At 64.1% G+C, this 54739-nt stretch carries 60 protein-coding genes and 1 tRNA gene (2 of these 61 cut by a window edge); 25 read left to right on the plus strand and 36 right to left on the minus strand.

Features of this window, described 5'->3' with window-relative positions; translation table 11 throughout:
* From FNB15_RS08205 to FNB15_RS08230, 6 genes are all read left to right on the plus strand, one after another.
* On the plus strand, positions 1–373 hold the 3' portion of the coding sequence (locus tag FNB15_RS08205; protein ID WP_144068233.1) for a carboxymuconolactone decarboxylase family protein. 35 nt of this gene lie to the left of the window's left edge; only the last 373 of its 408 coding nucleotides appear in the window; its start codon lies beyond the left edge, outside the window; it ends in the stop codon at positions 371–373.
* Between the two features lie 104 nt (positions 374–477).
* Entirely contained in the window at positions 478–906 is a 429-nt protein-coding gene (locus tag FNB15_RS08210; protein WP_144068234.1) for a response regulator, read from the plus strand.
* Positions 907–1013: 107 nt separating this feature from the next.
* Entirely contained in the window at positions 1014–1328 is a 315-nt protein-coding gene (locus FNB15_RS08215; protein WP_221932769.1) for an ArsR/SmtB family transcription factor, read from the plus strand.
* Positions 1325–1900: an SRPBCC family protein gene (locus FNB15_RS08220; RefSeq protein ID WP_221932770.1), complete on the plus strand. Its 576-nt coding sequence runs from the start codon at positions 1325–1327 to the stop codon at positions 1898–1900. The genes FNB15_RS08215 and FNB15_RS08220 overlap by 4 nt, the downstream gene beginning before the upstream one ends.
* A 111-nt stretch (positions 1901–2011) precedes the next feature.
* Complete coding sequence (locus tag FNB15_RS08225; RefSeq protein ID WP_144068236.1) at positions 2012–2500, plus strand: SRPBCC family protein; 489 nt, start codon at positions 2012–2014, stop codon at positions 2498–2500.
* Positions 2501–2507: 7 nt separating this feature from the next.
* Complete coding sequence (locus tag FNB15_RS08230) at positions 2508–3512, plus strand: zinc-dependent alcohol dehydrogenase family protein (protein ID WP_144068237.1); 1005 nt, start codon at positions 2508–2510, stop codon at positions 3510–3512.
* 69 nt (positions 3513–3581) lie between these two features.
* On the opposite strand, the gene aptA is transcribed toward FNB15_RS08230, so the two are convergent.
* Positions 3582–4931: an omega-aminotransferase AptA gene (gene aptA, locus FNB15_RS08235; RefSeq protein WP_144068238.1), complete on the minus strand. Its 1350-nt coding sequence runs from the start codon at positions 4929–4931 to the stop codon at positions 3582–3584.
* A gap of 171 nt (positions 4932–5102) precedes the next feature.
* On the opposite strand from aptA, the gene FNB15_RS08240 reads away from it, so the two are divergent.
* A complete protein-coding gene (locus tag FNB15_RS08240) occupies positions 5103–5666 on the plus strand; it encodes a cupin domain-containing protein (protein ID WP_144068239.1) in 564 nt (187 codons plus the stop codon).
* 21 nt (positions 5667–5687) lie between these two features.
* On the opposite strand, the gene FNB15_RS08245 is transcribed toward FNB15_RS08240, so the two are convergent.
* The 5 genes from FNB15_RS08245 to FNB15_RS08265 all read right to left on the minus strand — a co-directional run bounded on the left by FNB15_RS08245 (position 5688) and on the right by FNB15_RS08265 (position 9303).
* The gene (locus FNB15_RS08245) at positions 5688–6041 is read right to left on the minus strand and encodes a RidA family protein (protein ID WP_221932771.1); all 354 of its coding nucleotides are present in this window, start codon (positions 6039–6041) and stop codon (positions 5688–5690) included.
* Between the two features lie 5 nt (positions 6042–6046).
* A complete protein-coding gene (locus tag FNB15_RS08250) occupies positions 6047–6400 on the minus strand; it encodes a RidA family protein (protein WP_185973775.1) in 354 nt (117 codons plus the stop codon).
* 10 nt (positions 6401–6410) lie between these two features.
* On the minus strand, positions 6411–7724 hold the full coding sequence (locus FNB15_RS08255) for a TRAP transporter large permease (RefSeq protein WP_144068241.1): 1314 nt from the start codon (positions 7722–7724) through the stop codon (positions 6411–6413).
* A 13-nt stretch (positions 7725–7737) separates the two neighbouring features.
* Complete coding sequence (locus FNB15_RS08260) at positions 7738–8247, minus strand: TRAP transporter small permease (RefSeq protein ID WP_144068242.1); 510 nt, start codon at positions 8245–8247, stop codon at positions 7738–7740.
* A 75-nt stretch (positions 8248–8322) separates the two neighbouring features.
* Positions 8323–9303, minus strand: coding sequence for a TRAP transporter substrate-binding protein (locus tag FNB15_RS08265; protein ID WP_144068243.1), 981 nt, complete (start codon positions 9301–9303; stop codon positions 8323–8325).
* Positions 9304–9375: 72 nt separating this feature from the next.
* Between FNB15_RS08265 and FNB15_RS20940 the strand changes: the two genes are divergently transcribed.
* The gene (locus FNB15_RS20940; RefSeq protein WP_185973776.1) at positions 9376–9543 is read left to right on the plus strand and encodes a hypothetical protein; all 168 of its coding nucleotides are present in this window, start codon (positions 9376–9378) and stop codon (positions 9541–9543) included.
* Positions 9544–9616: 73 nt separating this feature from the next.
* The gene (locus tag FNB15_RS08270; protein ID WP_185973777.1) at positions 9617–11035 is read left to right on the plus strand and encodes an MFS transporter; all 1419 of its coding nucleotides are present in this window, start codon (positions 9617–9619) and stop codon (positions 11033–11035) included.
* 21 nt (positions 11036–11056) lie between these two features.
* Here FNB15_RS08270 and FNB15_RS08275 read toward each other — a convergent pair whose 3' ends face one another.
* The 3 genes from FNB15_RS08275 to purH all read right to left on the minus strand — a co-directional run bounded on the left by FNB15_RS08275 (position 11057) and on the right by purH (position 14733).
* Entirely contained in the window at positions 11057–12304 is a 1248-nt protein-coding gene (locus FNB15_RS08275) for a cyclopropane fatty acid synthase (protein WP_144068245.1), read from the minus strand.
* 199 nt (positions 12305–12503) lie between these two features.
* On the minus strand, positions 12504–13145 hold the full coding sequence (locus FNB15_RS08280) for a glutathione S-transferase family protein (RefSeq protein WP_144068246.1): 642 nt from the start codon (positions 13143–13145) through the stop codon (positions 12504–12506).
* Between the two features lies 1 nt (position 13146).
* Complete coding sequence (gene purH / locus FNB15_RS08285) at positions 13147–14733, minus strand: bifunctional phosphoribosylaminoimidazolecarboxamide formyltransferase/IMP cyclohydrolase (RefSeq protein ID WP_144068247.1); 1587 nt, start codon at positions 14731–14733, stop codon at positions 13147–13149.
* Positions 14734–14879: 146 nt separating this feature from the next.
* Between purH and FNB15_RS08290 the strand changes: the two genes are divergently transcribed.
* On the plus strand, positions 14880–15833 hold the full coding sequence (locus tag FNB15_RS08290; protein WP_144068248.1) for an acetyl-CoA carboxylase carboxyltransferase subunit alpha: 954 nt from the start codon (positions 14880–14882) through the stop codon (positions 15831–15833).
* A 325-nt stretch (positions 15834–16158) separates the two neighbouring features.
* Here FNB15_RS08290 and FNB15_RS08295 read toward each other — a convergent pair whose 3' ends face one another.
* Both FNB15_RS08295 and FNB15_RS08300 read right to left on the minus strand, forming a co-directional pair.
* Positions 16159–16758: an alpha/beta fold hydrolase gene (locus FNB15_RS08295; RefSeq protein ID WP_144068249.1), complete on the minus strand. Its 600-nt coding sequence runs from the start codon at positions 16756–16758 to the stop codon at positions 16159–16161.
* Positions 16759–16906: 148 nt separating this feature from the next.
* Positions 16907–17545, minus strand: a complete 639-nt coding sequence (locus FNB15_RS08300; protein ID WP_144068250.1) for a glutathione S-transferase family protein — start codon at positions 17543–17545, stop codon at positions 16907–16909.
* Between the two features lie 171 nt (positions 17546–17716).
* Here FNB15_RS08300 and FNB15_RS08305 point away from each other — a divergent pair, with 171 nt between their 5' ends.
* Both FNB15_RS08305 and FNB15_RS08310 read left to right on the plus strand, forming a co-directional pair.
* The gene (locus FNB15_RS08305) at positions 17717–18613 is read left to right on the plus strand and encodes an alpha/beta fold hydrolase (RefSeq protein WP_144068251.1); all 897 of its coding nucleotides are present in this window, start codon (positions 17717–17719) and stop codon (positions 18611–18613) included.
* A 4-nt stretch (positions 18614–18617) separates the two neighbouring features.
* Complete coding sequence (locus FNB15_RS08310) at positions 18618–19847, plus strand: MFS transporter (RefSeq protein ID WP_144068252.1); 1230 nt, start codon at positions 18618–18620, stop codon at positions 19845–19847.
* Here FNB15_RS08310 and FNB15_RS08315 read toward each other — a convergent pair.
* The 5 genes from FNB15_RS08315 to secA all read right to left on the minus strand — a co-directional run bounded on the left by FNB15_RS08315 (position 19844) and on the right by secA (position 26079).
* Positions 19844–20302 (minus strand): MaoC family dehydratase, encoded by a 459-nt coding sequence (locus FNB15_RS08315; RefSeq protein WP_144068253.1) that lies wholly within the window; start codon positions 20300–20302, stop codon positions 19844–19846. The two genes, FNB15_RS08310 and FNB15_RS08315, sit on opposite strands and share 4 nt — an antisense overlap.
* 5 nt (positions 20303–20307) lie before the next feature.
* The gene (locus tag FNB15_RS08320; RefSeq protein WP_144068254.1) at positions 20308–21498 is read right to left on the minus strand and encodes an epoxide hydrolase family protein; all 1191 of its coding nucleotides are present in this window, start codon (positions 21496–21498) and stop codon (positions 20308–20310) included.
* Position 21499: 1 nt separating this feature from the next.
* The gene (locus tag FNB15_RS08325) at positions 21500–22126 is read right to left on the minus strand and encodes a LysE family translocator (protein WP_144068255.1); all 627 of its coding nucleotides are present in this window, start codon (positions 22124–22126) and stop codon (positions 21500–21502) included.
* A gap of 56 nt (positions 22127–22182) precedes the next feature.
* The gene (locus FNB15_RS08330) at positions 22183–23181 is read right to left on the minus strand and encodes a DUF2891 domain-containing protein (RefSeq protein ID WP_144068256.1); all 999 of its coding nucleotides are present in this window, start codon (positions 23179–23181) and stop codon (positions 22183–22185) included.
* A gap of 180 nt (positions 23182–23361) precedes the next feature.
* Positions 23362–26079: a preprotein translocase subunit SecA gene (gene secA, locus FNB15_RS08335; protein ID WP_144068257.1), complete on the minus strand. Its 2718-nt coding sequence runs from the start codon at positions 26077–26079 to the stop codon at positions 23362–23364.
* A 228-nt stretch (positions 26080–26307) separates the two neighbouring features.
* Between secA and dapE the strand changes: the two genes are divergently transcribed.
* A complete protein-coding gene (gene dapE, locus FNB15_RS08340) occupies positions 26308–27549 on the plus strand; it encodes a succinyl-diaminopimelate desuccinylase (protein WP_144068258.1) in 1242 nt (413 codons plus the stop codon).
* Positions 27527–28102 carry a hypothetical protein gene (locus FNB15_RS08345; RefSeq protein ID WP_144068259.1) on the plus strand — a complete coding sequence of 192 codons (576 nt, stop codon included), beginning with the start codon at positions 27527–27529 and terminating at the stop codon, positions 28100–28102. The genes dapE and FNB15_RS08345 overlap by 23 nt, the downstream gene beginning before the upstream one ends.
* A 23-nt stretch (positions 28103–28125) precedes the next feature.
* On the opposite strand, the gene truA is transcribed toward FNB15_RS08345, so the two are convergent.
* The 3 genes from truA to def all read right to left on the minus strand — a co-directional run bounded on the left by truA (position 28126) and on the right by def (position 30434).
* Positions 28126–28869, minus strand: coding sequence for a tRNA pseudouridine(38-40) synthase TruA (truA, locus tag FNB15_RS08350; protein ID WP_144068260.1), 744 nt, complete (start codon positions 28867–28869; stop codon positions 28126–28128).
* Between the two features lie 115 nt (positions 28870–28984).
* The gene (gene fmt, locus FNB15_RS08355) at positions 28985–29905 is read right to left on the minus strand and encodes a methionyl-tRNA formyltransferase (RefSeq protein ID WP_221932772.1); all 921 of its coding nucleotides are present in this window, start codon (positions 29903–29905) and stop codon (positions 28985–28987) included.
* Between the two features lie 10 nt (positions 29906–29915).
* Positions 29916–30434, minus strand: coding sequence for a peptide deformylase (def, locus tag FNB15_RS08360; protein ID WP_144068261.1), 519 nt, complete (start codon positions 30432–30434; stop codon positions 29916–29918).
* Positions 30435–30525: 91 nt separating this feature from the next.
* Between def and rmuC the strand changes: the two genes are divergently transcribed.
* From rmuC to FNB15_RS08375, 3 genes are read left to right on the plus strand one after another with little or no spacing between them, the layout of a single operon-like run.
* On the plus strand, positions 30526–31869 hold the full coding sequence (rmuC, locus tag FNB15_RS08365) for a DNA recombination protein RmuC (RefSeq protein ID WP_144068262.1): 1344 nt from the start codon (positions 30526–30528) through the stop codon (positions 31867–31869).
* Entirely contained in the window at positions 31866–32498 is a 633-nt protein-coding gene (locus FNB15_RS08370; RefSeq protein ID WP_144068263.1) for an exopolysaccharide biosynthesis protein, read from the plus strand. The genes rmuC and FNB15_RS08370 overlap by 4 nt, the downstream gene beginning before the upstream one ends.
* A gap of 7 nt (positions 32499–32505) precedes the next feature.
* On the plus strand, positions 32506–32928 hold the full coding sequence (locus tag FNB15_RS08375; protein ID WP_144068264.1) for a cupin domain-containing protein: 423 nt from the start codon (positions 32506–32508) through the stop codon (positions 32926–32928).
* Here the strand turns inward: FNB15_RS08375 and FNB15_RS08380 are convergent, their stop codons facing one another.
* A complete protein-coding gene (locus tag FNB15_RS08380; protein WP_144068265.1) occupies positions 32929–33702 on the minus strand; it encodes an AraC family transcriptional regulator in 774 nt (257 codons plus the stop codon). It lies immediately after the preceding gene.
* Positions 33703–33786: 84 nt separating this feature from the next.
* Here FNB15_RS08380 and FNB15_RS08385 point away from each other — a divergent pair, with 84 nt between their 5' ends.
* Positions 33787–35025, plus strand: a complete 1239-nt coding sequence (locus FNB15_RS08385) for an MFS transporter (protein WP_246068824.1) — start codon at positions 33787–33789, stop codon at positions 35023–35025.
* Here the strand turns inward: FNB15_RS08385 and yddG are convergent.
* Together yddG and FNB15_RS08395 are read right to left on the minus strand one after the other, a co-directional pair.
* Entirely contained in the window at positions 34993–35883 is an 891-nt protein-coding gene (yddG, locus tag FNB15_RS08390) for an aromatic amino acid exporter YddG (protein WP_144068266.1), read from the minus strand. The genes FNB15_RS08385 and yddG overlap by 33 nt on opposite strands.
* 137 nt (positions 35884–36020) lie before the next feature.
* Positions 36021–36500 carry a hypothetical protein gene (locus FNB15_RS08395; RefSeq protein WP_144068267.1) on the minus strand — a complete coding sequence of 160 codons (480 nt, stop codon included), beginning with the start codon at positions 36498–36500 and terminating at the stop codon, positions 36021–36023.
* A 162-nt stretch (positions 36501–36662) separates the two neighbouring features.
* On the opposite strand from FNB15_RS08395, the gene FNB15_RS08400 reads away from it, so the two are divergent.
* A complete protein-coding gene (locus FNB15_RS08400; protein WP_144068268.1) occupies positions 36663–37880 on the plus strand; it encodes an MFS transporter in 1218 nt (405 codons plus the stop codon).
* Positions 37881–38007: 127 nt separating this feature from the next.
* Positions 38008–39978: an APC family permease gene (locus tag FNB15_RS08405; RefSeq protein ID WP_221932773.1), complete on the plus strand. Its 1971-nt coding sequence runs from the start codon at positions 38008–38010 to the stop codon at positions 39976–39978.
* Between the two features lie 97 nt (positions 39979–40075).
* Here FNB15_RS08405 and speE read toward each other — a convergent pair whose 3' ends face one another.
* From speE to FNB15_RS08425, 4 genes are all read right to left on the minus strand, one after another.
* Positions 40076–41071, minus strand: a complete 996-nt coding sequence (gene speE / locus FNB15_RS08410) for a polyamine aminopropyltransferase (protein WP_144068269.1) — start codon at positions 41069–41071, stop codon at positions 40076–40078.
* Entirely contained in the window at positions 41068–41499 is a 432-nt protein-coding gene (gene speD / locus FNB15_RS08415; protein WP_144068270.1) for an adenosylmethionine decarboxylase, read from the minus strand. The genes speE and speD overlap by 4 nt, the downstream gene beginning before the upstream one ends.
* Before the next feature lie 329 nt (positions 41500–41828).
* Positions 41829–42812, minus strand: a complete 984-nt coding sequence (locus FNB15_RS08420; RefSeq protein WP_144068271.1) for a peptidoglycan bridge formation glycyltransferase FemA/FemB family protein — start codon at positions 42810–42812, stop codon at positions 41829–41831.
* A gap of 2 nt (positions 42813–42814) precedes the next feature.
* Positions 42815–43384, minus strand: coding sequence for a PAS domain-containing protein (locus tag FNB15_RS08425; protein ID WP_185973778.1), 570 nt, complete (start codon positions 43382–43384; stop codon positions 42815–42817).
* Positions 43385–43478: 94 nt separating this feature from the next.
* On the opposite strand from FNB15_RS08425, the gene FNB15_RS08430 reads away from it, so the two are divergent.
* Entirely contained in the window at positions 43479–43670 is a 192-nt protein-coding gene (locus tag FNB15_RS08430) for a hypothetical protein (protein ID WP_144068273.1), read from the plus strand.
* Between the two features lie 57 nt (positions 43671–43727).
* Here the strand turns inward: FNB15_RS08430 and FNB15_RS08435 are convergent.
* Together FNB15_RS08435 and FNB15_RS08440 are read right to left on the minus strand one after the other, a co-directional pair.
* Positions 43728–43803: transfer RNA gene (locus FNB15_RS08435), tRNA-Ala, on the minus strand.
* A 131-nt stretch (positions 43804–43934) separates the two neighbouring features.
* Positions 43935–44258, minus strand: coding sequence for a TIGR02300 family protein (locus FNB15_RS08440; RefSeq protein WP_144068274.1), 324 nt, complete (start codon positions 44256–44258; stop codon positions 43935–43937).
* Between the two features lie 164 nt (positions 44259–44422).
* Between FNB15_RS08440 and aroA the strand changes: the two genes are divergently transcribed.
* Positions 44423–45787, plus strand: a complete 1365-nt coding sequence (gene aroA, locus FNB15_RS08445) for a 3-phosphoshikimate 1-carboxyvinyltransferase (protein WP_144068275.1) — start codon at positions 44423–44425, stop codon at positions 45785–45787.
* Between the two features lie 6 nt (positions 45788–45793).
* On the opposite strand, the gene FNB15_RS08450 is transcribed toward aroA, so the two are convergent.
* Positions 45794–46717, minus strand: coding sequence for a DMT family transporter (locus FNB15_RS08450; protein ID WP_144068276.1), 924 nt, complete (start codon positions 46715–46717; stop codon positions 45794–45796).
* Positions 46718–46791: 74 nt separating this feature from the next.
* Positions 46792–47133, minus strand: coding sequence for an arsenate reductase (glutaredoxin) (arsC, locus tag FNB15_RS08455; RefSeq protein ID WP_144068277.1), 342 nt, complete (start codon positions 47131–47133; stop codon positions 46792–46794).
* 105 nt (positions 47134–47238) lie between these two features.
* On the opposite strand from arsC, the gene FNB15_RS08460 reads away from it, so the two are divergent.
* The 3 genes from FNB15_RS08460 to FNB15_RS08470 all read left to right on the plus strand — a co-directional run bounded on the left by FNB15_RS08460 (position 47239) and on the right by FNB15_RS08470 (position 49205).
* A complete protein-coding gene (locus tag FNB15_RS08460) occupies positions 47239–48057 on the plus strand; it encodes a ferritin-like domain-containing protein (RefSeq protein WP_144068278.1) in 819 nt (272 codons plus the stop codon).
* A 69-nt stretch (positions 48058–48126) separates the two neighbouring features.
* On the plus strand, positions 48127–48621 hold the full coding sequence (locus FNB15_RS08465; protein ID WP_144068279.1) for a PAS domain-containing protein: 495 nt from the start codon (positions 48127–48129) through the stop codon (positions 48619–48621).
* 92 nt (positions 48622–48713) lie between these two features.
* Entirely contained in the window at positions 48714–49205 is a 492-nt protein-coding gene (locus FNB15_RS08470; RefSeq protein WP_144068280.1) for a PAS domain-containing protein, read from the plus strand.
* Positions 49206–49210: 5 nt separating this feature from the next.
* On the opposite strand, the gene FNB15_RS08475 is transcribed toward FNB15_RS08470, so the two are convergent.
* The 6 genes in view from FNB15_RS08475 to gpmI are tightly spaced (at most 35 nt apart) and all read right to left on the minus strand, a layout consistent with a single transcriptional unit that may run on beyond the window.
* Positions 49211–49996 carry an alpha/beta hydrolase gene (locus FNB15_RS08475; protein WP_144068281.1) on the minus strand — a complete coding sequence of 262 codons (786 nt, stop codon included), beginning with the start codon at positions 49994–49996 and terminating at the stop codon, positions 49211–49213.
* 19 nt (positions 49997–50015) lie between these two features.
* Positions 50016–50507 (minus strand): RNA pyrophosphohydrolase, encoded by a 492-nt coding sequence (locus tag FNB15_RS08480; protein WP_144068282.1) that lies wholly within the window; start codon positions 50505–50507, stop codon positions 50016–50018.
* A gap of 27 nt (positions 50508–50534) precedes the next feature.
* Positions 50535–51866, minus strand: coding sequence for a divergent polysaccharide deacetylase family protein (locus tag FNB15_RS08485; protein WP_144068283.1), 1332 nt, complete (start codon positions 51864–51866; stop codon positions 50535–50537).
* 35 nt (positions 51867–51901) lie between these two features.
* A complete protein-coding gene (locus FNB15_RS08490; protein WP_144068284.1) occupies positions 51902–53221 on the minus strand; it encodes a S41 family peptidase in 1320 nt (439 codons plus the stop codon).
* Positions 53221–54465, minus strand: coding sequence for a murein hydrolase activator EnvC family protein (locus FNB15_RS08495; RefSeq protein WP_144068285.1), 1245 nt, complete (start codon positions 54463–54465; stop codon positions 53221–53223). Before FNB15_RS08495 ends, FNB15_RS08490 begins: the two co-directional genes overlap by 1 nt.
* Positions 54458–54739 carry the end of a 2,3-bisphosphoglycerate-independent phosphoglycerate mutase gene (gene gpmI, locus FNB15_RS08500; RefSeq protein WP_144068286.1) on the minus strand. The gene runs 1299 nt beyond the window's last position, so 282 of the gene's 1581 nt are visible here — the last part of the coding sequence; its start codon lies off the right edge, out of view; it ends in the stop codon at positions 54458–54460. The genes FNB15_RS08495 and gpmI overlap by 8 nt, the downstream gene beginning before the upstream one ends.

Below are 54739 nucleotides of genomic sequence, written 5' to 3' on the forward strand. Positions count from 1 at the left end.
AGCTGGCTTGAAAGTGCGCCGCGAGGTGCTGGGTGCCGACTATGTCGATAAGTCGATCGCCAATGCCAACGACTTCATGATGGCCTTCCAGCATATCACCACCGAATGGTGCTGGGGCTATGGCTGGGACCGCCCCGGCCTGGACCGCAAGACACGCAGCATGCTCAATCTCGCCATGCTCACCGCGCTCAATCGCGCGCCCGAGATCAAGCTGCATGTGAAGGGCGCGCTGAACAACGGCGTCACCGTCGACGAGATCAAGGAAGTGCTGCTGCATGCCACGATCTACTGCGGCATTCCGGCCGGCCTGGACGCTTTCAAGGCGGCCAATGAAGTGCTGGTCGAGGCGGGTGCAGTGCCGAAGAAGGGATGATAACCGGCCAAGCCAAGCTGTGCCGCAGCGCTATGGCTTGAGCTTGGCGGCATTTACTGGAATCCTGTCGGCATACTGAGCAATCGAGTATGCCGCACATGGCCATGTCGACCCAGATTACCATCGTAATGATCGAGGATGACGAGGGGCACGCGCGCCTGATCGAGCGCCATCTGCGTCGCGCCGGCATTGACGACGAGATCGTGCCCTTCACCACCGGCGCTCCGGCGCTGGAATACCTGCTCGGGCCAGATGGCACCGGTGCGGCCAATCACGATCGCCCCTTCGTGCTGCTGCTGGATCTGAGTCTGCCCGACATGCATGGCGCCCATATCCTGCAGACGGTGAAGAAGAATCAGAACCTGCAGCATTCGCCCGTCGTCGTGCTCACCACCACCGACGACAAATACGAGGTCGATCGCTGCTACAGCCTCGGCTGCAATTCCTATGTGGTGAAGCCGATCAATTATGAAGCCTTCGGCCAGGCTATCCAGAATCTAGGCGCGCTGCTGAAGACCATGAAGCCGGTCTGACGATTTTCTGCACAGCTGTACCCGCGGCGGCGGTTTATCACCAATATTTAAGTGTTGACTTATTTAAGTGAAAATCATAAATAAAGGTCATGGAGATATTCACAGCCTTGGCCGATCCCACCCGTCGCCGCATCGTCGAACTGCTGAGTCGCGGCGAATGTGCCGCCGGCGAGATCGTCGAGGCCTTCGATGTCAGCGGACCGGCGATTTCCCAGCATCTGAAAGTATTGCGCGAAGCGGCCCTGGTGCAGGTGCGCATCGAGGGTCAGCGCCGCATCTACCAGCTCAACCCGCAGGGCCTGAGCGAAATGGATGCCTGGCTGAACGATGTGCGCCGCTTCTGGGCGCCGCGGCTGGATGCGCTGGAGCGCGAATTGCTGAAGCCGGAACGGAAGCCGAAAGCAAAAAGGAGCAGGCGATGAACAGTGTCTCGATGAAGCAGGTGATCGACAACGACGCCTACGGGAAAATCCTGGAATCCGGTGCAGTGCGTTTCGAGCGCATCCTGCCGGGACCGATCGAGCGCGTCTGGGACTACATCACCGTGCCGGAAAAGCGCGCGACCTGGCTGGCGGGCGGCGAGATGGAACTGCGTGTCGGCGGCCGGGTGACGCTGGAATTCCATAACGCCACACTGGCGCCGAAGGGTGAGCCCGTGCCTGACTGGCTCAAACCCTATGCCGGGCCGCTGACCAATCCCGGGCGCATCACGCAACTGGCACCGCCCTATCTGCTGGGCTTTACCTGGGGTGATGCCGGCGACGGCAGTCCGGCCTCGGAAGTCGTCTTTGAGCTAAAGGCGCAGGGCAAGAGCGTGATGCTGGCGCTGACGCATCGTCGCCTGACCAGCAATACCGAAGGGTTGATGGTCTCCTGCGGCTGGCATGTGCATACCGGCGTGCTGGTGGCGGTGCTGAACGGTGAACCAAAGCCGCCCTACTGGAGCAAGTTCGACCAGGTGCAGGCGCATTACAAAGCGCAGTTCGCGGTCTGACATCACGTCAATCGGCCTGCCGCCAGGGCCGACATCGAAACCGGGAGCCGGCTGTGGCCGGCGCCAACGGCACCCCTATGCCAACTGCAGCAAACAGACGGAGATCGAGTTATGGAGAAGCGCGATTACACGATCGGATTTTTGGTCGATCAGTCACCGGAAGAGGTTTTCGCCGCCATCTGCAACGTGCGGAAATGGTGGTCTGAAGGGATAGAAGGATCGGCCGACAAAGTCGGCGACCGTTTTATCCATAGCGTGCTCGATCTGCACCGCTGCGACATCGCGGTGAAAGAGATGGTCCCGGCCCGGAAGGTCGTGTGGCGTGTGGTCGACAATTACTTCAGCTTCACCAAAGACAAGACCGAATGGACGGGAACCGAAATCGTGTTCGATATCGCCAGGGCCGGCGACCGCACCGAGCTTCGCTTCACGCATCTGGGACTGGTGCCGGAGTATGAATGCTACGATGTGTGCCGGGATGGCTGGAGCACCTATATCAGCAGCCTGCGCGAGCTGATCGCGACCGGTAAAGGTCAGCCCAATATCGGTGAAGCCAGGACAGGCAGCGAGCAGAGGCTGATCCGGGCGAAGGGTGCCTGAAACGGTCATGCATCTGGTGCGACTGAAAGTTCCGGGCGGCCTTGAGAATCTCGATCTGGTCGAAGAGGACTGTCCCGCGCCGGGGCCGGGCGAAATGATCGTCAGAATCCGCGCAGCCGCGTTGAACTTCCATGACAGCATGGTGGTGAACGGGAAGATTCCCTGCGCCGATGGCTGCATCCCGCTGAGCGACGGCGCCGGTGACGTGGTCGCGCTTGGCGCCGGCGTGGACGCGTTCCGGCCGGGTGAGACCGTCGTCAGCGCATTTTATCCCGATTGGGCAGGGGGGAATCTGACGCCGGCGATCCAGCAGGTCGTCCCTGGCGAAAGTGTCGACGGTTTCGCCAGTCAGTATGTCTGCAGGCCGTCGCGCGCATTCACCAAGGCACCTGCGGGGTATACTCCGGCAGAGGCCGCCACGCTGACCTGCGCTGGCGTCACTGCCTGGCGCGGCCTTGTGGTGGATGGCGGCGTGAAACCCGGCGATACCGTTCTGGTTCTGGGGACTGGCGGTGTATCCTTGTTCGCACTGCAATTCGCAAAAGTGGCTGGTGCCAGAGTCATTGCCACCTCTTCCTCGGATGAGAAGCTGGAAAAACTCAAGCGGCTCGGCGCCGATGCCGTCATCAACTACAGGGCGGAGCCGGATTGGGGCCGGAAAGCGAAAGACCTGACGGACGGACGCGGCGTCGATCATGTGATCGAAGTTGGCGGGGCAACGACGCTGATGCAGTCGGTCGCAGCCTGCAGGACGGGCGGGCATATCGCGCTCGTGGGTCTTTTGACCGGTTTTACGGCGGACGTGTCGATCCCGGCGCTGTTCTCAAACCGGATCCGCGTGACCGGTGTTTCGGTGGGCAGCCGGACCGACCAGGAAGACATGATCCGGGCGATTATGGTGAATCGCCTGAAACCTGTGATCGACCGCAGTTTTGCGTTGCAGGACATTGCCGCCGCCTTCAGGCATTACGAATCGCGGATGCATTTCGGCAAGGTCTGCCTGGAACTCTGACGCGAAAAAGCCCGGCCTCCTTTCGCGGGAGACCGGGCTTCTCCATGGAAGCGGGAACTGGCTGCGAAATCAGTTCACGCTCTGGATCGCGTCCTTCAGGATGCCGAAGATATCGTCGATGTGTTTCCTGGTCAGGATCAGCGGCGGCGACAGCGCGATGGTGTCGCCGGTGAGCCGTGCCATCAGACCCTTCTCATAGGCCTTCACGAACACCTCGTAGCCGCGCTTGCCCGCGCCGTCTTCGCGCGGCGCCATTTCAATGCCGGCCATGATGCCGATGTTGCGCAGGTCGATAACGTTCTTCACGCCCTTCAGGCTGTGCACGGCGTCTTCCCAGTAGGGCGCCAGCGCCTTGGCATTCTCGAAGATGCCTTCGTCGCGATAGAGGTCGAGCGTGGCGATGCCGGCGGCGCAGGCCAGGGCATGCGCCGAATAGGTATAGCCGTGGAACAACTCGATCATGTTCTCTGGCCCGCTCATGAAAGCATCATGCACATGCTTGCGGGTGAAGACGGCGGCAGCAGGCACGGCGGCATTGGTCAGGCCCTTGGCGGTGGTCATCATGTCGGGGATCACGCCGAAGGTCTCGGCGCCGAAGGCGGCACCGGTGCGTCCGAAGCCGGTGATCACTTCGTCGAAGATCAGCAGGATGCCGTGCTTGTCGCAGATCTGGCGCAGCTTCTGCAGATAACCCTTCGGCGGGATCAGCACGCCGGTCGAGCCGGCGACCGGCTCGACGATCACGGCGGCAATCGTGCTGGCGTCGTGTAGCGTGACGATACGCTCCAGGTCGTCGGCCAGATGGGTGCCCCAGTCGGGCTGGCCCTTGCTGAAGGCCATGTCCTTCAGGCTGTGGGTGTGCGGCAGGTGATCGACGCCGGCCAGCAGCGGACCGAACACCTTGCGGTTCGACACGATGCCGCCCACGGATATGCCGCCGAAGCCGACGCCATGATAGCCGCGTTCGCGGCCGATCAGGCGGGTACGTGCACCTTCGCCACGGGCGCGGTGATAGGCGATGGCGATCTTGAGTGCGGTATCGACGGCTTCGGAGCCCGAATTGGCAAAGAAGACATGGTTCAGATCGCCCGGCGCCAGATGGGCGAGCCGCGAGGCGAACTCAAAGGCTTTCGGATGGCCCATCTGGAAGGTGGGCGCGAAATCCATTTCGGCTGCCTGTTTCTGGATCGCCTCGACGATCGGCTTGCGGCAATGGCCGGCATTGACGCACCACAGGCCGGCCGAACCGTCGATCACCTGGCGGCCGTCATGCGTCGTGTAGTGCATGTCCTTGGCGCCCACCAGCAGTCGCGGATTGGCCTTGAACTGGCGGTTGGCCGTGAAGGGCATCCACCAGGATTCGAGGTCGTTCGGGACGGCGGTATTTTCGTTGGAAACGCGCGCGGGATTGGCGGACATGACGAGCTCCGATGATGCCGGGAAATAGGGGGCAGAGCCGCATCATCGGGGGTTTCAGGGTGGCGAAACAGTGCTTTTCTGACCCGGATAAACCCTTGATATTTATAAGATCATGAGCAGAATGTTCAGGATCGTGAACAGTAAAACAGGGCGCCAGAGACGGAGCGGGCCATGGATCAGACCCCGGGTATCGACATCGGCAGCCGGCTGAAAGCGGTGCGGCTGGCGGCCAAGCTGTCGCAGCGCGAACTGGCCCGCCGCGCCGGGGTCACCAACGCCACCATTTCGCTGATCGAGGCCAACCAGATGAACCCCTCGGTCGGCGCGCTGAAACGCGTGCTCGACGGCCTGCCGATGTCGCTGGCGCAGTTCTTTGCCCTTGAAGACGCGCCCGCCGCAGCCAAGCCGTTCTATGCGGCCGATGAACTGGTGGAAGTGGGCAAGGGCAAGATCAGTTATCGCCAGGTCGGCGCCGACCTGCGCAGCCGCGCGCTGCAGATCCTGGTCGAACGCTATGCCTCCGGCGCGGATACCGGCCGGGTGATGCTGCGGCATAAAGGCGAGGAGGGCGGCGTGGTGATCCGCGGCCGGCTGGAAGTAACGGTGGCCGAGCAGGTGCGGGTGCTTGGTCCGGGCGATGCCTATTATTTCGAAAGCGACCAGCCGCATCGCTTCCGCAATATCGGTCCCGAACCCTGCGAGCTGATCAGCGCCTGCACGCCCCCCACTTTTTGAGGGCCGACGTTTTAAGGGCCGTCAGGCCTTCGTCGCCGCGACGCAGACAATCTCGACCATATGCGGATGCTCCAGCGTGGCACCGATGCAGGCGCGCTGGGGTGCATTGTCCATATCCACCCAGGCATCCCAGGCTTCGTTCATCAGGGGCTTGAGCGCCATGTCGCAGATGTAGACCGTGCAGGACAGCAGCCGCGATTTGTCGCTGCCGGCCTCCTTGAGGAAGTGCTCGATTTTGGCGAGCGTCTCCGTGGTCTGCCGGCGCATATCCTGCTCGGCGGTGTCGGCGACAGCAACCGTGTAGATCAGGTTGCCGCGGACGACAGCGCGGCTGCGGGTCGGTGTCATGCCTGAGAGGCGTGTGATCGGCTGCATGGCGCCTACTCCTTTGTACTGGCGACGGCGACGATCTCGATCAGATCGCCGTCTTCAAGCGCTGCGCCGATGCAGGCGCGCTGCGGCGGATTGGCCATATCGACCCACTGATCCCACACCTCGTTCATCTGCGGTTTCAGCGCCATGTCGGTGATGTAGACCGTGCAGGACAAGAGCCGTGACTTGTCGGTGCCGGCCAGGGCCAGCTGCGTGTCCAGATTGGCCAGCGCCTCGGCTGCCTGCTTGCGCATGTCGAGTTCGTAGGTATCGGCGGTCGCCACCGTGAAGACCAGGCCATCATAGGCGACGGCGCTGCTGCGCCCGGCGACGCTGCCGGGGAAACGTTTGATCGAAGTCATGCTGTCTCCGTCAGCCGGCGGCATTGCCGATCATCTGGTTCGGCAACCAGGTGACCAGGCCGGGGAAGTAATAGATCAGCGCCACGGCGACGCACATCAGCAGGAACAGCGGGAAGGCCGTCCTGGCGATGTAGGTGATCTGGTGTCCCGTCATGCCCTGCAGCACGAACAGGTTGAAGCCGACCGGCGGCGTGATCTGCGCCATCTCGACCACAAGCACGAGGAAGATACCGAACCAGACCAGATCGATGCCAAGCTTCTCGATCATCGGCAGCACGATCGCCATGGTCAGTACGATCATCGAGATGCCGTCGAGGAAGCAGCCGAGAATGATGTAGAAGACCATGAGCACGACGATGAGCGCGCCGGCGGAAAGGCCCATCTGGCCGATCCAGTCGGCCAGATGACGCGGCAGGCCGGTGAAGCCCATCGCCAGCGTCAGGAAGGCTGCTCCTGCAAGGATCAAAGCAATCATGCAGCTGAGCCGCGTGGCGCCGAGCAGGCTTTCCTTGAAGGTCTGCCAGGTCAGCGAGCCCTGCAGCTTGGCCACCAGCAGCGCGCCGACCACGCCCAGGCCGGCGGCCTCGGTGGCAGTGGCGATACCGGTATAGATCGAGCCGAGCACGGCCACGATCAAGGCGACAGTGGGCAGCAGGTGCCGCGAGGCGAAGATCTTTTCCTTGAGGGTGTAACGCTCGGTCGGTTGCGGAATCTTGCCGGGATTGAGCAGCGACCACACCACGATATAGCCCATGAACAGCGCACCCAGCATGATGCCGGGAATGACGCCGCCGATGAACAGCTTGGAGATCGAGACATCGGTGGCGACGCCATAGACGATCATGATCAGCGACGGCGGGATCAGCAGGCCCAGCGTGCCGGCGCCGGCCAGCGTGCCGATCACCAGGTCTTCCGGATATTTGCGCGCGCGCAACTCGGGAATGGTCATCTTGCCGATGGTGGCGCAGGTGGCGGCGGACGAGCCGGAGACGGCGGCAAAGATGGTGCAGCCGATCACGTTGGTGTGCAGCAGGCGGCCGGGAATGCGCGTCATCCAAGGGGCCAGACCGCGGAACATGTCTTCCGACAGCTTGGTGCGGAACAGGATCTCGCCCATCCAGATGAACATCGGCAGCGCGGTCAGCGTCCAGCTCGAGCTGGAGCCCCAGATGGTGGTGACCATGGCGTCGCCGACAGGGCGCGAGGTGAAGACCGCCATGGCGATCCAGCCGCAGGCGAGCAGGCCGAGGCCGATCCACAGGCCGGCAGCGAAGAGAACGAACAGCGCGGCAATCAGGAAGCCGGCGATAAAAACCTGGTCCATGCTTCGGTTCCCGTTATTCCGTGCGCGCCAGCTCGTCGGCCGGCTTTTCCAGCGATTTGCCCATCAGCACCATGAACAGCTCCTCGACGAAGGAGATGAAGAACACGGCAATGCCGAGCGCCATGGGGATCTGCGGAATCCACAACGGCGTGGCGTCATGGCTGCTGCTGATATCGTTAAACTTGTAGGACCACCAGGCCATTTTCACGCTGTAGGCAGCGAAGACGCCGGAAATGGCCACGGCCATGATCAGGCAGAAAATCTCGAAGCCGCGGCGCGATTTGCCGGTGAAACGGCTGATCACCAGGGTGACCCGGATATGGTCGCCCTTGGTGAGCGTGCCGGCCAGTGCCAGGAAGGACGCGGCGGCCATGAAGTAACCCGCATATGCGTCGAGGCCGCGGATATAGAAATCGAACTGGCGGCCCAGGATGCTGAGGATGATCGCGACCAGCAGGGCGATCATGAACAGTCCGGCCAGCCATAGGGCGGCCTGGTAGAGCGGTGCGAGCGGAGAGCGCATGGAGTGAAACTCGAAAGTAGAAACCGGGGCGCAGAAAAGCGTCGGGCGGGTTTTTGAGGCCCGCCCGACTGCGTTTTACATTTTCTTGTAGTTGTCGACGATGGCCTGGCCATCGGCGCCGGCCTTCTTGATCCACTCTTCGGTCAGCGTCACGCCAATCTTTTCCAGACCGGCCTTCAGTGCCGGCGAGGGCGGCAGAACCTTCATGCCGTTCTTCGCCAGATCGGCCTTCGACTCTTCGGTTTCCACCTTCGACATGGCGAGGCCACGCGTTTCGGCAGCGGCAGCGGCATCCATCACGGCCTTCTGGGTCGCCGCATCCAGCTTCTTGAAGGCGTCGTTGTTGACGAAGATCAGGTTCTTCGGCAGCCAGGCCTGGGTGTCATAGAAATGCGTCAGGCCTTCCCAGACCTTCATGTCGCGGCCGGTCGAACCCGAAGTCATCATCGAGTTGAGCACGCCGGTGGCAAGCGCCTGGGCCAGTTCGGCGACCTGGATGGTCACCGGCTGGGCGCCGACCAGTTCGGCAATACGGGCGGTCGCCGGGCTGTAGGAGCGCCACTTGGTGCCCTTCAGGTCTTCAACCGTGTTGATGTCCTTCTTGGCATAGACGCCCTGCGGCGGCCACGGCACCACATAGAGGCCGGTCATGCCCTGTTCGGCCAGCTTCTTGTCGATCACCGGCTTCTGCGCCTTCCACAGTTTCACCGAGGCATCGTAGCTGGTGGCGAGGAAGGGCACGGCATCGGCGCCGAACACGGTGATTTCGTTTTCGATGTTGCTCATCAGCACTTCGCCGATCTGCACCTGACCGGTCTGCACCGCGCGCTTGATTTCCGGCGCCTTGAACAGCGACGCGCCCGGATGGACGGTAATCTCCAGCTTGCCGCCCGACATCTTCTTCACGTCTTCGGCAAACAGGACCAGATTCTTGGTATGGAAGCTGTTTGCTCCATAGGCACCAGGCAGGTCCCACTTGGTCTGCGCGAAGGCACTCGAGGTACCAGCCAGCGCAACGCCGAACACGGCGGCGGAAAGCCACATCTTGCGAGTCATATCGATTATCTCCCCGTTGGACGATGCGCCCAGGACTTCGCGTGGCGCGCATGTAAAATAGTTTGTCATCGTATGACCAGTTTTGGCAAGGCCAAGGCGCGCAGAAAACAGGCTGGCGCTGAAACAGGCAAGATGATCGTGAACCGGTCATTCTTCCTGATGCGAACCAATGGCCCAATCGTCACTCAGACTGCCTTTTCCCTCGCAACCGCAAAAACCCATGCCATCCGTCAGGCATGACGGCAATTGGCGCACTGGCCTGGAACCGGCTATGGTGCCGCACAGGCAGGGAACGGCAGAAAAACGGGCAGCCATGAGCATCGCAGACGATCGGGTCTCCGCCGCGCCGCAGATTTCCGGTGAACCGCCTGTGCAGCAGCCGGCCTCATGGCGCGCGCGGTTGTCCTGGGCGATGTTCGACTGGGCCAACCAGCCGTATTTCACCGTCATCACCACTTTCATTTTCGCGCCGTATTTCACCTCGAAGGTCATCGGCAATCCGGTGGACGGGCAGTCGCTCTGGGGCTTCACGCAGGCTTTTTCGGCCGTCATCGTGGCACTCGGCGCGCCTTTCCTCGGCGCTATCGCCGATGCTGGCGGCCAGCGCAAACCGTGGCTCTTCGCCTTCCAGTTCCAGCTCGCCTTCGGCTGTGCGCTGCTCTGGCTCGCCCAGCCCGGCCAGCCGCAGCTGATCCCGCTGGTCATTCTCGGGTTGGTGCTGGCCAATATCGCTGCCGAATATTCGATCATGTTCAACAATGCGCTGCTGCCATCGCTGGAAACACCGCGCCATGTCGGGCGGCTCAGCGGTCTCGGCTGGGGCATGGGCTATGTCGGCGGGCTGATCGCGCTGTTTGGCGTGCTGATCGTGTCGCAACCCGAATTGATCGGCATGATGCCGCCGCCGGGCGAGGCGTTGCTCGGCCTGAAGCGCGATGCCTTCGAGGCCGAACGCATCATCGGACCTGCGGCGGCGATCTGGCTCAGCATCTTCGTGATGCCGATGTTCCTGTTCACGCCCGACCGTCCCGGATCGGGCAAGCCGTTCCGCACCGTGGTGCGCGACGGTATCCGCCGCGTGATCGACACGATCCGCCATATGCGGCGCTACAAAAACCTGTTGCGCTTCCTGCTGTCCTACATGGTCTACTACGACGGCCTGGTGGCAGTGATCGGCTTCGGCGGCATTTATGCTGCCGGCGTGTTCGGCTGGGGCACGACGGAGCTTGGCCTGTTCGGCATCGCGCTCAACGTGATCGCCATTCCCGCCGTGATCTTCGGCGGATGGCTCGAAGACCGCTGGGGCTCCAAACGCGCCGTACAGCTGGCAATCTGCCTGGTGGGCGTGGGCACGCTCGGCATCATGTCGATCGGACACAGCAGTGTGCTGTTCGTCATCGAGGCCGCGCCGAAGCTCGCCGGTGCCGGGCTGTTCTCCTCCGCGGGCGAACAGGTCTTCTTCCTCTGCGCGGCCTTCCTCGGGCTTGGCATGGGTACGATGCAGGCGGCCAGTCGTACTTTAGTGGCTCGCCTGTCGCCGCCCGACATGGTGGGCGAATTCTTCGGCATCTTCGCACTGTCCGGTCGCGCCACCACATTCCTGGCGCCGCTGCTGATCGGGATCACAACAGCGGTCTTCGCCACCCAGCGCATCGCGCCGGTGGTGATCCTGGTCTTTCTGGCACTCGGCTTCGCGCTGCTGTGGAAGGTTCAGGAACCGGCGCGTCAGTAACGCGCCGGGGCCTTTTCGGTTTTACCCGGTCTTGGCAAAACGCTGCGGCTTCTCGCGGTTGGCGAGATCCAGTTCGGCATCATGCATGTAGTCGCGCGTGATCGGCAGGGTGTCGACCTTCTTGGCCAGTTGCACCTGGAACACCATATGGCCCCAGTGCCGGAAGGTGATTTCCGATGCCGCCAGGTAGAATTCCCACATGCGGCAGAAGCGCTCATCGTAAAGCGCCTTGGCCTTGTCCCACTGCGCCATGAAGCGCATGCGCCAGTGTTTCAGGGTCTCGGCATAATGCAGGCGCAGGATCTCCATGTCGGTGACCCAGAGCTGGCTCTGCTCGATCACCGGCATCACTTCCGACAGCGCCGGGATATAGCCGCCGGGGAAGATGTATTTGCGGATGAAGGCCGGCGTGGTGCCGGGCCCTTCCGAGCGGCCGATCGAATGCACCAGCGCCACGCCGTCATCGGTCAGCAGGTTGTGGATGCCTGCGAAATATTCGCGGTAATGCGGCACGCCGACATGCTCGAACATACCGACGGAGACGATACGGTCGAATTTGCGGCCCAGCATCCGGCGGTAGTCGACGATCTCGAATTTCACCCGGTCGCTCAGGCCGCGTTCCTGCGCGCGGCTGCTGGCGATGGCATGCTGCTCATGGCTCAGCGTGATGCCGACCACCTCCACGCCGCAGGTCTCCGCCAGATACAGCGCCAGCCCGCCCCAGCCGCAGCCGATCTCCAGCACGCGCATGCCCGGCTTCAGGTTCAGCTTCGCTGCGATGTGGCGCTTCTTGGCCAGTTGCGCCTGTTCCAGCGTGGTGTCCGGCGTCGGGAAATAGGCGCAGGAATACTGCTTGTCGGTATCAAGGAAGAGGTCGTAGAGCCGGCCGTCCAGATCGTAGTGATGCTGCACGTTCCTGCTGGCGGCGGCTTCAGGGTTGAACTGGTACCACAGCCGCATCGCGCGTTCCCAGCCGCGCTGGATGCCGGTGAAGGGAATATTGCCGTGGACGCCGAGATTGCGCACCACCAGGGTGAGGAAGTCGAAGATGCCGCCCTGTTCGAGGACCAGCTCGCCGTTCATGTAGCATTCGCCGACGGCAAGTTTCGGATTCAGCGCGATGCGCCATTCGGCGCTCAGGCTGGTGATGCGGATCGCCACCGTCTCCGGGCCGGCCGGTTCACCATAATGCCGCCGCTCGCCGCGATGATCGATCACCGTCAGCGATCCGGTCCTGATGAGTCTCTTGAACACGGCACCAAGAAGCATGCGGAATCTCCTTGTAAGTCAGAGATAACGCCCCATCCCGTGTTTTATATTGGCGCGGCAGACGAGCCTCGACAAGAGGGCTTGTGGCTGCCCGCTGCGATTGCCCAGATAGCTATCCGGGCGATATATCCAGTGAGTTGGTTACCGGCCCGCGCTATACGCGGGACAGTTATTTCGTATCGTGTCGCCAGTTTGCGGTCTACTTACCCCAGTTCTCGGCCCAGGCAATGCCTTGCTTCTGCAGCATGCGCTGGAAGGCCGGGCGGGTATAGGTCGCGCCGACGACGCGTTCGATATTCGCCCAGCGCCACATCGGCCGTTCGAGGAAGCGGCTCCAGCGCGCCATCATCGCAAGATAGATGTCGCAGAGGCTGAAGGCCGATCCCAACATGCAGTTGCCGCTGCCGATGCCATCATCCAGAACCTGGAAAGTGCGATAGAGTTTCGGCTCAGTCGCCAGTTTCAGCGCCGCCTGCTGCGCCGGATCGGCAAATGTCCAGTCAGGATGGAACCAGTCGGTGAACTCCACCTGCACGGTGTTGGTCATGTAGGTCAGCCACTGGTAATGCCGCCCGCGCAACGGGTGTTCGGTCGGGACCAGCTTCGCGTCCGCGTGCTTGTCAGCCAGATACTGGCAGATCGCGGCGGTCTCGAAGATGACGAAATCGCCATCCACCAGCGTCGGAATGCGGCCATTGGGGTTGAGCCGCCTATAGTCGGCCTGCTCGTGTTCCCTGGCGGTCAGGTCGAGGCGAACCGGCTCGTAGGCTGCGCCGATCTCTTCCAGAACCGCCTGCGGCGCCATCGCCGCCGAGCCGGGAGCCCAATAAAGCTTGTACATTTTAATGGCGGAAGTGGCGCATGCCGGTGAAGACCATGGCCAGCCCGGCCTTGTCGGCGGCGTCGATCACTTCCTGGTCGCGGATCGACCCCCCGGGCTGGATCACCGCGGTCGCGCCGGCTTCCACCAGCACTTCCAGGCCGTCGGCAAACGGGAAGAAGGCGTCCGATGCCGCCGCCGAGCCCCTGGTCAGGGTTTCGCTCAGGCCAGCGGCCTTGGCGGCATCCTGGGCCTTGCGATAGGCGATGCGCGCGCTGTCGACGCGGCTCATCTGGCCGGCACCGATACCCACCGTCGCGCCGTTCTTGGCGTACACAATCGTATTCGACTTCACATGCTTGCCGACGCGGAAGGCGAACAGCATGTCGGCCAGTTCCTGCTGCGTGGGCGCGCGTTTGGTCACCACCTTGAGATCAGACTCTACAATGCGTCCGGCATCGCGGGTCTGCACCAGATAGCCGCCCGCCACCGATTTGACGAACCAGCCGCTCGCCACCGGATCGGCCATGCCGCCGGTGACGAGCAGACGCAGGTTTTTCTTCGCCGCCAGGAAGGCCCTGGCGTCTTCATCGACTTCGGGGGCCACGATCACTTCGGTGAAGATCGCGCCGATCTTCTCGGCGGTGGCCTTGTCCAGCTTGCGGTTCATCGCGACGATGCCGCCAAACGCCGAGGTACTGTCGCAACGCAAAGCCGCATCCCAGGCCGCGGACAGGCTGTCGGCCATGGCGACGCCGCAGGGATTCGCGTGCTTGATGATGGCGATGGTCGGCTTGTCGCTGAATTCCGACACCAGCTCGAAGGCGGCGTCGGTGTCGTTCAGGTTGTTGTAGCTGAGTTCCTTGCCCTGCAGCTGCTGCGCCGTGGCCACACCCGGGCGCTTGTCGCCCGTCACATAGAATGCCGCCTGCTGATGCGGGTTCTCGCCATAGCGCAGTGTCTGCTTGCGCTCGGCCGAGACCAGCAGCGTCGGCGGGAAGCTCTCGCCGTTCTGGCGCGCGAACCAGGTGGCGATCATCGAGTCATAGGCGCCGGTATGGGCATAGGCCTTGGCGGCCAGTTCGCGGCGCAAACCGAGCGGCGTGGCGCCATTGTTGGCCTTCAGCGCCTCGACGATCTTTGCGTAGTCAGCGACATCGACCACCACGTTGACGAAGCCGTGGTTCTTGGCTGCCGAGCGGATCATGGCCGGGCCGCCGATATCGATATTCTCAATGCAGGTCGGGAAATCCGCGCCCTTGGCGACGGTGGCGGCGAAGGGATAGAGGTTCACCACCACCAGGTCGATCGGCGGGATGTTGTGCTTTTCCATCGCCGCCTTGTGTTCGGCTTCGTCGCGCAAGGCCAGGATGCCGCCATGGATGGTGGGGTGCAGGGTCTTGACCCGGCCGTCCATCATCTCGGGGAAGCCCGTATGTTCGGCCACTTCCTTCACCGCCACGCCAGCATCTTTCAGGGCCTTGTAGGTGCCGCCGGTGGACAGGATCTCGATCCCGAAGCCGCTGAGCGCCTTGCCGAACTCGATCAGGCTGGTCTTGTCGGAGACAGAGAGGAGCGCGCGGCGGACGGGAACGAGATCGGTGGACATGGGGCAAAGGCCTCAAAGGGCAGGAGGGACGGTCGGGCAGGGCTATAGCACGGCGGCTCCACGCGCAAAAGCGGTGTAAAATCGTCCGAAAACAATGGCTTGCAGGGTTTGTCTGGGGGGCCGATCCGTGCTAAACGATGGCCCCCATGCGCTCATATCTCGAATTCGAAAAGCCGATTGCCGAGCTGGAGGCGAAAATCGCCGAGCTCAAGCAGCTCGCCAATCAGGGCAACAGCGACATCAGCGACGACCTGGAGCGGCTGGAGGCCAAGGCCACCCAGCAGCTGCAGGCGACCTATGCCAAGCTCGGCGCCTGGCAGAAAACCCAGGTGGCGCGCCACCAGGACCGCCCGCATTTCGCCGACTATATCGCAGGCCTGGTGACGGATTACGTGCCGCTCTGCGGTGACCGCGCGTTCGGCGAGGACGGCGCCATCAGCGGCGGCCTGGCGCGATTCCGCGGCCGCGCCGTGATGGTGATGGGCCATGAAAAGGGCCGCACCACCGAAAGCCGCCTCAAGCACAATTTCGGCATGGCCAAGCCGGAAGGCTATCGCAAGGCGATCCGCCTGATGCGCATGGCCGACCGGTTCCGCCTGCCGGTCATCACCCTGGTCGATACCGCCGGCGCCTATCCGGGCGTGCAGGCCGAGGAGCGCGGCCAGGCCGAAGCGATCGCACGCGCCATCGACTGCTGCCTCGACATCCGCGTGCCGCTGGTGGCTGCCATCGTCGGCGAGGGTGGCTCGGGCGGCGCGGTGGCGCTGGCCGCGGCCAATCGCGTGCTGATGTTCGAACATGCGATCTATTCGGTGATCTCGCCCGAAGGCTGCGCCGCCATCCTGTGGAATGATGGCAGCAAGGCGCCGGATGCCGCCGAGGCTTTGCGCGTCACCGCGGAAGACCTGCTCAAGCTCAAGGTGATCGACGAGATCGTGAAGGAACCGCTGGGCGGCGCCCATCGCAATCCGGGTCAGGCGATGACGTCGCTGGGCGATGCGCTGGAGGCCAGTTTGCGCAATCTGGTCGGGCAGGAGCCCGGCGCGCTGCGCGAAGCCCGCCGCCGCAAATTCCTCGAGATGGGCAGCAACGGGCTGTAACGCCGGCGCAAACTCCTGATGTCACAAAGCCCGCGGCATCCACCGCGGGCTTTTTTGCGTCCTGTTCCGTCCCAATCGAAGCCTGTTCGAAGCCTGTTTCGTCCCGTTTGAGCCTGTTCCGTCCCGTTTCGTCCTGTTTGAGCCAGTTTCGTCCCATTCGATCCGGGGTGGGACAGTCTGGTTCACGCTGGGCAACAGCGGCAGCGCGGAGGAGGTGGGGCGGGCTGCGGTGACATTCAAGGGCCCTCACCCCACCCCTCTCCCGCAAGCGGGAGAGGGAGGGACCCGCAGCGAAGCGCGGGAGGGCGAGGGTCCGGGGTGAGATCTATTTTTCGATGAACTCACGCACCAGCGGCGCGATCTCGCCCGCCCGCTCCTGCGCGAAACCATGTGTGCCGTCGGCGACCACCTGCAGGCGGCTGTTCTTCAGCAGCCCGTGCAGATGCCGTCCCACCGCCACCGGGCTGATCGTGTCGGCATCGCCCCACAGCAGCAAAGCCGGCTGCGCGATGCTGGCGATCTCGGCGGTATGATCGGCGCGCGCCTGCGTGATCCAGGGCGCGGCATTCGGATATTCGGCGCGATAGGCCGGCCGCCAGTCGCCGGCGCCAAAGCGCATCACGTCGATGCCGCCGGAGGCTGCCGTCAGCACCAGCCGGATCACCGTCTGTGGATAGAGCAACGCCAGTCGCAGCGCGAAGATGCCGCCCATCGACTGCGCCACGACCACCGTATCGCTTTTCAGATGCGCGGCGGCATGCGCGGTGAGGGCATCCAGGCTGTCGAGGCCGGGCTTGTGCGCCTGATGGCCCAGTCCCGGCCAGTTCAGGTAGGTCTTGTCGTATTGCCCCGGCAGCAGCGCGCCGAGCGGGTGCCAGAATTCCGCTGCGCCGCCCGCGCCGGGCAGGAAGAGAAGATGCGTCATGGAGGCAGCATGGCGCAGGGAAGGGAAACCGTCACGCGCCGAGTTGTATCGCTACAATAGACCGTCACCCCGGCCTTGAGCCGGGTCGCATTTCATTGCGGCGAAAAATGGGATTCCCGCTTTCGCGGGAATGACAAAAAAAGAAGCGTCACTTCCAGTGCGGCGGCCAGGTCTTCTGCATGATCGGCAGCGCCTTCATGCGCTCCATCCAGGCGTCGATCTTCGGGCTGAAGATATCGGCCGGAATGGCGTCCGGCTTGCGCAACTGAAAGCGCCCGATGATGGCGAGATGCGGATACAGCGTGTAGTCCACCGCTGAGATGGTTTCGCCGTTGATGTAGCTGCCGGCGATCTGCGGTTCCCACTGGGCGATCTCGGCCTTCACGGCGGCCACGGCCTCCGCCAGCTTCGCGGCATCGGCTTTCTCCGGTGGCGCGAACACCGCCTCGAACAACTCGCCGACCTTGGTGCCGACATCGTCATCGGCTTCGCGGATCATGCGGCGCTGCGTGGCGCGCAGATGCAGCTCCTTGGCAAACAGCGGCTGCTCGGGCCAGCGCTCCTCGACATATTCCATGACGGCGGCGGATTCGCGGATGACGAACTCGCCGTCGACCAGGGTCGGTACACGCTGGCGCGGGTTGAGCCGGGTGTATTCCGGCGTCTTCAGGTCGCCGGCGGAAAACGACAGCACCTTCACCTCATGCGGCACGGACTTGTGTTCCAGCGCCAGCCAGACGCGCCAGGCATAGGCTGAGCCGGAACCGTAATAGAGCGTGACGGACATGTGGATTTACCCCCGAGGGAATTGGTCTCTGACAGAAAAAGGGCAGAGATAGCCTCCGGTCAAGCCGGCGAGCCGAAATTTACACGCTGCCTCACACGGTCGCTTCCATGGCCATCACCTACACCCTCGGCCAGCCGCCCGGCAGTTGCGCCCGATTCGGCAGGAGAGACCATGATCGATGATGTGATGCCGGCCGGCTTTTCGATTGGCTGCGCTGATGATGGCTCCGGCCGGCCGCTGGTGCTGGTGCATTGTTCCGGCGCCGACCGCCATCTCTGGACCAAAACGATGGAGACCTGGGCGGCGATGGACAACATGCCGTCGCGCCGGATCCTGCGGCCGGAACTGTTTGGCTGCGGCAAGACCGCGGCCTGGCCGGCGGGACGCATCTTCACGCTGGATCATGCCGTCGAACTGGTGTCGCGCGCGGTTGGCGACCTGGACGAGCCCTTCGATCTGGTCGGACATTCCTTCGGCGGCGCGGTGGCGCTGCATTTCGCACAGCGCATGCCTGACCGCCTGCGCAGCCTGACCGTGATCGAGCCGACCTATTTCTCGCTGCTGCGGGACGCCGGCATCGTCGAGGCGGTACTGTTCGACCAGATCGCCAGTGTGGCCCAGATCATCCTGCAGGGCGCGGCATCCGACAGCGACTCCACGCGGCGCCATGCCATGGGCGTTTTCGTCGACTATTGGAACGGTGCCGGCAAATGGGCGGCGATTCCGCCTGAGACACAGAAAACCATGGCCGCGATGGTCCATGTGGTGACCCAGGATTTTACCGCGCTGTTCTCCGAACCGACGCGCCTGGCTGATTTATGCGATCTGCACGTCCCGACCCTGATCATCAACGGGCTGCGCTCGCCCGAACCGGCGCAGCAGATTGCGGCCCTGCTGGAAAAAACCTTGCCTCAGGCCGAGCGCTGCACGATGCCCGATGCGGGGCATATGATTCCGATCAGCCATGCGAAGCAGCTGGCCGGCCTGATCGCCACCTGGCAGCGGCGCCACAATGCGTCCGGTGCGCCGGCGCCCACTGCCCGTCGTCGCGTAGCAGCCGGAGCCTGACATCATGACCGCTACCACTGCGAGCGGCGTTCGCCCGTCGACCATCGTCTATGCCTGCATCGTTGCGGCCTCGCTGGTCGCCTTCCTGTCGTTTGGCACCCGGACCAGCTTAGGGATTTTTCTCGAACCGGTGCTGCAGGCGCGTGGCTGGGATCGCGAAACCTTTGGCCTGGCGCTGGCGATCCAGAATCTGGTCTGGGGTCTGTCGCAGCCGTTCTTCAGCGCCTGGGCCGACAGCAAGGGTAGTGTGCGTGTGCTGTGCAGCGGCGCGCTGTTCTATGTGATCGGCCTGACCGGCATGGCCTTTGCCGATACGCCGCTGGCCTTCTATATTTTTGGTGGCGTGTTTAACGGCCTCGGCGTGGCCGGCGCGTCCTGGACGATCTGCGTCGGTGCCGTCACGCGGATTGTGCCGCCGGCGATGCAGAGCTGGATTGCCGGTCTGGCGATCACGGCGTCGTCGCTCGGCCAGATCGTGCTGACCACGCTCAGCCAGGGTTTCATCATGGTGCTCGACTGGCAGACCTCGTTGCTGATCCTGGCCGGCTGCACGGCCTGCATCGCGCCGGCGGCCATGGTGCTGCTGCTGGCGCGTAAGGATGCCATTCCTGCGCCGCGCAGCAGCGTGTCGGAAACATTGAAGCTGGCGGCAGGCAGCCGCAGCTTCTGGCTGATCGTCTTCGGTTTCACCATCTGCGGCCTGCATGCCGGTTTCGGCTTCACGCATATCCCCGGCTATATCGTCAGTATCGGCCTGCCGCCCGAGGCGGGCGCGATGGCCATGGGCGCGCTCGGCATCACCAACCTGTTCGCCTCCTATACCTCGGGCGCGCTCGGCCAGACCCGCAGCAAGCGCAAGCTGCTGATCTGGATTTACGGCCTGCGCGCCGCCACCATGCTGGCCTTCGTGCTGCTGACGCTCGACCAGCCGCTGATGCTGGCGCTGATGGCGGTGCTGGGGATTTTCTGGATGTCGTCGATCCCGCCGACCGCCGGCCTGCTGGGGCAGATTTTCGGGCCCTACTATATAGGCACGCTGCTCGGCGTGGTGTCCTGCGGCCACCAGTTCGGCTCTTTCGTCGGCGCCTGGCTCGGCGGCTTCATTTACGACCGTACCGGCTCGTATGACCTGATGTGGTGGATCTGTGCGGCGCTGGGCTTCGTGGCGATGGTCGCCAACCTGCCGGTGAAGGAAAAGCCGATCGAACAGGCCGTGAAGCCGGCGGTAAGTTAAGCCGTCGGTTTCTTCAGCACCATCTGGGTACCAAAGAAGCTCATCACCGTCTCGCCCTTCTGGTTCTCGATCCAGTATTTCATCTTCACGATGCCGCGGTCGGGTTTCGACGCGCTCTCGCGCTTGTCCTCGATGCTGGCGCGACCGAACAGCGTGTCGCCCGGCCGTACCGGCATGGCCCAGCGGATTTCATCCAGGCCGGGCGAGCCCATGCTGCCTTTGCCCAGCAGTCCGGCCTGCAGCAGCATGCGGAAGCCCAGCAAGCCTGTCTGCCAGCCCGAGGCGATCAGGCCTTTATACGGCGACTGCTCGGCGGCCAGCTTGTCGAGGTGAAAGGGCTGCGGATCGTAGGTGAAGGCAAAGGACAGGATCTCGGCCTCCGAGATCGTCACGCCATCGGCGCGAATCACTTCACCCACCGTGTAATCCTCAAACCAGCGCTCGCTCCGGCTCATCTTTTTCACACCATCAAGTTTCTGAAAAACGCCTGCACATCGGCCACGAAGATTTCCGGCTGCTCCATCGCCACGAAATGGCCGCCGCGTTCAAGATCATGGCGATGCGTCACGTTGTAGCCGCGTTCCAGCCAGCCCTTGGGCGATGGTGGCACGAGGTCCCAGGGCGGCAGCAGGAAGCCGGTCGGGCTGCGCAAGAATTCGCCCGGCTGCATCGCCAGCTCGCCATTCTGCCGCGCCGCCCAGTAGAGCCAGGTCGAGGTCACGCCCGTCTCGGTCAGCCAGTAGAAGGCGACATTGGCGATCATATGGTCGAGATCGAACACCGGTTTGTGGTCGGCGGGTGCACGCGGGAAACCCTGCAGTTTCTCAACGATCCAGCCGGCCAGTCCCGCCGGACTGTCAGCCAGGCCATAACCTAAAGTGGTCGGCTTGGTGCTCTGGATGGCGTAATAGCCGCCCTCGGCGTCGTGACGCTTGCGGGTGCGCAGCATCCATTCCTTCTCGGCGTTGCTCAGCGGCGGCTGCATGTCGCGCGTCAGCGGTGGGCGCAGCGGCACCATGTTGAGATGCAGGGCCACGGCATGGTCGGGGAAATCGATGCCGAGCCAGCTCGACACAATCGAGCCCCAGTCGCCAGCCTGCACCAGGAAGCGCTCGAAGCCCAGCACCTCCACCATCAGGTCGCGCCAGAGTTTCGCAATCGCACGCGGGCCAATGGGCCGCTCCAGCGGCATCGAGAAGCCGTAACCGGGCAATGACGGGCAGATCACGGTGAAGGCATCTTCCACCCGACCACCGAAACGCTCGGGATGCGCCAGGCGATCGATCACATCGACGAATTCCAGCACCGAGCCGGGCCAGCCATGCGTCAGCAGCAGCGGCCGTGGCGTGTCGCCCGAGCCGGGTTCGATCAGGAAATGCACCGTCTGCAAGCCAGCTGTATCGGGCCGCTTCAGCTTGACGCGATACTGCAGCCAGCCATTCAGCCGCGTTTCCCACTGTCGCCAGTCGAAGCCGTCGCGCCAGCGCTGCAGGAAGCCGCGCATGTAGCCGACATTGCTGCCGTATTGCCAGGCGGCATCTGTTGGCTCCGGCGGCAGCCGCGTGGCGGCCAGCCGCGCCTTCAGGTCGGCCAGCGCCGCCCCGGGAATCGCAATGCTGAACTTTTCCGCCGCGGGGGCGAGGCGCAGCATGTCAGCCCCGTTTCAGGGTCGCGGTCAGCATGCCGGCACCGACCAGCATTGCGCCGCCCGCACGATTCATGTTTTTCAGCATGCGCGGACTGGCGATGCGGTTGCGCGCCTGGCCCATCATGACGATCCAGCAGCCCTGGATGCCGGCCGCCAGCACATTCATCGTCACCGTCAGCATGGCGACCTGCGGCCAGAGCGGTCGGGTGGGATCGATGAACTGCGGCAGGAAGGCGGCAAAAAACAGGATGCCCTTGGGATTGAGCAGCGTGACCAGAAAGGTCTGCAGGATGGCGTCGCGCGCCGAGGACTTGCCGGTATTCGCCGGCGTCAAGTCCATCGGCGGTGCGCGCCACAGCCTGATGCCGAGATACACCAGATACACCGCGCCGATCCATTTCATCGCGGTGAAGGCTTCGGCCGAGGCCGCCAGAAGCGCGCTGAAGCCGAGCATGGAGAGCGCGATGGCGCAGACATCGCCCAGGGTCACGCCGATCAGGCTGAGTGCGCCGGTGCGCGGCCCGCCCGCCATGGTATGGCCCAGCACCATCATGGTGGTGGGGCCGGGGATCAGGATCATGATGCTGGCCGCGGCAATGAAGGCGAGCCAGAGTTCGAGGCTGACGGGCATGGTGATTTCCTCCTGTTGCCGCCAGCCAGCCACAGGATGCGCCCGCTTGGCAAGCGCTAGTCGGCGAGCCCTTCCACAGACAGAGCCGCGAAAGTGGCGAGCCAGTGTTCACCGCCGTAGTCGCCGCTTTCCAGATGCGGCAGGCTGGCCTGTTCATGCGCTGCCGCCGATTGCAGCAGGCCCGACTGGTCGCCGGGCAGTCGGGCGGCGATGCCGCGCATGCACCAGGCGCGGCTCAGGTTCAGCCCGTCGAGATGCACGGTCTTGGCATCGCTGCGATCCGACACGACGGCCGGCAGGAACAGGGTGGTGGCAGCGGGCAGGAAACGGTTCCACCAGGCGGCAAACTCGGTCACCGGCAGCAGTTCCGCCATCAGCAGCGCCTCGGTCAATGCGCCGGACAGGAAGTCGTCGCCATTGGGTTCGTAATGCGCGGGGTAGGCGGTATCCGGCAGATAGACCTTGCGGGCGTAAGCCATGATCGCCGGCTCCAGCGTCGGCTCGGCCGTGACGCGGGCGTAATGCAGCGCCAGCAGCAGGCCAAACGCGGTGTTGAAATGCGTGCCGACGCGGATCGGATAGGTCAGCTTCTCCATATAGATGGGGAAGCGCGCCACGATGCGCTGCTCCAGCGGCAGCAAGACCGCGCGCCAGTGTTGCGCCTGCGGCTGGTCCCACAGCGAGAGTTCTGCGCTGAGCGCCAGCAGCCAGCCCCAGCCGTAAGGCCGTTGCCAGGTGCCGCGTCCGGGTGCATCCAGATAGGCCGCTTCGCCTGCGCCGGCAGTTTTGGTGAAGAAGCGCGCATAGAGATCGTGTGCGCGCGGCGCGTCGTTCAGCTGCGGATGGCGGCGCAGGCAGCGCGTCAGCAGCCACCAGCCATGCACACAGCTATGCCAGTCGTAACTGCCCCAGAAGATCGGGTGCAGCTCATGCGGCTCGCGCACGTCGGCGGCGCTGTTATTGAAATGCGTCAGGTTGTTGGGGTATTCGCGATCGAGATTGCGCAGCGGCAATGCGGCGAAACGTTCGGCCTGGGCGAGGGTGAGCTGTGTCATGCCCGCAGCATTGCACAACACGTCAGATCAACAAAGATCGCCATTCCCGCCCCGGCGGCCTTGCCGCCTTAAATATACTGTCGCGCAAAGCGCGACGGGCGGGAATCCCATTTGTTTCTATGACAAGAGGGAATGGGATCCCGGGTCAAAAGCCCGGGATGACGGCCCCTTTGGGGACCGTCACTTGCCGTGGCAGTATTTGAACTTCTTGCCCGAGCCGCAGGGGCAGGGCGAGTTGCGCGGCGTGGCTTTCCAGGTCGATTCATCGTTGGGATCGACCGCAACTGCCGCGCGCGACTGCGACACCGGACGCGATGGCAGGCCGTCATCCTCGCCACCTTCCAGGGCCTCGCCACGGCTTTCGCGCATCGGCTGGCTCGGCCGGGCGAACAGCTCGGCTGGCGGCTCCTCGGCGCGCACTTCGACGCGCGAGAGGATCGAGGTCACCTGCTCGCGCACGCGGACCAGCATCTGCTCGAACAGCGAGAAAGCCTCGCGCTTGTATTCGTTAAGCGGATCCTTCTGCGCGTAAGCCCGCAGGCCGATGGCCTGGCGCAGGTAATCCAGATGATGCAGGTGTTCTTTCCAGGTCTGGTCGAGCACCTGCAGCAGCAGGCTGCGCTCCACCATGCGCATCACCTCGGGGCCGAAATTGGCAGCCTTCTCGGCCATGCGGCGCTCGATGGCATCGGCCAGGCGTTCGCGGATCTGCTGGTCGGCGATGCCTTCTTCCTTGGCCCATTCCACGATCGGCAGGTCGAGCGCGAACAGGCGGTGCACCTCGGCCTGCAGGCCTTCGGAATTCCACTGTTCGGCATAGGCGCGTTCGGGGATATGGCGGTCGACCAGTTCGCTGGCGATTTCCTCGCGCATGTCGCGCACGGTATCGGCCACGTTGTCGGCGCCCATGATCTCGATGCGCTGCTCGTAGACCACCTTGCGCTGGTCGTTCATCACATCGTCGTATTTCAGCAGGTTCTTGCGGATTTCGTAGTTCCGCGCTTCCACCTTCTGCTGCGCCTTTTCCAGCGCCTTGTTGATCCAGGGGTGGATGATCGCCTCGCCTTCCTTCAGGCCGAGCCGCTGCAGCATGCTGTCCATGCGTTCGGAGCCGAAGATGCGCAGCAGGTCGTCTTCCAGGCTGAGGAAGAATTTCGACGCGCCGGGATCGCCCTGGCGGCCGGAGCGGCCGCGCAGCTGGTTGTCGATGCGGCGGCTTTCATGGCGCTCGGTGCCGATGACATAAAGACCGCCGGCGGCGCGCACCTTGTCCTTTTCGACCAGCACTTCGGCGCGGATCTGCGCTTCCATCTTGGCCTTCAGCTCGCCTTCCATGCCCTGCGTTTCCTGCAGGATACGCATGTCGGCGTTGCCGCCGAGCTGAATGTCGGTGCCGCGACCGGCCATGTTGGTGGCGATGGTCACGGCGCCGAGCCGGCCGGCCTGCGCCACGATGAAGGCTTCCTGGTCGTGGTGGCGTGCATTCAGCACGTGATGCGGGATGTTGCGCTGCTTGAGGAAGTCGGACAGCAGTTCCGACTTCTCGATCGACACGGTGCCGACCAGCAGCGGCTGGCCCTTCTCGCGGCATTCGGCGATCAGGGTGACGATGGCTTCATACTTTTCGCGCGCGCTGCGATAGACCTCGTCGTCGCCGTCGATGCGTGCAACGCCTACGTTGGTCGGAATCTCGACGACTTCCAGGCGATAGATGTCGGCGAATTCAGCGGCTTCCGTCGAGGCCGTGCCGGTCATGCCAGACAGCTTGGGATACATGCGGAAGTAATTCTGGAAGGTGATCGAGGCCAGCGTCTGGTTCTCGGTCTGGACACTGACGCCTTCCTTGGCTTCCAGCGCCTGGTGCAGGCCGTCCGAGTAACGACGGCCTTCCATCATGCGGCCGGTGAACTCGTCGATGATGATGACCTTGTCGTCCTTCACGATGTAATCGACATCGCGGGTGAACAGCACATGGGCGCGCAAAGCCTGGTTGGCATGGTGCACGACGGCGATATTCTCGATGTCGTACAGCGAGTCGGATTTCAGCAGGTCGGCGGCGCGCAGGATCTCTTCGATATGCCCGGTGCCGTCTTCGGTGAAGTGCACCGTGCGCTGCTTCTCGTCCTTCTCGTAGTCTGCCGCCACCAGCTGCGGCACCAGCGCATTGACCCGCACATAGAGGTCGGTGGTGTCTTCCGACGGGCCGGAGATGATCAGCGGCGTGCGCGCTTCGTCGATCAGGATCGAGTCGACTTCGTCGACGATGGCAAAGCTGAACGGGCGCTGCACCATGTCCTCGCGACGGAACTTCATGTTGTCGCGCAGATAGTCGAAACCGTATTCGTTGTTGGTGCCGTAAGTGACGTCGCAGGCATAGGCCGCGCGGCGTTCCTCGTCGTCCAGGCCGTGCACGATCACGCCGGTGCTCAGGCCCAGGAAATTGTAGACGCGGCCCATCCATTCGGAGTCGCGGCGGGCCAGGTAGTCGTTCACGGTGACGACATGCACGCCGGTGCCGGGCAGGGCATTGAGATAGACGGCGAGCGTGGCGACCAGGGTCTTGCCTTCGCCGGTCTTCATTTCGGCGATGCGGCCGTCATGCAGCACCATGCCGCCGATCAGCTGCACATCGTAATGGCGCTGGCCCAGCACGCGCTTGGCGGCCTCGCGCACCACGGCAAAGGCTTCGGGCAGCAGGTCGTCGAGGTCGACACCGGGCTTGCCGTCCTGACCGGCCAGCTTCTGGCGGAATTCAGCGGTCTTGGCCTGCAGCTCGGCATCGCTCAGGGCGGCGGTCTGGGCCTCCAGGGCATTAATCGCCTGGACGGTCTTGAGGTAGCTTTTGACGGTGCGGTCGTTGGCCGAACCGAACAGCTTTTTGGCGATCGCGCCGAACATCTATGCCGTACCCCTGGGAATGCGCTAAATCCACGTCGCGCAACGAGAACCGGCGCAACGGAAACCGGGGCATTAGATATGCATTGCCCCCCTCCATGTCAACGAAGGGGCCCTGCGGCATAACCCCGCCAGAGACCCAGCGGGAGGCCAGGCCAGACGCCTGTCCCGGCCGCATTGACCCGCAGCAATTCAAGGGGTTACATCGCCCCTTCACAGAAAGGCCCTGTCGTGTCCGCTGCCCCCGCCTCGCCCCAGTCCGCCCCCGATGCCGTGACCCTGGCCCAGGACCTGATCCGCTGCCCGAGCGTGACCCCGGCCGACCAGGGCGCCCTGGGGGTTCTGGAGGCGGTTCTGGCCCCGCTGGGCTTCCGTTGCGAGCGGCTGAAATTCACCGCTCCCAACACCCCGGACGTGGAAAACCTCTATGCCCGCTGGGGCGAGGGGCCGTTTGGAGAGAACAAGGGGCCGAATTTCTGCTTCGCTGGCCATACCGACGTGGTGCCGGTGGGCGATGCCGCCGCCTGGAGCGTCGATCCTTTTGCCGCCGAGATCCGTGACGGCCAGCTCTATGGCCGCGGCGCCACCGACATGAAATCGGCCATCGCCGCCTTCGTGGCCGCCGCCGGCCGCTTCATCGCCGCGCGGGATGGTAAAATCCCCGGCGGTATCAGTCTCCTGATCACCGGCGACGAGGAAGGCCCCGCCATCAATGGCACCACCCGCGTGCTCGACTGGCTGAAGGACAAGGGCGAGACCTTAAGCGTCTGCGTGGTCGGCGAGCCGACCAATCCGCTGCGGCTCGGCGAGATGATGAAAATCGGCCGGCGCGGCTCGCTGACCGCGCGGCTGACCGTGCATGGCGTGCAGGGCCATGTCGGCTATCCGCATCTGGCCGATAATCCGATCCCCAAGCTGCTCGATATCCTGTCGGCGCTGAAGTCGCGCCGCCTCGATACCGGCAATGCGCATTTCGAGGCCTCCAACCTGGAGATCACCACTATCGATGTCGGCAATCCGGCCAACAACGTGATTCCGGCCAATGCGAAAGCGGTGCTCAACATCCGGTACAACACCGAGCAGAGTTCGGCCGGGCTGAAGAACTGGATCATCCGCACCTGTGAAGCCGTGTGCGGTGGGCAGGGCGAGAACCGCGCGCTGCTCGGCACGCGCTTCGATCTCATGCTGGAAGATGGCGCGATGCCTTTCCTCACGAAACCCGGACCTTTCGTGGCCGCGATGGCAGAAGCCGTGAAGGAAGGCACCGGCCGCGAACCCGAGCTCAGCACCACCGGCGGCACCTCGGATGCGCGGTTCATCCAGGCCTATTGCCCGGTGGTGGAATTCGGCCTCGTCGGCCAGACCATGCACAAGGTCGATGAACGCGCCGGCGTCGATGACATCCGCGCGCTCTCCAAGGTTTATGAAGGCATGCTGCAGCGGTTCTTCGATGGCCTTGCCGTCCAGCGCTGAGATCCGTTCCGCCGTCAAAGGCCTCGGCCTGCTGCTGCGCGGCGACGAGCGCGCGCTGCTCTGCCACGACCTGTCGCTGGACGGCTTCTGGCGCAGCTTCTGGCTGCCGCTGGCGCTGCTGGTGGTCTATGCGGTGGTGATGCGGCCGACGGCGGACGAGCTTGCGGCCTTCGACGGTGAGCACACCGTCTACACGCTGGTGCAGGCGCTGAAATTCCTGCTCGGCTGGGCGGCCTATTTCGCGCTGATCGCCGGGATCAGCCGCATTTTCGGCCTGGGCGAACGCTTCGGCATTTTCATCATTCTCTACAACTGGGCGCAGGCGATCACGACAGCGGCGACATTGCCGATCCTCGCCGGCGTCAGCTGGGGGCTGCTGCCGCCCAGCGTGCTGGCCGGCTGGAGCACGGCCTTGCTGCTGGCCTGGCTCTATATCGTGGTGCGGGTGGCGCGCCATGGTCTTGGCGCCACCTGGTCGCTCGCGTTGGCGATCTCGGCGCTCGACCTGCTCACAAGTCTGGCGATGCACCGGCTGGTCGATCTTCTGCTGTAGCCGGCTGCTGCTCTAGCTGGCCTTCAGTAATCCACTTTCATCAGGCACAGGCCTTCCGGCGGCGCGGTAGGACCTGCCGCGCGGCGGTCGGCCTTTTCGAGCGCGGCGCTGACGTCATCGGCATTCCATCTGCCTTCGCCGACCAGTTTCAGCGTGCCGGTCATGATGCGCACCTGGTTGTGCAGGAAGCTGCGCGACGAGGTCGTGACATGGATTTCATCACCGACGCGCCGCACATCCAGCGCATCCAGCGTGCGCAACGACGACTTCGCCTGGCATTCGGTGGAGCGGAAGCTGTTGAAGTCGTGATGTCCGACCAGGCGCTGGGCGGCGACCTGCATGGCATCGGCATCCAGCAGCACCGGCACATGCCACACACTGCCTGCTTCTATCGCCGGCGGCGGGCGGCGGTTCAGGATGCGATACAGATAATGCCGCGCGGTGGCGGACAGCCGCGCGCTGAACTCGCCATCGACAATGGCGGCGTCCAGCACGGCGATGCGGTTCTCGCGCAGGTAAAAGTTCAGCCCGTCGCGCAGGCGGTCGGGCGTGAAGTCGCGGTCGAGGTCGAAATGCACCACCTGGCCGCGCGCATGCACGCCGGCATCGGTGCGGCCGGCCACCACGGTATCGATGGTCAATTCGCCGCCGCAGATCGCCTGCACGGCTTCCTCGAAAGTCTGCTGCACTGAGGCGACGTCGCGCTGCTTCTGCCAGCCGGCAAAGCGGCTGCCGTCATATTCCAGTGTCAGGCGATAGCGCGGCATGGCGTTTTAAAAGGAAGGCGTGGATGGCCGGGTCAAGCCCGGCCATGACAAGGAAAATATATGTGTGTCATGCCCGGACTTGTTCCGGGCATCCACGTCTTGGGTTCGCATCGGACTAACCAACCCGCGTTCCCTTCGGCAGCGGCAGGCCGCGCAGGAAATCGCCGATGGCAACCGGGGTCTTGCCCGGGCGCTGCAGCTTCAGCAGGTTCAGCGCGCCGTCTCCGCAGGCAATCTTGCCGGTATCATCCAGTGCGGTGCCGGCTGCGCCACTGCCGGCAACAGGCTCGGCGGCCAGCAGCTTGATGCGTTCGCCGTTGATCTCGAAATGCGTGCCGATGCCGGGGTTGAGCGCGCGCACGGCACGGTCGATCTCGATGGCTGATTTCGTCCAGTCGATGCGGCCTTCGTCCTTCAGCAGCTTGGCGGCGTAAGTGACGCCCTCAGCGGACTGCGCCTGCGGCTGAATCTGGCCTTTGGCATACCCATGCACGGCACGCACCATCAGCGGTGCGCCGACGCGCACCAGTTCGTCATGCAGTTCGCTGACCGTCATGCGCGGTGTGATCGCAACGATCTCGCGCAGCAGCACCGGGCCGGTATCCAGCCCGACATCCATCTGCATCGCGCAGACGCCGGTCTCGAGATCGCCCGCCATGATGGCGCGCTGGATCGGTGCGGCGCCGCGCCAGCGCGGCAGCAGCGAGGCATGCAGATTGAAGCAGCCATGCTTCGGCGCATCGAGGATCGGCTTTGGCAGCAGCAGGCCATAGGCCACCACGATGGCGGCATCGGCCTTGAGGGCTGCGAATTCGGCCTGCGCGTCGGCGCTCTTCAGGCTGACCGGATGGCGCACCGGCAGGCCGTGCTGCTCGGCGAAAGCCTGCACCGGTGAGGGCGTCAGCTTCTGGCCGCGGCCGGCGGGACGCGGCGGCTGGCTGTAGACAGCCGCGATCTCGTCGCCGGCCTTGAGAAACGCGTCCAGCACCGGCACGGCGAAATCCGGCGTGCCCATGAAGACCAGACGCAATGTCATGGGGAGGTGATCAGCTGGCGGTGGCGAGGCGCTTCTGCTTCAGCAGCTTGCGCAGGATCATGTTGCGCTTCAGCGCGGAGATATGGTCGACGAACAGGATGCCTTCGAGATGGTCCATCTCATGCTGCAGGCAGACCGCGAGGAGTCCCTCGGCATGCAGTTCCTGCTTCTCGCCGTTGCGGTCGAGATAGCTGACCTTCACTTCGGCCGGGCGCTCGACCTCGGCATAATGTTCCGGCAGCGACAGGCAGCCTTCTTCATAGAGCTGGTCGTCGTCCGAGACCCAGGTGATTTCCGGGTTGATGATATAGAGCGGCTGCTTGTCTTCGCCGTCGCGGGCGACGTCGATCACCAGCATGCGCTTGGGGATGCCGACCTGGATGGCGGCGAGGCCAATGCCCGGCGCGGCATACATGGTCTCCAGCATGTCATCGAGCTGCTGACGCACCTCGTCCGTCACCGTGTCGACGGGGGTCGAGACGGTTTCCAGGACCGGGTCCGGGGCAATCAGGATGGGCAGCAGGGCCATGGTTCAAAATCCGCGATACAGCGCCTTAATTCTGGGCCGTCACATAGGCTGTGGGCTGGCAGTCCGTCAAGCCCGCATGATATGAACGGCCATGTCCATGGATATAGTGCCGATTCTCGCAATCGCCAGTCTCGCCGGCCTGGCGATCATCCTGATTCTGCTGGTTTTTCTGCTCCGCCGCGGTGGCAACCCCAGCGGCGAGGCTGCGCTGCTGGCCGAGCTGCGCGACCAGGTGGATGCCGCGCGCGACGAAGCCGCCGCTGCCCAGGCCGCCCGGCTGGAGGCCGAACGCCAGGCGGCGGGCCTGCGCAGCGAACTGGCGGTGAAGAGCCAGGCTTTCGAGAAGCTGGCCGAGACGGCCACGATGGCCGCCCGTGCGGCGGCGCTGGAAAGCGCCGCCCAGATGTCGAACAAGCTGCTGGCCGACCACAAGCGCGAGGCCGAAGCGCAGAAGGAAGACTCGCAGAAAAAGGTCCAGCAGGTCACCGAAGGCGTGGTCAAGCAGATGACCGAGGTGGCGCAGGTGGTTGCCGCCACCGTGGCGCAGCAGCAGAAGGACAACAATCGCGTCGATGCGATTCACCGCATGCTGTCGCATCCGGGCGGGGCCGGTCGGCTGGCCGAGATCGGGCTGGAAAACACGCTGAAGACCTTTGGCCTGCAGCCCGGCGTCGATTTCATCATGCAGTATCATGTCGCCGGCGACGGCGAACGCGGCAGCCTGCGGCCCGATGCGATCATTTTCCTGCCGGGCGATGCCGTGCTGGTGGTGGATTCCAAGGCCTCCAAGCTGCTGCTCGATCTGGCCGAGGCCGAAGGCGAGGTGGCGGAGGCGACAGCGCAGCAGCAGCTGGCCCAGCGCATGACCACGCATCTGCGCCAGCTCACCGCGAAAGACTACGGCAATGCCGTTCTCAGCGCCTACAAGGAGTCGCAACGCGGCGGCAGTATCAAGCGCAGCATTGTGGCGATGACGCTGCCGAACGATGCCGCTGTCGAAAAGCTGCGGCTGGCCGCACCCGATTTCGAGCAGCGCGCCATTGCATCTGACGTGATGCTGGCCGGGCCGTCCTCGCTGTTCGCCCTGATCGCCTATTCGCGGATGCAGATCGATACCGGCCGGCAGGCCGAGAATCTCGACAAGATCGTCGAGCTGGTGACCAAGCTCACCAACAATCTGGCGGTCTCGCTCGGCCATGTGGTGACGCTGAACAAAAGCGTCAAGACCGCAGCCGACGCGCTGTCGAATTTCAGCGGTTCGATCAATCGCAACGTTCTGCCTCAAATTCGCCAACTTGCGAAGTACGGTATACGCCCGTCCAAGGCGGCGCCGGATCAGCTGGCGCGGCTGAATGTGAGCGAACCGATGGATGATGTGATCGAAGCCGACGTCGAGGATGTCACGCCGCAGTTACCCGGCCTGACCGAGAAATGAGCGACCAGTCAGACGCGCCTCAGGCTGGCCCCGAAAAGGTCAGCGAGATCGTCGCCGCCATCTGCGATGGCTGGGAGGATGACCGCATCAGCCTGGACGAATTGCTGCGCGCCTTTGGCCTGCGCAGCTTCGGTTTCCTGGTGCTGGTCTTTGCGCTGCCCAACGGCATTCCGGCGCCGATCGCGCCCGGCCTGTCGGCCATTCTCGGCGCGCCGCTGCTGCTGCTTTCAGTTCAGATGCTGCTGGGATTCAAAACGCCGTGGTTTCCGGCCAGCTGGCGCGCGCGCAGTTTCGCCCGCAAGGACGTGGCGAAACTGCTGCGTCCGGCGCTGCCTTATATCGTGAAACTCGAACGCTTCATCCGGCCGCGCTTCACGCATCTGGCCGCCGGGCCGCTGGCCAGCCGCCTGATCGGCGGGCTCATTCTGTGGAACGCCATCCTGCTGTCGCTGCCGATCCCGTTCGGCAACCTGATCCCGGCCTGGGCGATCATTCTCGCGGCGCTCGGCCAGGTCGAACGCGACGGCGCGCTGGTGGTGGCTGCGGCGGCGTCCAGCATTGTCGCAACCGGCTGGGTCTGGTTCCTGCTCGATGTGGGCCTGGCCATTCTCGACCGGATTTTCGGATGACCCCGAGATGACAGCTGAAGAAGTGATCAAACTGCTCGGCCTGCAGCCGCATCCCGAAGGCGGGCATTACGTCGAGACGTTTCGCGATCCGGCCGCGGATGCACAGGGCCGCAGCCACTCGACCGCGATCTACTTCCTGCTTCGGCAAGGCGAGACATCGCACTGGCATCGCGTCGATGCGGTGGAGATCTGGCACTGGCATGCCGGCGCGCCGCTGCGGCTGAGTATTGCCGAAAAGGCCGGCGCTGCCGTGCAGACAATCACGCTGGGCAATGCTCTGGCCAGCGGCGAACGGCCGCAGGGCATCGTGCCGACGCACTGGTGGCAGGCGGCGGAAACGCTCGGCGCCTGGACGCTGGTCGGCTGCACGGTCGCGCCGGGGTTTGATTTTGCAGGCTTTGAACTCGCGCCGCCGGGCTGGGCGCCGTAGTCAGCGTGAGCTGAAATACTTCCCCGGCGTGGTGCCGAGGCTTCTCCTGAACATCGCCGTAAACGCCGCCGGGCTGGCATAGCCCAGATCGCTCGCCACCAGCGCCACCGGCCTGCCCGTGCTGAGCTGCGCCAGCGCCTCGGCCAGGCGCGCCTGCTGACGCCAGGCGAGAAAGCCCATGCCGGTCTCGCGCTGGAACAGGCGGGCGAGGCTGCGGCTGCTCATCGCGGCCTCGCGCGCCAGAGTTTCGATATCGATATCGTCGCTTAAACTTTCCTGCACGCGGCGGCAGACAGTCTGTAGTTTGGCGTCACGTGGCATGGGCAAATGCAGCGGCACAACGGCCACGCCACGCAGTTCGTGTAAAAGAAGCTGTGCGATCGCTTCGCCGCGCGACCCACTGTCATAGTCCACCGGTTCTTCCATGGCGGCGAGGATCAGCGCGCGCAGCAGCTCCGAGACCTCGATCACCAGGCAGTCGGCCGGCAGGTTGCCTGCCGTGTCCGGCGCGATGTAGAGCGTGCGCATCGCCACCGCGCCGCTCATGCGGATTTCATGCTCCACCCCGGGGGGAATCCACAGCGCCCGCTGCGGCGGCACCACCCAGGTGCCCTGGTCCGTCCCCACCCGCATCACGCCGCGCGTGGCATAGACCAGCTGGCCGCGCGGATGGCTGTGGCGGGCGATATGGTGGCCGGAGGGAAAATCCTTGGGCATCGCCGCCACCGGACGGGCGACGCGCTGGTAGTCCTCGGCATTGGTGCTGCGGGCCATGGGTGTCCGATTTGCGATAGATTGCGGCAGGACGATGCCTATCAGACAGGGTTATGCTGCCGGCTGCAATAGAGGAATCCGTCCATGCCCGTCTCCGTGCCGCTGGCCCGTCGCGTCATCAATTACGTCAATATCGCGCATCTGTTCGACCATATGTTCATGCTGATCTTCCCCACTGCCGTGCTGGCGATGGGGGCGGATTTCGGCAACAGCTATGGCGAGCTGCTGGCGTTGTCGATCGGTGGCTTCATCGCCTTTGGCGCCGGCTCGATCCCGTCGGGCTGGCTCGGCGACACATGGAGCCGGCGCAACATGCTTGGCGTCTTCTTCCTCGGCATCGGCGCTGCGGCGATTTTCACCGGCCTGACCTCGTCGATGATCACGCTCGCGATCGGCCTGACGCTGATGGGGCTGTTCGCCTCGATCTATCATCCGGTCGGCACCGCGATGCTGACCGCCCATGCCGATTCGCTCGGCTCCGAAACGCTTGGCCGCGAGCTTGGCCTGAACGGCGTGTGGGGCAATGTCGGCGTCGCCTGCGCGGCATTGGTCACCGGCGCCATCGCGCAGTTCCTCGGCTGGCGCTTCGCCTTCATTCTGCCCGGCGCGCTCTCGATCCTGTTCGGCATCGCCTATCTCGCCATGGTGCCCGAACATGCCAGCCCGCCGCGCAAGGGCAAGCCGCAGGTGAAGGTGCCGCGCGCCATCGCCATCCGTGCCTTCGCCGTGCTGGCGGTGGTCGGCGTCAGCGGCGGCGTGGTATTCAATGCCGCCACCATCGTTTTCCCCAAGCTGTTCAGCGAACGCATGCACGACCTGATCGGCACGCCGGTCGGTATCAGCATGCTGGTCTTCGTGGTCTATCTCGCCGGCGCCATGGCGCAGCTGATCATCGGCCGTCTGGTCGACCGCTACACTCTGAAACAGATTTTTGTCATCGTCTCTTTCCTGCAGGCGCCGTGCCTGCTGCTGGCCGGCATCACGGAAAGCTGGTGGCTGATCCTGCCCTGCCTCGGCGTGATGTTCGCCGTCTTCGGCCAGGTGACGATCAACGACACCATGGTGGCGCGCTACACCTCTGACGAATGGCGCGCGCGCGCGTTTTCGCTGCGCTACCTGCTGTCGTTTGGCGCCAGCGCCACGGCGGTGCCGCTGATAGCGCTGGTCTATGAGCGCGGCGGCGGCTTCGACACGCTGTTCGGCGTGCTGGCTGCGCTGGGCCTCAGCATCTTCCTCTCGGCGCTGGTCTTTCCCGGTGGATCACCCACCGAGGAAGCCGAGACAGTGTCTTCAGCGGCTGCGCCGCAGGTCAGCCGTGCCTAGCACGGCGCCGCCGATGATCAGCGCGCAGGCGAGGATCACCGGCAGCGTCAGGGCGCCCTGACCGAAGACAATCAGCAGCAGGGTGGACAGCAGCGGCGCGGCATAGGCCATGGTGCCGAGCGCGCGCACATCGCCGCGCTTCATGCCGTGGTCCCAGCAAAAGAAGGCCAGCCCGACCGGGCCAAGACCCAAGGCGACAACGGCGGCCCATTCCTGAATGTCCGCCGGCCATGACGTGGTCTCGAACATGAAATGCCCGATCCACGACAGCAAAGCCGTAGCGGCGCAGAAAGCGCCGACCGCATCGGTCGGCACGGCGGCAAAGCGCCGGCTCAGCACGGAATAGATCGACCAGGTGAAGGCGCAGGCGAAAGCGGCGGTGTAGCCCGCCGTGTAACGCCAGTCGAAACCGAGTTCGCCCTTGCCGGCGATCAGGATGACGGTTCCCGCGAGGCCCAGACCGGCGCCGGCAAGATGGAACCAGCGCAGGCGCTCGCCCGGCAGCAATGCCGAGAACAGCACGATCAGCAGCGGCCAGAGGTAGTTGATCAGGCTGGCTTCTAGCGGTGGCGCCAGTTTCAGCGCGAGGAAATACAGCGCGTGATAGCCGAACAGGCCGCCGACGCCGAGCGCCCAGGCCGCGGGCGCAAGGCGGAAGTGTTTCAGCACACCCTCGCCACGGATTGTCCACATGATCACGGCGGCCAGCGCCGACAGGCTGAAGGTCATGGCGGTGAGCTGCAGCGCCGGCACGCTCGGCGTCAGCGTGGTGAAAAGGGCGAGGGCGGCCCAGAGCCAGATGGCGATGGTGCCGATGAGAGTCGCGCGGAGGCGTGCGGAAGACGCGGACACGGTCATTGTTTTCTGAATCCAGCGAAACGGACTAAGAGACGCGGCAATGCCCCATGCGTTTTTGGGCGCATTGCGCAGGTGTAACAAATATGGAGGCCGCCGCCGGGACCCCGGTTTTAGGAAAAACCGCCGTTCAGATCAAGTCAGGCCTCTGTTGCGGCCTCGAGCCGGTAGAACAGGGGCGAGGCCTCATCCTCCAGCAGGCGCAGGCGGCCGCGAATCACCAGTGGGCCATCTGCATCGGCAACCGGTTCGGCGGCCTTCACCGCCATCATCCGGTTCAGCTCGCCCATCATGCAGCCGGGGCAATGGAACTGCAGGGCGCCGAACATGAACTCGCTGTGCCGGTCGGCATCGGTGAAGGGCATCATGTAGCCGGCCAGTGCCACCTCCTGGCCATCCAGGGCGTGCAGGTCGGCGGGGAAGCGGCTGATCCTGCCGTCGCGGAACATGCTGGCGCCGGCACGGGCCAGCTGGCTCCAGTCCAGCGTTCCATCCACCACCGGCGGACCGAGCCGCAGATGAGCAGGCGCCTCCTGCAGCGACAGCGCCCGCGCGGGGCTGGTGGCAGCCGTGCAGGCAAAGCCGGCGGCGGTAGCGGCGAGGAACTGGCGGCGGCGCATGGCAGGCCTCATGGCTGAATTGGTGATGTTACATTATATCATTTAGGCTGCGTTTCAAGGAACTGCCGGCGGAGGCCCTCCCGCGCAGAGGTCTATCCATCTTTTCCGCCGTATAAGAAAAACTCATGCCGGGCCAAACGGCTGCGAGCTATAACGCAGGCAATGAGTTTCGCATCCTTTCCCGGCGGAGATTGGCGCCGCGACGGCTGGCCGCTGGTCGCCATGCTGTCGGTCGCCCAGTTGGTCTCCTGGGGCACCATCTTCTACGGCTTCCCGCTCTTCATCGCCTCGATGGAAGCGGAGCTGGGCTGGAGCCGCAGCCTGCTGAACGGGGCGCTGTCGCTGGGCCTGCTCACCGCCGGTTTCGCCGCCTACCCCGTCGGTCGCATCATCGACGTCTATGGCGGCCGGCTGGTCATGAGCCTTGGCTCGGCGCTGGCGGTGCTGCTGTTCGTCGCCTGGGCTTATGTGCGCGACCCGGTGCTGTTCTATGCGATCTGGTTCGGACTGGGACTGGCGCAGGCCTGCACGCTCTATACGCCGGTCTTTGCCGTGCTGACGCGGCTGTTCCCCGACAGCGCCAAAATACGCATCACCATGCTGACACTCACCGGCGGCTTCGCCAGCACGGTGTTCACGCCGTTGATCGCCTGGTGGATCGAAAGCCTTGGCTGGCAGACCGCATTGCTGCTGATGGCCGCGTGCAATCTGGTCTTCTGCCTGCCGGTACATACGCTGCTGCTGCGCGACCGGGCCAGGCCGCCGGCGAACGACGCCGCTGCACAGGTAAGCGACAAGACTCCCATGCAGCGCGCTCTGCGCAATCCGGTCTTCTGGGGCCTCGCGGTCTGTTTCACCTTCTATCTGCTGGCGCATGCCATGCTGATCTTCCACTTTCTGCCGATGCTGGCGGAATATGGCGTGGCGCTGGCCACCGCCGTGGCGATCATCACCGTGATCGGCCCGGCGCAGGTCGGCGGCCGTATCCTGCTGCTGTTCGGCCGCAGAATCGAAACCGTCGCGACCGGCTACATCGTCATGGCTTTATTCGTGCTGGCGATGCTGCTGCTGGTGTTCTTCCCGTCAGCCGTGCCGGCACTGTTTGCGATGGCAGCGGTCTATGGCGCGGCGAATGGCATGATGACCATCCTGCGCGGGACTTCGGTACCGGACCTGCTCGGACGCGAAGGCTTCGGCGCGATCAGCGGCGCGCTCACGCTGCCGGCCAGCATCGCCGCCGCCGTTGCGCCATCGCTCGCCGCCCTGATCTGGCAGGCCACCGGCGGTTATGCTGCGGTGATGCTGACCATGCTGGTCGCCATGATAATCTCCGCCGCCGGCTTCATTTTTGCCGTAAAAGCGCGAAATAACGCCCCGTAGCCGCATTGCGGCTATGCGTTTTCTGCAGCTTGACGAAAATCGCGAACAGGCAGAGCATCCGCGCCGCATTCGCACAGTGAATGCCTTGCGACAGGCAACCGCCTCTCCCTCTCCCCGTTGTGACATCATGACCATGCATTGGCTGAGCCTGGAAAGGCTCAAGCGCCTGTTTCTGGGCGCACCTCTCGATCCGCTTTCCCCCAAAGTGCGTCAGCATATCGCGCTGGCTGCCTTCGTTGCCTGGGTCGGCCTCGGCGCCGACGGATTGTCTTCGGCCAACTACGGCCCCGAGGAAGCCTTCCTCGCGCTCGGCGAACATACGCATCTCGCGCTGTATCTCGCGGTGGCCACCGCGCTCACCGTCTTCATCATCGCGTTTTCCTACAACCAGGTGATCGCGCTGTTTCCCAATGGCGGCGGCGGCTACAAGGTCGCCACCGAACTGATCGGCAGCCATACCGGCCTGCTGTCGGGCTCGGCGCTGATCATCGACTATGTGCTCACCATCGCCATCTCGGTGGCCAGCGGCGTCGATGCACTGTTCAGCCTGGTGCCGCCGCAATACCACATGTGGAAACTGCCGGTGGAATCGCTGGTCGTGCTGTTGCTGGCAGGCCTGAACCTGCGTGGCATGAAGGAGCCGATCGCGCTGCTGGTGCCGCTGTTCCTCGGCTTCATCCTCACCCATGCGGCGCTGATCGTGGTTGGCATCGGCCTGCATGCCGGCAACCTGCCGGCCCTGATTCCCGACACCATTGCCGAAACCCGCAACTTCTCGGCCGAGATCGGCATGGTTGGCGTGATCGCGCTGCTGCTCAAGGCTTTTGCCATGGGTGGCGGCACGTATACGGGCATTGAGGCGGTCTCGAACAATGTGAACATGCTGCGTGAGCCGCGCGTGCGCACCGGCAAATGGACCATGCTCTACATGGCGCTGTCGCTCGCCTTCATGGCGGCCGGCCTGATCGTGCTCTATCTGCTCTGGGGTGTGGGCAAGGAGCATGGCCGCACGCTGAATGCCACAGTGTTTGAATCCGTGCTGACCGAGCTGACCGGCGGCGGCCATATCGTGGCGATCGCACTGGCGATCACGCTGACCTTTGCCGCCGCCCTGCTGTTCGTGGCCGCCAATACCGGCTTCCTCGGCGGCCCGGCCGTGCTGGCCAATATGGCAGTTGATCGCTGGATGCCGCACCAGTTCAGCCAGTTGTCCGACCGGCTGGTGACGCAGGATGGCATCGTCGTGATGGCGGTGGCGGCCATCGGTGCACTGTGGATCACCGGCGGGCAGGTGCATTTCCTGGTCGTGCTCTATTCGATCAACGTATTCCTGACCTTCTCGCTCTGCCTGGCCGGCCTGTGCCGTTACTGGCTCACCCATCGCAGCGAGAAACGCTGGCCCTTCGGCCTGGCGCAGTCGCTGCTCGGCTTCATCGTCACCTTCGGCATTCTGATGGTGACGCTGGTGGAGAAGTTCGCCGATGGCGCCTGGTTCACCGTGCTGGCCACCGGCTTCGTCTTCCTGGTCGGCCTGGCGATCAAGCGCCATTACGACAGCGTCAACCGCCAGCTGGCCGAAGCAGACGCGCTGTTCGGTAATAGCCATGGCGCCGTGCCCAAGCGCGATCTGGTGCCCGATCCGAAGGCGCGCACCGCGGCGCTGTTCCTGGGCTCGCGCGACGGCGTGGCGATGCACACGCTGCTGGCGGCGCTGACCCTGTTCCCCAACCAGTTCAAAAACGTGATCTTCCTGACTGTTGGCGAGATCGATACCGAGCAGTTCCACGGGCAGGACAAGGTCGCCCGCATGCAGGCCGAGATCGACACGCGGCTGCAGCGCTTTGCCAGCTGGTGCGAACGGCATGGCATCGCCACCGACGCTTACGTGGCCTTTGGCACCGAAACCGTCGAACTGCTCGACAAACTGGCTGGCGAGGCGCTGCAGACATACCCCAACACGGTGTTCTTCGCCTCGAAGCTGCTGTTCCGCAGCGACAACGTTTTCACCCGCCTGCTGCACAACAGCACGGCCCTGTCGCTGCAGCGCCTGCTGCATCTGCGCGGCATGCCGATGGTGATACTGCCCATGAAAGTATGAGCGGGAAGGTGTGAGTGCTGAAATAAAAAAAGCCCGCCGAGAACCGGCGGGCTTTTGTGAGTTAAAGCTAGCTTCGCTTTTTTAACTCTGGAATTCGTCAGCGCTTCTTAGCAGCTTTCCGCTTCGGCGCGGCTGCCTTCTTTAACTTGGCGGGTGCCTTCGCGGCCTTTTTCTTCACCGGCGACTTTTTTGCCACAGGCTTGCGGCTGGTCTTTTTCGCGGTTTTCTTCGGTGCAGCCTTCGGGGCGGGGATCAGCCCGGCGACGAAGTTCGGCAATGCGAAAGCGGCGAAATGGATTTCCGGATTGTAGTAGCGCAGCGCCGGCAGCTTCGCCTTGTCGAACCGGGCAAACACCTGGCGCGGATCGACATCGGTGATGTCGCGGTCGCAGGCCCAGGTCATCGACATGAAGCCGCAGACATAGGTCGGCACCACGGCCAGATAGCTGCCCGACTCCGCCCAGATCTTCTGAAACAGCTTGATGGCTTCGGTCAGCTCCGGGCCCTGCATGTGCGGCACGCCGTTCTGCGCCACCAGGATCGCATTCGGCTTCATCACGCGACGGCAGTTGCGATAGAAGCCCTCGCTGAACAGCACAGTCGCAGGCCCGACCGGATCCGGGCGGTCCACGATCACCAGGTCGTAGCGGTTCTTGGTCTCGGCCACATAGGCCGCGCCGTCGCCGACGATCAGGTTGGTGCGCTTGTCAGAGAAGGCCTTGCCGCAGATTTTAGGCAGGTACTTCTTGGCGACCTCGATCACCTCGCCATCGATCTCGACCATGGTGGCGCGCTTGACCGACGTGTGCTTCAGCACTTCTTCCAGGATGCCGCCGTCGCCGCCGCCGATGATCAGCACGGACTCGACCTTGCCATGCGCCAGGATCGGCAGATGGGTCAGCATCTCGTGGTAGACGAACTCGTCTCCCTCGGTGCACTGGACCACGCCGTCGAGCGCGAGGATGCGGCCGAAACGCCCGCTCTCGAACACGCCGACATTCTGGTATTTCGAGCGGCCCTCGAAGAGAACCTTCTTCACCTCGTGACTCTGGCGGAAACCCTTGTACAGGGTTTCGTTGAACCAGGTGGTCACAGGACGAGGCCCCGTTTCAGCTCAGTGCACTGGATGTTGTCGGGCAGGAAGGCGCGCCGCAGCACCGGAATCGCCTTCTGCGGCTGGCAATCGCCGCAGACGAAGACGTCCAGCGCCGCATAGCCCTTCTCGGGCCAGGTGTGGATCGACATATGGCTCTCGGCCAGCACGGCCACGCCGGAGATGCCGCCATTGGGCTCGAAATGATGCAGGTCAATGTTCAGCAGGGTCGCGCCGATTTCCGAGACAGCTTCGGTCAGCGCCTGCTTCACCAGTGCCAGATTGTCGAGATGCTTGCCGCCCCACAGATCGATGATCAGGTGCATGCCGGCATAGCGCATCCCATCCTTGCAGATGAAATGCTCGTCGGCCGCCGCCTGCTCGGTCTGAACGGCATGGAGGGCGGGCTTCAGGTTATTCTTGCTCATGGAACTGGTCTCCACCACGGGGATTGCTTTTCCACAATCCTGAAAAAAAGGTGCACCCCCGGTGACAGTAAGGGGGTATCCGATTGGCAGAGAGACTGTTGGGAAAGCCCCGTGGTTCCGGTCGGCGCCAGGTAGAATACCGACGGCCAGTTCGCAACTTTCCAAACAGTCTCAAGGAGGGGGGTATGGGGCCATTTCCCCCCCGATGCAAGCGGAATCGACCCCCCGGTCGGCCCCCCGGGGGATTTTTTTTAAGTTATGGACGGGATGTCACAATTTCCGGCTTTTCAGCGGGTTTTAATGTGACGTTCCGCCGCGGTTTTGCGACTTCAGAGATAGCTGCCGGCGAGTGTGAAAACCGAGCCGTTCAGCCCCAGCTTGAAGCGTGCCACGCCGGCGCCGCGCTGGGTGTCCACGCCGCCCAGATCGAAATCGGTCACACCCAGACCGCGCAGACTCAGCATGGCCTGCCACAGCAGGCGGTAATGCGCCTTCACCAGTCGGCCGGCTTCGTTGCTCCAGCCCATCGCGTAAGTCGCGGCCTGGCCATGGCGCAGCACCAGAATGCCAGCGAGCGGCCGCACGCGGCCCTGATGGGTGCCGGCATGGGCCCAGAACAGCAGCGCGTCCTCGCCGTCCGGGCGCGCTGCCTTCGCCGCGTCAGCATAGGCGGCGTAAAAGCGCGCATCGGGGCCGCCGAAGCCTTCTTCCAGGCGATGCTGCGCATGTTCGCCCAGCAGGGCTGCGAAAGCCTCATCGTTCCAGCTGCCGGCCGCGATGCTGGCGGTTTCCATCAGCAAAGCGGATTTCTCGGCGGCTTTGAGCGTATTGCGCCATTTGCCATCCAGTTCGCTGCGCAGCTTTTCCGGCGGCGGACGCAGATCGCAGCGGATCGAGGAATAGCCGGTCATCATCGGCCGCAGGCCGAGCTGCGCCATCACGGCGTCCGATTCCGCGCCGCCATTCAGTTCGGGCAGCCACCACAGCAGGCATCGCTCGCGCCAGGGATAGATCTGCCGGACCAGCGCCAGCGCGGCCTCACGGTCGGCGCGCGGCAGGCCCGGCACGAACAGCGGCCCGCGCACGATGCGCACGAAACGGCCCAGTGGAGGGACGCGGCGCACGAAAGCCTGCACGAGGCCGGCAACGCTGCCGTCATGGCGTCGCAGCAGCCAGCGTTCGGGCTGCACCCTGTCGCGCGTCACGGCCGCCGTGGCGGCGCCGTAGCACCAGCTCTGTTCCAGCACGCTGAAACGCAATGCAGTCTGTGCCGCGGCCCAGTCGGCCGGAGTGGTGCAGGGGTGTAACTGCATTGTCAGATGCCTGGTTTCCCAACGACAGGCAGGCCGACATGACTGGACGGCGTTCGGGCGAAGATCTGGCAGGCCATCAGCATGTCGGCGTTTTCATGATCGCTGGCCAGCGGCAGCCAGATCGCTTCGTAATCATACCAGCGCTCGTCGTAGAACTGCTTGTTGTGGACCAGCACCGGCGCCGGGTCGCGCGCCAGCATTTCCAGCCGGCCGAGCAGCAGCGCGCGGTATTGCAGCAGCGGCAGTTCATCCAGAAAACGGCCGGTCATATCGAAGCCGTCGCGCGCCACGATGGCCGAGCCGATCAGGCGGTAGCGGAATCGAAAGCCCCCGTCTGCCTTGGGGTGGATCTCGAAAATCGTGATGCCGCCCAGTGCCGGCTTCATGTCGATCGGATCGAGCTCGTTGCGGGCCGGAAAGCGATGCATGCCGCGCTGACGCTGCCAGTAATCATGCAGATGCCGGATCGCCGGCTCGCGGCAGTCCGCGGCCGTGAAGTCACGCCGCAATGTGCTGGCGGTCGAGAATGTCGAACGGCCGGGGGCCGGATCTCGCGAAGGGGTGTCCGTCATGCCGCCAGCTTTGACGCCTTGCCGGGGCCTGTAAAGCCTGTCGGCCCTGTCGCGAAGTCTATCGAGTCGATCCGGCATTGGTTACAAAGACGGAATGCCCCGTCTCGAGCGAATCCATGGCCTGGCAATTCCGGCGCCGCGTTTCACACGCTGGGCGCTGGTCTATTTCCTGAAATTCGTGGCTCTGCCCGGCCTGCTGCTGCTGCTGCTGGCGGATGTGGCGCTGTATTTCGTGTTCCGCCACTGGCTGGACGCCTGTTACGGCGTGCTCTGTTTCTTCCAGTAAAGCTGCCGGAAACGAAAAACGCCCGGCCTTGAGAGGCGCGGGCGTTTTTAGAGGATTTGGTGGAGCCAAGCGGGATCGAACCGCTGACCTCCTGCATGCCATGCAGGCGCTCTCCCAGCTGAGCTATGGCCCCATAAAATCACGGACTTAAGGGCAACCTGGCGGTTGACTTGGGGTCCGTCGGCGGGGGCGGACCATAAGCCGCCCCCGGTAGGTTTGCAAGGGCTTCGTGGGCCTGAAAAACCGCCCACGAAACCGGTGTCCTTAGCGTTCTTCAGTATCGTCCGTCGGTGCGTCGACGTCGATTTCCTCGGCGACGTCGTCTTCCTCGAACTCGTCGGCATCCTCCAGGATGTCGTCGCCCAGGCCGGTATCCTCGACTTCATCCTCGGCATCCGGCACCGCCACCTTGGGCACCACCTTCTTCGGTTCTTCCACCTTGGCCGGGCGGCGCGAGGACTTCACCGGCACTTCCGGATTGAAGAGGGCATCGCATTTCGGGCAGTTGATCGGCGACTTGTTCAGATCGTAGAAAGCAGCGCCGCAACTCAGGCAGCGGCGCTTGGCGCCCCATTCGGCTTTAGCCATCGAGCAAATCTCCATGTATCGGCGACCGGGAAAAACAGGGCCCGGAGGCGGCAGCCGGCCGGCTGGCCGGAGCGGCGCGATTGTGTTAAAGAAGCGCGCCCTGTCAACCCGTTACAGCCGGCTTTTTTCGCAGCCGTCTGCCGTCGCCCGGACCATTTCCCGCCATGACCGCCAGTTCCGACCAGACCGCCCGCCCGTTCCGGTCCCGCCCCGCTGCAAAAGCCCTTGCCGGCACGGCTAAAGTGCCGGGCGACAAGTCGATTTCCCACCGTTCCCTGATTTTCGGCGCGCTCAGCGTCGGCGAGACCCGGGTCAGCGGGCTTCTTGAGGGTGAAGATGTGCTTCGGACAGCGACCGCCATGCGCGCCATGGGCGCCGAGGTGGAACGGCTGGGAGACGGCAACTGGAAGGTCTGGGGCGTCGGTGTGGGGGGCTTAAGCGAGCCGGCCGACGTGCTCGACATGGGCAATGCCGGCACCGGCGCGCGCCTCGTGATGGGTCTGGTCGCCAGCCATGATTTCTCCGCGACGTTCACGGGCGATGCCTCGCTGCGCCGCCGGCCGATGGGCCGCGTGGTCGAACCGCTCACCCGCATCGGTGCGCGTTTCGTCGGCCGCAGCGGCGGGCGTCTTCCTCTGACAGTGGTGGGGACTGCACACCCGCTCCCCATCGAATACGAACTGCCGGTGGCCTCGGCGCAGGTGAAGACTGCCGTGCTTCTTGCTGGTTTGAACGCACCCGGGATCACCACGGTGATCGAGCCCGAGCCGACCCGCGACCACACCGAAAACATGCTGCGCCATTTCGGTGCCAGCGTGGAGGTCGAGAAAACCAAAACCGGCGGCCGCATCATCCGTCTGGCCGGCCAGCCCGAATTCAGGCCGACCACCATTGCGGTGCCGGGCGATCCGTCCTCGGCGGCATTCCCGATGGTGGCGGCGCTCATTGTGCAAGGTTCCGAGATCACGTTGCAGAATGTCGGCCTCAATCCGCTGCGCACCGGGCTGTTCACCACGCTGCAGGATATGGGCGCCGATTTCAGCTTCGCGAATACGCGCAGCGAAGGCGGCGAGCCGGTGGCCGATATCACCATCCGTCAGTCGGCCCTGAAGGGCATCACCGTGCCGGAAGAGCGTGCGCCCAGCATGATCGACGAATATCCGATCCTGTTCGTGGCGGCCGCCTGCGCCGAAGGTGACACCATCGTGCGCGGGGCAAAGGAGCTGCGCGTGAAGGAAAGCGACCGTCTGGCCGTGATGGCGCGCGGGCTTAAAAGTTGCGGCGTCGATCTGGAAGAATTCGAGGATGGCATCATCATTCGCGGCAAGGGCAAGCCGCCGCAGGGCCTGGCTGCCGGCGAGGTGATCGCCACCGAACTCGATCACCGTATCGCAATGTCGTTCCTGGTGCTCGGCATGGCGGCGAAAGACGGCGTCACCATCGATGATGCACGCGTGATGGATACCAGCTTCCCGGGCTTTGCCGATCTGATGCGCCGGCTCGGCGGCGATCTGCAGCTGGCGAACTGACGGTTTCTAGACTTTCGTCGGCTTCAGGATCAGCCCCAGCGCGGTGGCGACCAGCAGCAGCGCGGCAAATTCCGGCCAGCGCGGCTCCTCGCCCAGCATCAGCATGCTGGAGAACACCCCCACCACCGGGATCATCAGCGTCGACAATCCGCTGATGCCGGCTGGCAGCACGCGCACCAGCACGTTCCAGGCCCAGTAGCAGAAGACAAAGCAGACCGTGGCGTTGTAGAAGGCCGACATCCACGGCCAGAGCGAATAGACATACCAGCGGTCGAATTCCAGCAGTGGCGCCATGAAGAAAATCGGGATGCCGCCCAGCACCATCTGCCAGCCGACAAACGGCACCGGCGTCATCGGCACCTGCCAAAGCTTGGTCAGCACCGTGCCGATCGCCCAGCAGATCGCCGCTGTTAGCACCAACAGCACGCCCAAGGGTGCGGCCATCATCGCCTCCCACTCGCCGCCGACCAGCACGACAAGGCCGGCCATGCCGAGGCCGAGGCCGGCCAGCTTCCAGCCGGTCAGCCGCTCATGCAGCAGCAGCGCACTCATCGGCACCAGCCACAGCGGCATGGTGAAGGCGAGAATGGTGGTGCGTCCCGCTGGCAGCATCGACAGGCCATAGAGCACGAAGACATTCCAGCCGGTGATGTTGAACAGGCTGATCCAGGTCATGTGCAGCAGGTGGCCGCGCGGAATGCGCAGCGGCATGCGCTTGAGCAGCGCGATGGCGAACAGGCCGATGGCGCCGCCGCCGAGGCAGAGCGCGCGGAAGGTGAAGACCGGCATCTCGTTCAGCGCGATCTTCATGATCGGCCAGTTGATGCCCCAGAAGAAGGTGAGCAAAGCCAGCAGGCCGAGCGAATAGGCGGTAATGCCTTGCGGGGGCGCAGCCGTTGCAACGGGCGCATCAGTGTCTTGACTGGTCATGACGGGGCGGTTGGCTTTCGTTTGTGCGCTGACAAACTAGTGTCCGGGACCCTGTATGACTAGGGCCCGCAGGGCTAGAGGATCTCCAGCACCTTTTCCGGCGGGCGGCCGATCACGGCCTTGCCCTTGTGCACGAAGATCGGCCGTTCCAGCGCGATGGGATGCTCTGCCAGCGCCTTGATCAGGGCGGCCTCGCCGGCTTCCGTGTCGATGCCGGCCTCAGTGGCTTCCTTTTTGCGCAGCACGTCCTTCGCGCCCAAGCCAAGCTGGCCGAGCAGTTTTTTAAGCGTGGCCGCATCCGGCGGTGTCTTCAGATATTCCACCACCTGCGGCGACAGGCCCTCGGCCCGCAGCAGTTCCAGTGCCTGGCGCGATTTCGAGCAGCGCGGATTGTGATAGAGGATACCATCGGCCATTTGCTGTCCTGTCGCCGCAATTTCGCCAAGAATGATGTATTAACGGGTACTTAGGGCATCGCCGCAAGAGTTGCAATTTGATGACCGTTGGCTAAATAGAGGGTCATGGCCGGACACTGGACACTGGACGATATCGCTTGGGATGCCTTCGATCCTGCCCGGGTCGATCCCGAGCTGCTGCGCGCCGTCAAGGCTGCGGCGCTGGTCGAGCATAACGCCGACGATTACGTCACGTATCTGTGCAATGTCTTTGCCGACGACCCGCTGTTCTGCGACGCCGCGCGGCAGTGGGGCATCGAGGAGCGCCAGCATGGCACCGCCCTGGCGCGCTGGGCCCAGCTGGCCGATCCCGCCTTCGACCCCGACCTGGCGATGCAGCGTTTCACCGATGGCTACCGCCTGCCGCTTGAGGCCACGGCTTCAGTGCGCGGCAGCCGCAACGGCGAGCTGGTGGCGCGCTGTGTGGTGGAATGCGGCACGTCCAGCTTCTACAGCGCGATCCGCGACGCCACCGATGAGCCGGTGCTGAAGATGGTGGCGGGCAAGATCGCCGCCGACGAGTTTCGCCATTTCAAATTGTTCTACGATCACCTGCAGCGCTATCAGCAGGCGCAGCCGATGGGCCGCCTGCGCCGTCTCGCCATCGCGCTCGGCCGCATGCAGGAAGCCAGTGACGATGAACTTGCCATGGCCTACTGGTGCGGCAACGGCTGCGAAGGTAGCTACAACCGCGAAAGCCAGAGCGCGGCTTACGAAGTCCGCGCCAGCAAGGTCTATCGCTTCGGCCATATCCAGCGCGGCCTCAGCATGGCGCTCAAGGCCTGCGGCCTGGATCCGCAGGGCGCCTTCAGCCGCGGCTTCGCCGCGCTGGTCTGGCGCGTGATGCAATGGCGACAGCGGCGACTCGCCACCGTCGCTGTCTAGCCCGATTCGGGGATTTTCCCTGCAACTACAACTTTGCCTGTCCGGCCTGTCGGCTTAGACTGAGCCGGCATGATTGATACGGCTGCTCCGTCCACGCCGCCACCGCAGGGTCCGATCCCGGAATCGGAGCTCGATCCGCGCCTGAAGGCCCTGCTGGATTACTGGCGCGGCAAATGCAGCCCGGGACATCTGCCGGCGCGCGCCGATATCGACCCGCTGGAACTCCGCGCCCTGCTCGGCAACATCAATCTGATCGAGGTCGTGCCACAAGCCGACGGAACGCGGCGCTTCCGCTATCGCCTGTTCGGCACGGAATTCGTCTTCTATCACGGCGGCGATCTGACCGGACAATGGGTCGACGAGATCGGCAATGCGGTCTATCGCCAGCAGCTGGTCGGATTATACGAGCATGTCGTCGCCACCGGCGCCACGCCGATGCTGTCCTACGACTATATCCTCGATAGCCGGCGGCACCGGTTCCAGGCCGTGATCCTGCCGCTGGCCAGCAACGGCCGTGAAATCGACATGATCCTCAGCAGCGGCCTGCCCGTAGGTGTCTACTAGGCGCCCCAGAACTGCGCGCCGCACTGCAATAAAAACATAGGTTACCAAATGCTTCGCTTGTCGGGTCCCGTCGGCCGGCTAGGCTGCCGGACATGGTGCGACATATCACATCCGTCGCTGAATCGGATCTGGACGAGAGGCTGAGTGGCCTGATCGGCTACTGGGCGGGCAAGCGCCAGGGCCGCCGCTTTCCCGCGCGCGCCGATTTCGACCCGCTAGAACTCAAGCCACTGCTCGGCCATCTGCTGATGGTGGATGTGGTGCGTGGGCCGGAAGACGATCTGCGTTTCCGCTATCGCCTGTTCGGCAGCGAATTCGTGTTCTATCACGGTGCCGACATGACCGGCCGCTGGCTCGAAGACATCGCCAATCCCGGCTTCCGCGACGAACTGCTGGCGATCTATCGCAGTGTCGTGACTGAGGGCGAGTTGCGCACGCTGTCTTATGATTATTTGCGCGATGACCGCCGGCATCGCTTCCAGGCCGTGTTGCTGCCACTGGCATCCGATGGCAAGACGGTGAATATCGTGCTGGGCTGCGGCGTGCCCATTGAGAGTTTGCCTCTGGAGAACACGCCGATCTGATCAGTTCAGAGCGCGTGCTCGTCGAGCCAGTCGGCCACCATGGCAATCACGGCCTCTTCCTGCGGTTCGCCGAAGGTGAAGTGGCTCAGGTCCGGGATCTCGCGAAACACCGCGCGGCCGGGATAGCGCCGCGCCACCGCACGGCAGGTGGCCGGCGGCGTCACCTTGTCATCGCTGCCGCACAGCACCAGCATCGGCACCTGCAGGCGCCGCGCCGAGACATAACTCTCCGCTTGCCAGTCCATCCACCAAAGCAGGGTCTCATACAGCACGCGGCCTGACTCCGGGACCAGGCGCGCAAAGATGTCGCGCTGCAGGGCGGCAGGAATGCGGTCCATCGAGTATTTCGCCGCCAGCTGGAAATCCGGCACGACAGGCTTGTCCATGACATGGGCCTTCATCAGGCCGAAGATGGTGTCCACCTCCCAGCGTGTTTTTGGCAGGATGCCCCAGGGCGCCACCGGCGCCAGCAGCACGGCCGCACGGGCCAGGTTCTGTGCCGCCAGCTGCTGCGCCAGCAGGCCGCCCAGTGAATGCCCGATCAGCACCGGCGCGGGATGACCCGGCGGCGTCAGGCGATGGATCTCTTCAGTCAGCGCGGCGCGATATTCCGTCAGGCGCTGGCGTCTCAGATCGGGATGCGGATCAGCGCCGGCAAATTCGCTGCCATGGAACGGCAGGTCGGGTGCATGCGTCTTCCAGCCGCGCCGGTTCAGCTCGCCGCGCATCTTCTCGAAGACCCAGCCGCCGACGAAGGCTCCATGCAGCAGCAGGATATCGCCCTTCGTCATGCTACAGGCTCCTTGGCTGTCAGGTGCGAACCTTATCGGCGAATTCGGCAACGATCAGTTCATAGATCGGCCGCTTGAACGGCACGATCATGTCAGGCAGCTGGCGAAACGGCAGCCAGCGCCACAGGTTGAATTCGGGATGCGCTGTTTGCAGATTGATATCGGTGTCCTGCCCTTTGAAGCGCGCCAGATACCATTTCTGCCGCTGGCCGCGATACCGGCCCTTCCATACCTTGTCGGCCAGATCGGGCGGCAGGTCGTAGGTCAGCCAGTCGCGGCTTTCGGCGATGATCTCGGCCAGCTTTGCCGGCACGCCGATCTCTTCTTCCATCTCGCGCAACGCTGCCGTCAGCGGATCCTCGCCGGGATCAATACCGCCCTGCGGCATCTGCCAGGCCTCGGCGGTCTGGTCAATGCGCTGGCCGACAAAGACCAGGTCCGCATCATTCAGCAGCGCGATGCCCACGCCATCGCGGTAGGGCCGCGCATCGCGTCCGGCTGCTGTGCTCATACTGGCTCCTGACTGTAGTCGGGTTGGTTATTCAGGCGTCTGGCGATTGGCGATGGCTGATACCGGCGCCAGCGCGATGCCCTTCGCCTCCAGCCCGCGTGTCCAGGCCAGCAGGCGGTCGAGCGTGACGGGATAGGGCAGGGCACTGCCGATGGCGACGCCGTTGCTGCGCGCGGTGCGCTCCAGTTCTTCCAGTCGCGCATCGATGGTCTGTCCGGTCGGCTGTGTGTCGACCTGGCGATTGACGAAGGCATAGACGCCGCCGCCCTCGCGCACCACGCGGGCCGCCACGCTGCGCGGCGCGGTGCGCGCATCGACGAACATCAGGCCGCGTTCCTTCAACTTGCCGGCGATGGTGCGCATATGTTCGGGCGAGGATGTGTATTTGCCGCCCATCAGGTTGCTGAAGCCGATATAGCCCGGCACGCGCGACAGCACCCATTCAAAGCGCCGTGCATTCTCCTGTTCGCTCAAACTCGTCAGCAGCGTGTAGGGACCGGGATCGCTGGCCGGATAATCGAACGGCTCCATCGGCAGGCCGAGCAGCACTTCATGGCCCAGCGTGCGCGCCATCTCTACCTGCCTGGCGAGGTCGGGTGCATAAGGATTGAAGGCGAAGGTGATGGCCGGCGGCAGGCGTTCGGCGGCCAGCAGGGTCAACTGCGTGTTCAGGCCCATCTCGTGCAGCACGATGGCAAGCCGCGGCCGCGTCGCCGGTTCGTCGAAGGGGCGCGCATAGGCATTCCACGGCTGCCGGCCATCGCTGCCGATTTTCGGGATCAGGCCGCGTGGCGTGGTTTCGGCCAGCAGCGGATCGGGCGCAATCAGCAATCCACTGGGCAGCCGGCCGACCGCGGGCGGTGGTGCAGCGGCAGCGCTTTTCTGATCCGGCGCCAGTCGCGCTTCCGGCGGCAGGGCCAGACGGCCGACGCCGATCACGACTTCGGAGCCGGGCAGGAACGCCAGCTTCTCGCCGGTAGTGACCAGCCAGCCGCCGCCAGCCGCCAGCACCAGCAGCACGATGGTCCATGCCGCCATCAGCAGGCGGCGGTTCACCGTGCGCAGGTCTCCGCGCAGGAAGGGCGGCCACAGGATCAGGCCGATGATGCGGAAGAAAGTGGTGATCTTGTGCTTGAAGCCACGCTTGCGCGGCGGCTCGGCCGGCGGCGGTGCGTCTTCATCGCCATTGATACTCTGGATCAGGTCGGCGTCGGCGTGATGCTCATCCAGGATATGGCCATCACCGCCATTCATCTCAACGGCGACGGCTTTCTTGCGCCGGCCGCCGAACAGACGCTTCAGCAGACCCGGTTTCGGGTCTGCTGTCGGCCGGTCATCGGGATCGACATGAAGCGCCATTGCGGTGGGTCAGCCTTCTGCTGAGCCGCGCCGGATCATTTACGTGCAGTCGGCTTGGGCGGCGCGCGCAGCACTTCGATGGCGGCCTGCAGCACCAGGTCGGGGCCGTCCTGGCCAGGCGTCGGCACCTGATGCGGCGGCGTCACCTGGGCCGGCTCCTGCTTGTCCTTGTCCGACTTGTTTTCTTCGGTCTGGCGCGTGTCGGTCATCTGGCGGCGTTCTTTCAGCGCCGCGGCGATCTGGCGATCGCGCTCGTTCCATGCTTCGACATCGGCCGAGATGCCGACCTTGTCGATCGAGCGGCCCGACGGCGTGAAGTAACCGGCGGTGGTAAGCTTCATGCCGCCGAATTCACCGAGCGGAATCATTGTCTGCACCAGGCCCTTGCCGAAGGTGGTGTTACCCACCAGCACGGCGCGGTGATGATCCTGCAGCGCGCCGGCTACGATCTCGGAGGCCGAGGCCGAACCGCCGTTGATCAGCACCGCCATCGGCTTGCCGTCGGCGGCATCGCCGCGCTTGGCGTTGTAACGCTGGCCTTCATCGGCGGTGCCGCGCAGTGCACGGGTCGACACGATCTCGCCCTGGTTCAGGAAGCTGTCCGACACCGAGATGGCCTGGTCGAGCAGGCCGCCCGGATTGTCGCGCAGGTCGATGATGTAGCCCTTCAGCTCCGGACCCATCTCGGCCTTCAGCTTGTCGATCGCGGCCACCATGTCCTGCGTGGTGTGCTCGTTGAACGACGAGATGCGCAGGTAGCCGAACTCGCCTTCACGGCGAGACCGCACCACGCGGGTCTTGATCACGGCGCGGGTGATCTTCACGTCGAAGGTCTTGGCGGAATCGGCAGCGCCGCGGCGTACGGTCAGCACGATGTTGGTGTTGGGCGCGCCGCGCATCTTCTCGATCGACTCGTTCAGCGTCTTGCCCATCACCGGATCGCCGTCCAGATGCGTGACCAGATCGCCCGGCAGGATGCCGGCCTTCTGCGCCGGCGTGTCGTCGATCGGCGACACCACCTTGATCAGGCCGTTCTCCTGCGTCACCTCGATGCCGAGGCCGCCGAATTCACCGCGCGTCTGCACGCGCGCTTCCTGGAAGCTGCGCGGCGGCATGTAGACCGAGTAGGGATCGAGCGAGGTCAGCATGCCGTTGATGGCAGCCTCCATCAGTTCGTCATCCTTGGTCTCTTTGTAATAGTCGTTGCGGACGCGCTCGAAGATTTCACCGAACAGGTTGAGCTGCCGGTAGGTTTCGCTGGCCTGCAGCCCGCCGACCTTGCTGGGCGCCGCAAACAGGGCGACCGAGCCCATCAACACGAAGGCACAGACACCACCAAGGAGGAAATTGCGCATCAGCCGCTCACCTTTCTGTCGCCCGAGGCCAGCCAGGGTAACGGATTGACCGTTTCGCCTTTGCGCCTCAGTTCGAGATATAGGACGGGTTTTTCGCCTGGGGAGTTGGTCAACAGGCCGACCGGTTCGCCGGCAAGCACCCATTGACCGACAGAGCGGTCGATCCGTCCAAATCCCGCCAATAAGCTATGGTATCCGCCGCCATGGGCGATAATCAAGAGTTGCCCGTAGCCGCGGAAGGGGCCGGCAAACATCACTTTGCCGTCAGCGGGCGCGATCACCTGGGCGCCGGCGCGGGCCTCGATGCGGATTCCGCGCAACGGAACGCCGTTTTCGTCCGACTGGCCGAACCTCCCGGTGATGCGCCCGCGCGCCGGCAGGGCGGCCGAGCCTTCCAGCGCGGCATAGGCTTCCGGCGGATCAGGGGCGGTGCTGCCGCGCGGCGCAGCGGTGCCGGGCTGGCGGGTCCGCCGTTCGGCCTCGCGCCGCTCAGTTTCGCGACGCTCCTGTTCCAGCAGGCGATCAACCAGGGCGCGCAGGTCCTTGGCCTGGGCGGCCAGCTGGCTGCTGGTTTCTCGCGCAGAACCGCGCTCTTCCGCGGTTTGAGCCACGGCCGCCGTGGTTTCGGCCTGCAGGAATTCCAGCTCGCGCCGTTCATGGTCAAGCTGGGTGATCGCCTTGCCCAGCCGTTCCTGCTCGGTGGCCACGCCCTGGCGCAGCTTGGCCAGACGGTTCAGTTCATCGCGTAAGGACGCTGCCCGGTTTTCGATTTCCGGCACCAGTGCTGCCATCAGCTGGCTGGCGCGCACCATATCCAGTGCCGAACCCGGCGCCAGCACCATGGCTTCCGGCGGCTGACGGCTCAGATGCGCCAGGCTGGCCAGAGTCTGCGCCAGTTCGGCGCGGCGGGCGTCCAGCGCCTCGCGTGCGGTGCCTTCGTCGGTCAGCAGGCCGGCCAGCTTGTCTTCGCTCTGCGACACCAGGTCTTCCTGGATCTGCAGTTTTCTGGCGGCTGACACAAGTTTGCGCTGCAGCTCGCGCTGCTTCTGCGCCAGCTTGGCCGCTTCCTGGCCCAGTTCACGTTCGCGTTCACGGCTTTCCTGCAGACGCTTCTGCACATCCTGCAACTGCTGCTGCGGGGCGTTGGATTGCGCAAAGCTCGCCGTCGATCCGATCAGGATCAAGGCGGCGAGCGGCAGGATCAGCTTATGCAAGGCGGCGAGCGGCAGGATCAGCTTATGCAAGGCGGCGGGCAGTCGTCTGGGTGGAAGTACCGGCGACGGCAAGTATGTTGCCGGTCATCTCGGCCGGCTGGGCCAGACCGAGGAAATGCAACAGGGTCGGCGCGATGTCGCACAGGCGGCCATCCCTGGCCCGATACGCATCGGTGCGCGGGCCGACCAGCAGCAGCGGCACCGGATTGGTGGTGTGTTGCGTATGCGCCTGGCCGCTGGAGCGATCCAGCATCTCTTCCAGGTTGCCGTGGTCGGCGGTGATCAGCATCACGCCATCCATCTC

Origin of the sequence: Ferrovibrio terrae, from assembly GCF_007197755.1 — a bacterium.
In the GTDB taxonomy this organism is placed as follows: Bacteria; Pseudomonadota; Alphaproteobacteria; order Ferrovibrionales; family Ferrovibrionaceae; genus Ferrovibrio; species Ferrovibrio terrae.

Bases quoted from the DNA above. Each gene is read 5' to 3' on its own strand.
- FNB15_RS08210 (WP_144068234.1), top strand. From the start codon at position 478: ATGTCGACCCAGATTACCATCGTAATGATCGAGGATGACGAGGGGCAC.
- FNB15_RS08220 (WP_221932770.1), top strand. From the start codon at position 1,325: ATGAACAGTGTCTCGATGAAGCAGGTGATCGACAACGACGCCTACGGG.
- FNB15_RS08225 (WP_144068236.1), top strand. From the start codon at position 2,012: ATGGAGAAGCGCGATTACACGATCGGATTTTTGGTCGATCAGTCACCG.
- FNB15_RS08230 (WP_144068237.1), top strand. From the start codon at position 2,508: ATGCATCTGGTGCGACTGAAAGTTCCGGGCGGCCTTGAGAATCTCGAT.
- aptA (WP_144068238.1), bottom strand. From the start codon at position 4,931: ATGTCCGCCAATCCCGCGCGCGTTTCCAACGAAAATACCGCCGTCCCG.
- FNB15_RS08240 (WP_144068239.1), top strand. From the start codon at position 5,103: ATGGATCAGACCCCGGGTATCGACATCGGCAGCCGGCTGAAAGCGGTG.
- FNB15_RS08245 (WP_221932771.1), bottom strand. From the start codon at position 6,041: ATGCAGCCGATCACACGCCTCTCAGGCATGACACCGACCCGCAGCCGC.
- FNB15_RS08250 (WP_185973775.1), bottom strand. From the start codon at position 6,400: ATGACTTCGATCAAACGTTTCCCCGGCAGCGTCGCCGGGCGCAGCAGC.
- FNB15_RS08255 (WP_144068241.1), bottom strand. From the start codon at position 7,724: ATGGACCAGGTTTTTATCGCCGGCTTCCTGATTGCCGCGCTGTTCGTT.
- FNB15_RS08260 (WP_144068242.1), bottom strand. From the start codon at position 8,247: ATGCGCTCTCCGCTCGCACCGCTCTACCAGGCCGCCCTATGGCTGGCC.
- FNB15_RS08265 (WP_144068243.1), bottom strand. From the start codon at position 9,303: ATGACTCGCAAGATGTGGCTTTCCGCCGCCGTGTTCGGCGTTGCGCTG.
- FNB15_RS20940 (WP_185973776.1), top strand. From the start codon at position 9,376: ATGACCAGTTTTGGCAAGGCCAAGGCGCGCAGAAAACAGGCTGGCGCT.
- FNB15_RS08270 (WP_185973777.1), top strand. From the start codon at position 9,617: ATGAGCATCGCAGACGATCGGGTCTCCGCCGCGCCGCAGATTTCCGGT.
- FNB15_RS08275 (WP_144068245.1), bottom strand. From the start codon at position 12,304: ATGCTTCTTGGTGCCGTGTTCAAGAGACTCATCAGGACCGGATCGCTG.
- FNB15_RS08280 (WP_144068246.1), bottom strand. From the start codon at position 13,145: ATGTACAAGCTTTATTGGGCTCCCGGCTCGGCGGCGATGGCGCCGCAG.
- purH (WP_144068247.1), bottom strand. From the start codon at position 14,733: ATGTCCACCGATCTCGTTCCCGTCCGCCGCGCGCTCCTCTCTGTCTCC.
- FNB15_RS08290 (WP_144068248.1), top strand. From the start codon at position 14,880: ATGCGCTCATATCTCGAATTCGAAAAGCCGATTGCCGAGCTGGAGGCG.
- FNB15_RS08295 (WP_144068249.1), bottom strand. From the start codon at position 16,758: ATGACGCATCTTCTCTTCCTGCCCGGCGCGGGCGGCGCAGCGGAATTC.
- FNB15_RS08300 (WP_144068250.1), bottom strand. From the start codon at position 17,545: ATGTCCGTCACGCTCTATTACGGTTCCGGCTCAGCCTATGCCTGGCGC.
- FNB15_RS08305 (WP_144068251.1), top strand. From the start codon at position 17,717: ATGATCGATGATGTGATGCCGGCCGGCTTTTCGATTGGCTGCGCTGAT.
- FNB15_RS08310 (WP_144068252.1), top strand. From the start codon at position 18,618: ATGACCGCTACCACTGCGAGCGGCGTTCGCCCGTCGACCATCGTCTAT.
- FNB15_RS08315 (WP_144068253.1), bottom strand. From the start codon at position 20,302: ATGAGCCGGAGCGAGCGCTGGTTTGAGGATTACACGGTGGGTGAAGTG.
- FNB15_RS08320 (WP_144068254.1), bottom strand. From the start codon at position 21,498: ATGCTGCGCCTCGCCCCCGCGGCGGAAAAGTTCAGCATTGCGATTCCC.
- FNB15_RS08325 (WP_144068255.1), bottom strand. From the start codon at position 22,126: ATGCCCGTCAGCCTCGAACTCTGGCTCGCCTTCATTGCCGCGGCCAGC.
- FNB15_RS08330 (WP_144068256.1), bottom strand. From the start codon at position 23,181: ATGACACAGCTCACCCTCGCCCAGGCCGAACGTTTCGCCGCATTGCCG.
- secA (WP_144068257.1), bottom strand. From the start codon at position 26,079: ATGTTCGGCGCGATCGCCAAAAAGCTGTTCGGTTCGGCCAACGACCGC.
- FNB15_RS08345 (WP_144068259.1), top strand. From the start codon at position 27,527: ATGGCCTTGCCGTCCAGCGCTGAGATCCGTTCCGCCGTCAAAGGCCTC.
- truA (WP_144068260.1), bottom strand. From the start codon at position 28,869: ATGCCGCGCTATCGCCTGACACTGGAATATGACGGCAGCCGCTTTGCC.
- fmt (WP_221932772.1), bottom strand. From the start codon at position 29,905: ATGACATTGCGTCTGGTCTTCATGGGCACGCCGGATTTCGCCGTGCCG.
- def (WP_144068261.1), bottom strand. From the start codon at position 30,434: ATGGCCCTGCTGCCCATCCTGATTGCCCCGGACCCGGTCCTGGAAACC.
- rmuC (WP_144068262.1), top strand. From the start codon at position 30,526: ATGTCCATGGATATAGTGCCGATTCTCGCAATCGCCAGTCTCGCCGGC.
- FNB15_RS08370 (WP_144068263.1), top strand. From the start codon at position 31,866: ATGAGCGACCAGTCAGACGCGCCTCAGGCTGGCCCCGAAAAGGTCAGC.
- FNB15_RS08375 (WP_144068264.1), top strand. From the start codon at position 32,506: ATGACAGCTGAAGAAGTGATCAAACTGCTCGGCCTGCAGCCGCATCCC.
- FNB15_RS08380 (WP_144068265.1), bottom strand. From the start codon at position 33,702: ATGGCCCGCAGCACCAATGCCGAGGACTACCAGCGCGTCGCCCGTCCG.
- FNB15_RS08385 (WP_246068824.1), top strand. From the start codon at position 33,787: ATGCCCGTCTCCGTGCCGCTGGCCCGTCGCGTCATCAATTACGTCAAT.
- yddG (WP_144068266.1), bottom strand. From the start codon at position 35,883: ATGACCGTGTCCGCGTCTTCCGCACGCCTCCGCGCGACTCTCATCGGC.
- FNB15_RS08395 (WP_144068267.1), bottom strand. From the start codon at position 36,500: ATGCGCCGCCGCCAGTTCCTCGCCGCTACCGCCGCCGGCTTTGCCTGC.
- FNB15_RS08400 (WP_144068268.1), top strand. From the start codon at position 36,663: ATGAGTTTCGCATCCTTTCCCGGCGGAGATTGGCGCCGCGACGGCTGG.
- FNB15_RS08405 (WP_221932773.1), top strand. From the start codon at position 38,008: ATGACCATGCATTGGCTGAGCCTGGAAAGGCTCAAGCGCCTGTTTCTG.
- speD (WP_144068270.1), bottom strand. From the start codon at position 41,499: ATGAGCAAGAATAACCTGAAGCCCGCCCTCCATGCCGTTCAGACCGAG.
- FNB15_RS08420 (WP_144068271.1), bottom strand. From the start codon at position 42,812: ATGCAGTTACACCCCTGCACCACTCCGGCCGACTGGGCCGCGGCACAG.
- FNB15_RS08425 (WP_185973778.1), bottom strand. From the start codon at position 43,384: ATGACGGACACCCCTTCGCGAGATCCGGCCCCCGGCCGTTCGACATTC.
- FNB15_RS08430 (WP_144068273.1), top strand. From the start codon at position 43,479: ATGCCCCGTCTCGAGCGAATCCATGGCCTGGCAATTCCGGCGCCGCGT.
- FNB15_RS08440 (WP_144068274.1), bottom strand. From the start codon at position 44,258: ATGGCTAAAGCCGAATGGGGCGCCAAGCGCCGCTGCCTGAGTTGCGGC.
- aroA (WP_144068275.1), top strand. From the start codon at position 44,423: ATGACCGCCAGTTCCGACCAGACCGCCCGCCCGTTCCGGTCCCGCCCC.
- FNB15_RS08450 (WP_144068276.1), bottom strand. From the start codon at position 46,717: ATGACCAGTCAAGACACTGATGCGCCCGTTGCAACGGCTGCGCCCCCG.
- arsC (WP_144068277.1), bottom strand. From the start codon at position 47,133: ATGGCCGATGGTATCCTCTATCACAATCCGCGCTGCTCGAAATCGCGC.
- FNB15_RS08460 (WP_144068278.1), top strand. From the start codon at position 47,239: ATGGCCGGACACTGGACACTGGACGATATCGCTTGGGATGCCTTCGAT.
- FNB15_RS08465 (WP_144068279.1), top strand. From the start codon at position 48,127: ATGATTGATACGGCTGCTCCGTCCACGCCGCCACCGCAGGGTCCGATC.
- FNB15_RS08470 (WP_144068280.1), top strand. From the start codon at position 48,714: ATGGTGCGACATATCACATCCGTCGCTGAATCGGATCTGGACGAGAGG.
- FNB15_RS08475 (WP_144068281.1), bottom strand. From the start codon at position 49,996: ATGACGAAGGGCGATATCCTGCTGCTGCATGGAGCCTTCGTCGGCGGC.
- FNB15_RS08480 (WP_144068282.1), bottom strand. From the start codon at position 50,507: ATGAGCACAGCAGCCGGACGCGATGCGCGGCCCTACCGCGATGGCGTG.
- FNB15_RS08485 (WP_144068283.1), bottom strand. From the start codon at position 51,866: ATGGCGCTTCATGTCGATCCCGATGACCGGCCGACAGCAGACCCGAAA.
- FNB15_RS08490 (WP_144068284.1), bottom strand. From the start codon at position 53,221: ATGCGCAATTTCCTCCTTGGTGGTGTCTGTGCCTTCGTGTTGATGGGC.